Below are 56,046 nucleotides of genomic sequence, written 5' to 3'. Positions count from 1 at the left end.
CAAAGGTACCTGAAGGCTCCAAGGCGCTGGCCGGCATCGGTTGTCACTTCATGGCAAGCTGGATGGACCGCGAGACGTCGTCACTGATCCAGATGGGCGGTGAAGGCGTCAACTGGGCGGCTTCGTCACGCTTCACCGGCCACAAGCACATCTTTCAGAACCTCGGCGAAGGCACCTATTACCACTCCGGCTCGATGGCGATCCGGCAGGCGATCGCCGCCAAGGCCAATATCACCTACAAGATCCTGTTCAACGATGCCGTCGCGATGACCGGCGGCCAGCCGGTCGACGGTCCCATCAGCGTGCATGCCATTGCCCACAGCGTCCGCGCCGAAGGTGTGGCGCGCATTGCGCTGGTGTCGGATGATCCCGCACAGTTCTCGCCTGCCGACCTGCCGGCCGGCGTCACCCTTCATCCGCGCGAGGAGATGCATGCCGTGCAGCGCGAGCTGCGCAATATTTCCGGCGTCTCGGTCCTGATCTATCAGCAGACCTGCGCCACGGAGAAGCGACGCCGGCGCAAGCGCGGGCAGATGGCCGACCCCAAGCGTTTCGCCTATATCAACGATCTCGTCTGCGAGGGCTGCGGCGACTGCTCGGTGGAATCCAACTGCCTCAGCGTCGAGCCGAAGGAGACGCCGTTCGGCCGCAAGCGCCAGATCAATCTGTCGGCCTGCAACAAGGATTTTTCCTGCCTCAACGGTTTCTGCCCGAGTTTTGTGACCGTCGAAGGCGCGACGCGCCGGAAGAAGGGCGCGAGCCAGATCGACGCGGTTGGTCGGGCCGCCACACTTCCGTTGCCCGCGACGGCAACGCTCGACCGTCCCTACGATCTGCTCATCACCGGCGTCGGCGGCACCGGCGTGATTACTGTCGGCGCGCTGATCGGCATGGCCGCGCACCTCGAACGCCGCGGCGTCTCGGTGCTGGACTTCACCGGCTTTGCGCAGAAGTTCGGGCCCGTGCTGAGCTACATCCGCCTCGCCGCGAGCCCCGCGGCTCTGCATCAGGTCCGTATCGACCAGGGCGCAGCCGATGCGCTGATCGGCTGCGACCTCGTGGTGAGCTCCTCGCCAAAAGCCTCAGGCACCTACCACCGCGGCACGCGCGCCGCGGTCAACACCGCGGAGATGCCGACCGGTGACGTGGTCCGCTTTCGCGACGCCGATCTCGCCTCCCCCGCGCGCCTGCGTGCCATTGGCCGAGTCATCGGCGAGAGCGATCTCAGTACCATCAACGCCAACGCACTGGCGGAACGGCTGCTTGGCGATGCCGTCTATGCCAACATCATCATGCTGGGCTTTGCCTGGCAGCGCGGACTGGTGCCGATTTCGCTGCAAGCGCTGCTGCGCGCAATCGAGCTCAACGGCGTCGCCGTCGAACGCAACAAGCAGGCCTTTGCCTGGGGCCGGATTGCGGCAGCCGATCAGGACTTTTTGCCGAGGGTGGACGATGCGCCCAGGGCCGAGACGCTCGACCAGATGATCGAGCGTCGCGCCGATTTCCTCACCGCCTATCAGGACGACGCCTATGCGGCGCGCTACCGGGCGACCGTCGCAAGGGTCCGCCGCGCCGAAGCTGTCCTGAACAGCGAGGTCCTGACCGAGGCCGTCGCCCGGGCCCTGTTCAAGCTGATGGCCTACAAGGACGAGTATGAGGTGGCGCGCCTGCACATGCAGGGCGGATTCCTCGATGAGCTGAAGCGCGAATTCGATGGCTTCAGAGTCCAATATCACCTCGCCCCGCCCTTCCTGCCGTCGCGGCGCGACGCACGTGGGCGTCCGCGCAAGCGCGCCTTCGGTCAATGGATCCAGATGCCGCTCGCCATGCTCGCGCGCTTGAAGGGACTACGCGGCACGCCGTTCGATCCATTCGGCTACACCTGGGAAAGGCGCACCGAGCGCGAACTGATCGCCTGGTACGAAGGCTTGATCGAGCGGATGCTCGGCGGGCTCGATGCGGCGCATCTGCCAGGTCTCGTCGCAATCGCAACAGCGCCGATGGACATCCGCGGCTACGGCCCGGTCAAGGACGCCGCGATCGGGAAGGTGAAGGCCGACGTCGAGCGACTGCTCACCGAACTCGACACACCGTCGCCGGCGAGGATGCACGCCACCGGTTGACGCCGGCTGCTCCCAATCGGCATGGTTCTGGACAACGCGTTCAGACGATTGCCGCCGCCACGCTGATGGAATCGTAGGGTGGACAAAGCGAAGCGTGCTCACCTCTTTTCGAATTCATGGAGATGGTGGGCACGGCGCGTTGCGCCTTTGCCCACCCTACGGCACTGCCGACGTCGCTCATGAATACGGATTGATCAGCTTTTGCTGCTCGGCGCTGTGGTGCGCGAGCAGGTCGATGAAGGTCCTGACCTTCGCCGACAGATGATGACGATGCGGATAGACCGCGTTCATGGACAGCTCGATCGTCCGATATTCCGGCAAGAGGCGCACGAGGCGACCGGCTTCGAGGTCGTCCTGAATGAGAAATCCCGCCATCAGACAGATTGCGGCCCCCTCCAGTGCGACCTTGCGCAGCGCTTCCCCGCTATTGGTGACGAAGCTGCCCGAGATGCGTACGGAGGCCGGTGCGCCTTTGCGATCGAGGAAGCGCCATTCATCGCCAAACGGATAGTTCAGGTGCCGGCCACAATTATGCGCGGCGAGCTCGTCGAGCTTCTGCACCCGGCCGTGCTTCTCGAGATAATCGTGCGAGCAGCACAGCACGTGACGCCAGGTGGCGAGGCTGCGGACGATCAGGCTTGAATCCGGCGGCGAGGTCATGCGCAAGGCGACGTCGTAGCCTTCCTCGATGAGATCGACGTCACCTTCGCCCATGCGCAGATCGATCTTGAGCTCCGAATAGGTCGACAGAAGCTTTGCCACCACAGGCGCTACGAACTGCACCATATGCGTGGCGACGTGGATGCGCAGCGTGCCGCGGGGCACCGACTGCAATTCGCCGGCGATATCGTCGGCCTGTTCGATGTCGGCGAGGATCTGGACGCAACGGTCGTAATAGGCCTTGCCGATTTCGGTGAGGTTGACCTTGCGCGTGGTCCGCTGGAGCAGCCTCACCCCGAGCCGATCTTCCAGCGCCTGAACGTGATTGCTCACCATGGTGGTCGACATGTTGAGCTTGCGGGCGGCTGCAGAGAAGCCGCCGGTCTCTACCACCCGGCTGAAGACTTCGAGGCTGGTCAATCGATCCATGGCACCGGATTATCCGCCTTTGATGGATAATCGCAATGAATTCACCCCGATTATCTATCAAAAACTTGGAGTTCGTCCGGCTTGGAGGCTCGGGTCCAGCAGGACGCATACGTTAGCGCAAATCGCTCGACGGGCGCGGCAACCGCTCTGGGGCAGGCGCGGGTCTGGCCCGCTAGACATTACAGCCAGCCGGATTATCCAGCCCCGATGGATAATCCTTCCAGCATTTCGCCGATTATCACCCGACCCAGAAAGACCAATAGTCTCGGCACGCCGATAGGAGACTTCCATGTCCGAGATGCCCCGCGCCGAGATTTTTCAGCAGGCAACTGAAATCACCCCCGATAGCCCCAAGCCGCCGCCGACTGTCCCGCTCCGGAACAGGGTGCGGCGCGCGGCGCTGGCGCTGGCGTTCCTCGCGGGTACGGCAACCGCTGTCTATTACGGGCACGATTACCGGACCAACGGCCGCTACCTCGAGACAACCGACGACGCCTATGTGAAGGCCGACTCCACGATCATCGCGCCAAAAATCTCCGGCTACATCGCCAAGGTGCTGGTCAGTGACAACGAAAAGGTGAAGGCCGGCCAGGCGCTGGCAAAGATCGACGATCGTGACTTCAAGGCGGCGCTCGACCAGGCCAAAGCCGACGTCGCCGCCGGCGAAGCCTTGGTGCGCAACATCGATGCCCAGCTCGAACTGCAACAGCCGATCATCGAGCAGAGCACGGCGGATGTCACCGCTGCCGACGCCAACCTGAAATTCGCGCAGGAAGAGCGCGCCCGTTACGACGACCTCATGAAGACCGGCTCCGGCACGATCCAGCGCGCGCAGCAGACCGACGCGGCGCTACGCGCGAGCAGCGCGCAATTGCAGCACGCGAAATCCGGCCTGCTGGCCGCGCAGCGCAAGATCGACGTGCTCACCACCCAGCGCGCCCAGGCGGCGGCCCAGCTCGAACGGGCCCGCGCTGTCGCGCAGCAGGCGGCCTTGAACCTGTCCTATACCGAGATCACCGCGCCGGTCGAGGGCACCGTCGGCGCCCGCTCGCTGCGCGTCGGTCAGTACGTGCAAGCCGGCACGCAATTGATGGCGGTGGTGCCGCTCGATGCGGTCTACGTGGTCGCCAACTTCAAGGAGACCCAGCTCACGCATGTGCGGCCGGGTCAGCCGGTCGAGTTGCATGTCGACAGTTTTCGCAATCGAACCCTGCACGGCCATGTCGACAGCCTGTCGCCGGCAAGCGGGCTCGAATTCGCGCTGCTGCCGCCCGACAACGCCACCGGCAATTTCACCAAGATCGTGCAGCGGGTCCCGGTGAAGATCGTGCTCGACGACCACAGCCTCACCGGCCTGCTGCGCCCCGGCATGTCGGCGGTGCCGACGGTCGATACCAAGCATGCGGTGCTGGCCGAGCGCGAGACGGCGAAGCGCCTCGCCGACAACACGTCCCGCCCGAACGGCGGCTGAAGCCGGAAGGCGTCGGCGGGATTATCAAATCCTGCCGGACGATCCTTCCACAACTTCATCGATGATCGAAACCATTCGCCGAACGCATCCTGTCTCCGTACCCGAGACGAGGCTTCCATGAGCACGCTGCAACCGACCGTCGACGCCGCCGCCAATCTCACCGCCCCCGCAGCTCCGACCACGCCGGCCGTATCCGCAAAAACCTGGGTCGCGGTGATCGGCGCGACGCTCGGCGCCTTCATGGCGGTGCTGAACATCCAGATCGTCAACGCCTCGCTCGCCGACATCCAGGGCGCGATCGGCGCCGGCATCGACGACGGCGGCTGGATCTCGACCTCCTACCTGATCGCCGAAATCGTGGTGATCCCGCTCTCCGGCTGGCTGGCGCAGGTGTTCTCGATCCGGATTTACCTTCTGACCAACGCGGTCCTGTTCCTGGTTCTCTCGGCGGCTTGCGCACTGGCGCAGGATTTGCCGCAGATGATCGTGCTGCGCGCCGTGCAGGGATTTACCGGCGGTGTCCTGATTCCCATGGCGTTCACGCTGATCATCACGCTGCTGCCGCGCGCAAAACAGCCGGTCGGCCTTGCGCTGTTCGCGCTGTCGGCGACGTTCGCGCCGGCGATCGGCCCGACCATCGGCGGCTATCTCACCGAGAATTTCGGCTGGGAGTACATCTTCTACGTCAACCTCGTCCCCGGCGCGGTGATGGTCGGCATGCTCTGGTACGCGCTCGAGCCCAAGCCGATGAAGCTGGCGCTGCTGCGCGACGGCGACTGGGCCGGCATCGTCACCATGGCGATCGGGCTATCGGCGCTCCAGACCGTGCTGGAGGAAGGCAACAAGGACGACTGGTTCGGCTCACCCTTCATCGTCAGGCTGTCAGTGATCGCGGCCGTCGCGCTGACCGCCTTCCTGATCATCGAGCTCACGGTGAAGAAGCCGCTCCTCAACCTGCGCCTGCTCGTCCGCCGCAATTTCGGCTTCGGCATGCTCGCGAATTTCCTGCTCGGCATCGCGCTGTACGGCTCGGTCTTCATCCTGCCGCAATATCTGTCGCGCATCCAGGGCTACAATTCCGAGCAGATCGGCATGGTGCTGGCATGGACCGGATTGCCGCAACTCCTGCTGATTCCGCTGGTGCCGCGCCTGATGCAGAAATTCGATGCGCGGATCATCATCGGCGTCGGCTTCGTGCTGTTCGCGGCCTCCAACTTCATGAACATCTATATGACCAATGATTACGCCGCCGACCAGCTGCTGTGGCCCAACGTCGTCCGCGCCATCGGCCAGGCGCTGGTGATGGCGCCGCTGTCGGCGGTCGCCACATCAGGCATCGAGCCGGAGAACGCGGGCTCGGCCTCGGGCCTGTTCAACATGATGCGCAATCTCGGCGGCGCCGTCGGCATCGCACTGCTCCAGACCGTGCTGACCAAGCGCGAGCAGTATCACTCCAACGTGCTGATGCAGTCGGTCTCGGTGTTCGAGCAGGCCACCCGCACACGGCTGGAACAGCTCACGCAATATTTCGTCAATCATGGCATCCTCGACCGTGCGGATGCGGCGCATCGCGCCTATGTCGCGATTGGCCATATCGTGCAGAAGCAGGCCTATATCTTCGCCTTCAGCGACACGTTTTATCTGCTCGGCATGGCGCTGATCGTCGCGCTCGCCGCGGTCCTGTTCCTGAAGAAGCCCGGCCAGACCTCAGCCGGTGGTGCCCACTGACTCAACCCAGCAGCAAGGAGAACGACCATGAAACCCCGCATGAACTACTATCAGGCCGCGCCGGACACGATCAAAGCGCTGATGGCGCTGGAGACGCAGATCCAGTCCACGGGGCTCGAGAAATCGCTGATCGAGCTCGTCAAGATCCGGGCGTCACAGATCAACGGCTGCGCCTTTTGCATCAACATGCACACCGAGGACGCGCGCAAGCGCGGCGAGGCCGAGCAGCGCATCTACCTGCTCGATGCCTGGCGCGAATCCCCGCTCTACACCGATCGCGAGCGCGCCGCGCTGGCCTGGACGGAATCGGTCACGCTGATCGCGCAGACACATGCGCCTGATGACGTCTACGGGCAGGTCCGCGCGCAGTTCTCCGAGGAAGAGACGGTGAACCTGACCATGCTGATCGGCGCCATCAACGCCTGGAACAGGATCGCGATCGCGTTCCGCGCGGTTCATCCGGTGAAGGTGAAGGCGTCGGCGGCGTGAAGGGGCGCGCCCCGAGGCAGGTCTCGTAGGGTGGGCAAAGCGACTTGTCCGCCGTAGCTCGTAGAGCGAAGGCGGAAGCGTGCCCACCTTCTGTCAGCTAGAGCGAGAGAAGACGTGGGCACGGCGCAAGTGCGCCTTTGCCCACCCTACGGCAGCGGTACGCGGCTCAGACCGCCGTCGCCTTGGCAAACTCCACGTAGATTTCGCGCAATCTCGTCGCCATCGGGCCGGGCTTACCGTCGCCGATCTTCTTGCCGTCGATCGCAACCACGGGCTGGACAAACAGTGACGCCGAGGTGGCAAAAGCTTCCTTTGCAGCCAGCGCCTCGGCCACCGTGAACGAGCGCTCCTCGACGCGAAGCTGACGTTCCTCGGCGAGCGCCACCACGGCCTTGCGGGTGCAGCCCGGCAGGATCGCGTTGGAGTTCTTGCGGGTCACGATGACGTCGTCCTTGGTCAGGATGAACGCCGAGGATGAACCGCCCTCGGTGACGTATCCGTCTTCCAGCATCCAGGCTTCGCCGGCGCCGGCTTCGGCTGCCGCCTGCTTTGCCAAGACCTGCGCCAGCAGGGCCACGCTCTTGATGTCGCGCCGCTCCCAGCGGATATCCGGCACCGTGATGACATTGATGCCGGTCTTTGCGGAGGCGGCGTTGATGATGTCCTTTTCCGAGGTGAACATCACCAGGCTCGACTTGACGTCGCCCTTGGGGAAGGCGAAGTCGCGGCCCTTGTCGGCGCCGCGCGTCACCTGGAGATAGACGAGGCCGCTTGTGACCTTGTTGCGCGCGATCAGTTCCTTCTGCAGCTCGGTGATGCGTTCGAGCGTCTCCGGCAGCCTCAAGCTGATCTCGCCGACCGAGCGCTCCAGCCGCGCCAGATGCGAGGCGTTGTCGACCAGCTTGCCGTCGAGCACGGCCGAGACCTCATAGATGCCGTCGGCAAACAGAAAACCGCGATCGAGGACCGAGATCTTGGCGTCCGAGAGCGGGACGAATGAGCCGTTGACGTAGGCGATCGGGTCCAAGGCAGGTCTCCTGGGGAGAAGGGGGAAGTTGGGGCGTTATACGCCGATTGAGGGGCGCAATCATCCCTCGTTTCGTCATTCCGGGGCATTCGCAAAGCGAATGAGCCCGGAATCCATAACCACCATCGGGAGTATGGATCCCGGGCTCGCGCTACGCGCGCCCCGGGATGACGACCGGTTAGTGGGAAAGAATCTTCGACAAGAACTTCTGCGCGCGGTCGCTGCGCGGCTGGCCGAAGAAATCGTCCTTCGCCGCGTCCTCGACGATCTCGCCGCGGTCCATGAAGATCACGCGATTCGCCACCTTGCGGGCAAACCCCATCTCGTGGGTGACGACCATCATGGTCATGCCCTCATGGGCGAGATCGACCATGACGTCGAGCACTTCACTGACCATTTCGGGATCGAGTGCCGAGGTCGGCTCGTCGAACAGCATCACGATCGGGTCCATGGCGAGCGCGCGCGCGATCGCCACGCGCTGCTGCTGGCCGCCGGAAAGCTGCGCGGGAAATTTCTGCGCCTGTTCCTTCAGGCCGACGCGATCCAGCAGCATCATGCCCTTCGTCACCGCCTTGTCAGACGACCTGCCCAGCACCTTCTGCTGCGCGAGGCAGAGATTGTCGATGATCTTGAGATGCGGGAACAGCTCGAAGTGCTGGAACACCATGCCGACGCGCGAGCGCAGCTTGGGCAGATTGGTCTTGGGATCGTTGACCTTGGTGCCGTCGACGCTGATGTCGCCGCTCTGGAACGGCTCCAGCGCATTGACGCATTTGATCAGCGTCGACTTGCCCGAGCCCGAGGGACCGCAGACCACGACCACCTCGCCCTTGGTGACGCTGGTGGTGCAATCGGTCAGCACCTGGAAGCTCGGAGTGTACCATTTGTTGACGTGGCTGATTTCGATCATGACCGACACGCTCTATCGAATGATGGCGATGCGCGCCTGGAGGCGACGGACGCCGAAGGACGCGATACAGGAAATGGTGAAGTAGACGACAGCTGCGAACAGGTACATTTCGACGAGGCGCCCGTCGCGCTGCGCGACCTTGCTCGCCGCTCCCAGGAAGTCCGTGATCGAGAGGACGTAGACCAGCGAGGTGTCCTGGAACAGCACGATGGTCTGCGTGATCAGGACCGGCAGCATGTTGCGGAAGGCTTGCGGCAACACGACGTAGCGCATGGTCTGGGCGTAGGTCAGCCCCAGCGCGCTGGCCGCGGCCGGCTGGCCGCGCGAGATCGACTGGATGCCGGCGCGCATGATCTCGGAGAAGTACGCCGCCTCGAACATGATGAAGGTGATGAGCGAGGATGCGAACGCGCCGACGCTGATGGGGCGCGAGGCGCCGGTCAGCCATTGCCCGATATAGGGCACCAGGAAGTAGAACCAGAAGATGACCAGCACCAGCGGCAGCGAGCGCATGAAGTCGACATAGACGCCGGCGATGCGGCCGAGGATCTTGAAGCCGGACAACCGCATCAGCGCGAGCGCCGTGCCGAAGACCAGGCCGCCGAGAGCTGCGAGCCCCGTCAGCGTCAGGGTGAACGTCATGCCCTCGTAGAACAAATAGGGCAGCGCGCGGCGGATGACGTCGAAATCGAGATTGCCGAACATGGCGCTATTTCCCCGTGATGTAGCCGGGGATCGCGACCCAGCGCTCGAGGAAGCGCATCGCGGTCACGACGACGGCGTTGACGAGGAGGTAGAGAAGCGTCGCGGCGGTGAAGGCCTCGAACACCTGGAACGAGAACTCCTGCATCGAGCGCGCCTGTCCAGTCAACTCGAGCAGGCCGATGGTGATAGCGACCGCCGTGTTCTTGATGGTGTTGAGGAACTCCGACGTCAGCGGCGGCAGGATGATACGGAACGCCATCGGCAGCAGCACATAGCGATAACCCTGCGCGGTGGTCAGACCCAGCGCGGTCGCCGCCATCTTCTGCCCGCGCGGCAGTGAGCCGATGCCGGCCTGCAATTGCACGGCGACGCGCGCCGACATGAAGAAACCAACGCCGATCGCCGCCGTCCAGAACGGCGCGTTCGGCAGCTGCTTCAGCCAGGTGCCGGCGCCTTTCGGCAGCAGTTCCGGCAGCACGAAGAACCACAGGAACAGCTGCACCAGCAGCGGCATGTTGCGGAAGAATTCGACATAAGCGAAGCCGAACCAGTTCGCACCCTTCGACGGCAGCGTGCGCATGACGCCGACGAGCGAGCCGGTGATCAGCGCGATGACCCAGGCCAACGCCGCGGTCTTCAGGGTCAGCACCAGGCCCGACAGCAGCATGTCGAGATAGGTGCCCGTCCCCATCGGGTTCGGCTGGAAAAAGATTCCCCAGTTCCAGTTATAGTTCACGTGTCCCCCGCGCGAACGCGCCAGTCAGCGATATCCTGGCCGCCTATGCAAATGTCCGGCCACCCCTGTGTCAAGAGTGGCCGGACATGATCCCGATCGAAATATCGAGGTTATCTTACTTATAGTCGTCCGGGTTCGGCGAGTCCGAAGGCTTCGCGAACTCGTTCTTCAGCTCGGCCGAGATCGGCGTATTGAGGTTGAGGCCCTTCGGCGGGATCTTGGCCGTGAACCATTTGTCGTAGATCTTCTGGGCCTCGCCGGACGTATAGAGCGCAGCGGTCGCCGCATCGACCACCTTCTTGAAGGCGGCGTCGTCCTTGCGCAGCATGATGCCGTAGGGCTCGGGCTTGGAGAACGCGTCCTTGGAGACGGCGTAGTCATCCGGCGACTTCGAGCCGGCGACGAGGCTCGCGAGCAGGATGTCGTCCATGACGAAGGCGACCGCGCGGTCGGTCTCGACCATCAGGAAGGCTTCGGCGTGGTCCTTGGCGGGGATGATGTTTGCGCCGAGGCTTTTCGCGACGTTGGCCTCGGTGAGCTGCTTGATGTTGGTGGTTCCCGCGGTCGAGACCACCGTCTTGCCCTTGAGGTCGTCGATCGACTTCAGGCCGCTCGACTTCTTGAAGACGTAGCGGCTGGCGGTCAGGAAGTGGGTGTTGGTGAAGGCGACCTGCTTCTGGCGCTCGGCATTGTTGGTGGTCGAGCCGCATTCGAGGTCGATGGTGCCGTTGGCCATCAGCGGGATACGGGTCGCCGACGTCACCGGATTGAGCTTGACCTCGAGCTTGTCGAGCTTGAGCTCCTTCTTCACGGCGTCGACGATCTTGTAGCAGATGTCCATCGCGAATCCGACGGGCTTCTGGTTGTCGTCGAGATAGGAGAAGGGGATCGAGGAGTCGCGGAAGCCCAGCGTGATGGCGCCGGTGTCCTTGATGTTCTTCAGCGTGCCTGTCAGCTCCTGGGCCCCGGCCTGGCTGACGGCGAAGGTCGCGGCGAGCGCGAGCCCAATGCTACGGAAATGTTTCACTTTTTTGGTCCCCTTTCAGGATGATGCGGCCCGGATGCAAGCACAGATTGGGCCGGATTAGAATGTGACTTTCGGCTGGCTTGCGGCAGAGGTTAATGGGCTCAGGTCAGCGGCTTGGGCAATTCCCCGAGATCCCAGAACAGGCCGGCCATCACCGTCAAGGCTTCTTCCGTCAATGGCAGCAGGATGTGCTCATTGGGCGCATGCTGGGAGCAGCCGGGATAGGAGTGCGGGACCCAGATCGTCGGCAGACCCAGGATCTCGGAGAATACGTCGTTGGGCAGCGAGCCGCCGAAGTTCGGCAGCACCGCCGGCGGTTTCCCCGTGGTCTCTTTCACCGAATCCGCCGCCCATTTGATCCATGGGCTGTCGAAATCGGTCCGCGATGCAGCAAAGCTCTGCGCCGCCCGCACCTCGACCATCGGAAAGCCCTTCTGGACAAGATGCGCGCGGACCGCCTCGATCAGGCCGCCGACCTCGGTGCCGACCACGAAACGCAGTTGCAGCACGGCGTTGGCATGGCCCGGAATGGCGTTGGCCGGCTTCTCGATATTGCCCGATGACATCGCCAGCACTTCCAGCGTGTTCCAGGCGTAAAGCCGCTCGGCGGCCGACAGCCCCTCCTCGCCCCAGTTCTCGGCAAGCGCCGGCTCGTCCTCGGTCGGTACCACCTGCACGTCGGCGAGATAGCTGCGGATCTGGTTGCTGAGGCGCGGCGGCTTCAGCGCGTCGAGTTGCAGGCGGCCATGGCCGTCGACCAGCGTCGAGATCGCGTTGACCAGGATGGTCGCGGGGTTGGCGAGCACGCCGCCCCAATTGCCGGAATGGTGGCCGCCATCGCGCAGGTTCACATCCAGATGAATGCGGATGCCGCCGCGGCATCCCAGGAACAGGGTCGGGCGGTCGGCGGACAAACGGGGCCCGTCGGAGGCCATGAACAGGTCGGCCCTGAGCGCGTCGCGATTGAGGTCGCAGACCTTGCCAAGATCGGGCGAGCCGATCTCCTCGCCCATCTCGACGATGAACTTGGCGTTGAAGCCGAGCTTGCCGCCACGGGCGTCGCACACCGCGCGGAGTGCCGCCATGTTGATGCTGTGCTGGCCCTTGTTGTCAGCGGTGCCGCGGCCATAGAGCCGCGTGCCCGCAACCGTCGTGCGCCAGGGATCGCGGCCCTCGCGCCACTCGCCCTCCATGCCGTCGACGACGTCGCCATGGCCGTAGATCAGCACGGTCGGCGCGGAGGCGCTTTCGTGATGCTCGGCGAACAGGAACGGCGACTTGCCACTGGGGGACTCGACGATGCGGCTGGTGAAATCGAGCGCCGCGAAGGCCGGCACCATCTCCTGTTCCAGATAGGCCCGCAGCTCGGGGCCGCGCGCGGGATTTTGGCTTTCGGTCTTGAAGGCGACGCGGCGGTCGAGTTCAGCGAGGAACGCACCGGATTTGAAATCCTCACGGGCGCGGGCGATGGCGTCGGCTCTGGTCATGATTTTCTTTTCGGACTTCGAGGCGAAGGACCCTACCCGAGACAGGGTGGCCTTCGAAAGTGGCAGGGACTTGGATAGCTCTTGTACTTCTCTTGTAGTTCTCTTGGGATTTCGTTCTTGCTCTCTTGAGATTGGCTTGCCAAAGGCGGCAGCCCGCTGATTCTGGCCTTGCCAAGCGCAGGTTATATGCAAGAACTTCGCCAAGTTCGGGCGCACATCTACCATTCGAAGAGCGCTCAGTATAGAGCGCCGGGGAACGATCATGGCCAAGCAGATCAGGCTCAATGCCTTTGCGATGAATTGCGTCGCGCACCAGTCGCCGGGCCTGTGGACCCATCCGCGCGACCGCACCGCCGAGTATAACCGCCTGCCCTACTGGATCGATCTTGCCAGGACGCTGGAGCGTGGCCGTTTCGACGGATTGTTCCTCGCCGACGTGCTCGGCGTCTACGACGTCTACGGCAACAGCCCTGACGCGGCCTTGCGCAACGCTGCGCAGACGCCGTCGAACGAGCCGCTGCTGCTGCTCTCGGCGATGGCCGCGGTAACGCAAAATCTCGGCTTCGGCGTCACCAGCAATCTGTCGTTCGAGCCGCCCTACCCGTTCGCGCGGCGGATGTCGACGCTCGATCATCTCACTGAAGGGCGGATCGGCTGGAACGTCGTCACCGGCTATCTCGACAGTGCCGCGCGTGGCGCCGGCAAGGACAAGCAGACCGGGCATGACGACCGCTACGACATCGCAGACGAATACATGGAGGTGGTCTACAAATTGTGGGAAGGGAGCTGGGAAGACGACGCCGTGCTGCGCGACCGCAAGCGCGGCATCTTCACCGATCCCGCCAAAGTCCATCGCGTCAACCATGAGGGCGCAAACTATCGCATCAACAACACCATTCACCTCAGCGAGCCGTCGCCCCAGCGCACGCCCGTGCTCTACCAGGCCGGCACCTCGCCGCGCGGCCGGCAATTCGCGGCACGTCACGCCGAATGCGTGTTCATGTCGGGACCGTCGGCCAAGATCATCGGGCCGCGCGTGTCGGCGATCCGCCAGGAGGCCGCCGCGGTCGGCCGCAATCCGGCTGAGATCCTGATGTTCAACATGATGACGATCATCCTCGGCAACACGGAAGCGGAAGCTGCGGCGAAATATGCCGACTACCGGTCGCATATCAATCCGGAAGGCGCGCTGGCGTTGATGTCGGGATGGACCGGCATCGACTTCTCCGGCTACGAGCTCGACCAGCAAGTGCGTCACGTCCAGAACGACGCCGGTCGCAGCGCGCTCGACAACGTCACCCGGGGCGACCCGGACCGCGTCTGGACCGTGCGCGACGTCATCGAGCATGTCGGCATCGGCGGCGCCGGCCCTGTCGTGGTCGGCACGCCGGAGATGGTCGCGGACAAGATCGAGGATTGGTTCGAGAAGACCGACGTCGACGGCCTCAACGTCGCGTTTGCGGTCTCGCCCGGCGACTTCGAGGACATTGCCGACATGCTGGTGCCGGAGCTGACGCGGCGCGGACGGTACAAGTCGGAATACGCAAAGGGCACGCTGCGGGAAAAACTGTTCGGCAACGGCCGCGCAAGGCTGGATGCGCCGCATCCGGCGGCGGGATATCGGGTGGGGAGGAAGGGGTAGCACCACACACGCCGTGTCGTCCCGGCGAACGCCGGGACCCATAACCCCAGGGAGTAGTTTTGGCGAAGATTGGTCGTTCGGGATTGGGAGCAGCCGCGATCGATAGATCACGCGGTATGGGTCCCGGCGTTCGCCGGGACGACAGCGGATCTACACCTTCCCGTCGACCATCACCTCGATCAACTTCGTCCCCGGCCGATTGAACGCCGACGCCAGTGTCGCCTTCAGCTCTCTGGGATCGCTGACCTTGATCGCCTCGCAGCCGAGCGCCTTGGCGACGCCGGCGAAATCGACGGGCGGATCGACGAAATCCATGCCGACATAATTGTCGTCGTCATGGAAAGCGAGCAGGCGCTGCTTGATGATACGGTAGCCGCCATTGTTGGCGATGACGACGTTGAGCGGCAGCTTGTGATGCGCCGCGGTCCATAGCGACTGAATCGAATACATCGCACTGCCGTCGCCCGAGAAGCACACGACGGGGCGATCCGGATTGGCGATGCTGGCGCCGACCGAGGCCGGCAGGCCCCAGCCGATGCCGCCTGAGGCAAGGCCGTGATAGCCGTAGCGATCGCGATGCGGTCGCAGCGCCGTCACCTGGCGGCTGGAGGTGAGGCCCTCGTCAACGAGAATGGCGTTATCCGGCATGGCCTCGACCATCTGCAGCACCAGAAAATCCGGATCGATGGGCGCGCGGCCGGCGCTCTTGCCGATCTGCTCGACCAGCGCGGCACGCCGCGCGGTCCAGTTCTTCGGCGCGATCTCGGCGAGGCGCTGCTTGGCGCGGCTCGCAAGTGTCGCGCCACCCATCTCCTTCAGCACCGGGATCAGCGCGCGCAGCGTTTCCTTCAGATCCGCCTTGAGCGCGATTTCGGCGCCGTAATTCTTGGCGATCTCCCAATCGACGAGGCCGATCTGGACGATGCCGAGACCATCAGGCAGCGCATCGACCTCGCTATAGACAGACATCCGCAAGGGATCGCCGCCGAGCGCAATCAGGAGATCGTACGGCGCGAGCGTATCGCGCGCGACCTTCTGCACGCGTGCCAGCGTGCCGACAAAGCTCGGGCTCTCCGACAGGAAGTGCGAGCCATAGGGCGTCGAGGACTGGTAAGCCGCCGCGCCGAGCAGCTCGGCAAGTTGGGCAGCCTCCTTCAGCGCATCGCTCTTGACCACCTCGTCCATGGTGACGATGACGGGGCGCTCCGCCCTCAGCAGCCGCGCGGCAAAGGCCGTGAGCGCTTCGTCCGACGGCCTTGTCCGCGCGTCGATGCGGGTGGAGCGACCGAGATCGATCCCCGCTTCGCTGTTCAGGATGTCGCCGGGCAGTGAGATGAACACCGGACCGGTCGGCGGCGTCGTTGCAATCTTGGCGGCACGGCGCACGATGCGCGGCAAATCCTCCAGCCGCGTCACCTCCACCGCCCATTTCACCAGCGGTTCGGCCATCCGCACCAGCGGCCCATACAGCACCGGCTCCATCAGGCCGTGCCCCTGCTCCTGCTGGCCGGCCGTGAGGATCATCGGCGTGCCCGTGAACTGGGCGTTGTAGAGCGAGCCCATCGCGTTGCCGAGGCCGGGCGCGACATGAACATTGCAGGCGACGAGTTTTCCGGAGGCGCGGCTATAGCCATCGGCGATCGCCACCACCAGGCTCTCCTGCATCGCCATCACATAGGTGAGATCGGGATGGTCCTTCAGCGCATGCATGATCGGCAGCTCGGTGGTGCCGGGATTGCCGAACAGATGCGTGATGCCCTCGTCCTTGAGCAGCGCGAGAAAGGCGGAGCGGCCGGTGATCTTGTTCTTCATGTTTCCTCCAGGAGCGGACGTTGCCGCAAGGACGGCGGCATGATGGCCGAAGTCGCGGGAGGCGCGCAAGGAAGCGTGCTCATGGCTGCGTTGCATGGAAGCCCCGCTCTCGTGTCCCGGACGCGACGCAGCGCGAAGCGTTGCGGCGCAGAGCCGGGACCCAGTTGCTCACCGCATTCTCCGCTGCATGGGCCCCGGCTCGGCGGCGCGGCACTTCGTGCCGCACCGCGTCCGGGGCATGAGAGTGGAGCTAAATTTCCTCCCGGCCCAGCTCGAACGGGTCCTCGCCGCCCGCGCGCTTCTTCTTTTTCGAGCGCTGCCAGACCACGCCCGGAAAGCCCTTCAGCGGCACCAGCGGCTCGCCGGTATAGGCCCATTCCTGCAGCTCCTCGATCGCGATGTGATAGAGCGGCTGGCGGCCGGTGCGCTCCCTGAAGAGCGCACGCGGGATGTTGACCATGTGCGGACCGCGCGGTCGTTCATAGGCAATCGGCGTGCCGCACTGCGAGCAGAAGCTGCGCGTGGCTTTGGTGGACTTGTCCTCGTAGCGGGTGAGAGCGGTCTTGCCGGATGTGATGCGAAACCGCTTCTTCCAGCTTCCGACATAGGTCGCATAGGCCGCGCCATGGGCGCGGCGGCTGGCGGCGGAGTGATCGTGCCAGGCCCAGCGTGCGGGGACATCGATCTCGAAGGTGACCTTGCCGCAGAGGCATTGGCCGGTGGCGATCCCTGCGGCGGCTGCGGCTTTGGCCATGAACGTCTTTCCGTTGTCATTGCAGACAATACGATCGTCATTCCGGGGCGCGACAAAGTCGCGAGCCCGGAATCCATCAGGCGGCTTGTTCAGACGGAGAGATGGATTCCGGGTTCGATGCTACGCATCGCCCCGGAATGACAGCCGAACTACGCCGGCGTCAGCTCGTCATAAACAGGATAATCCGTGTACCCCTTCTCCTCGCCGCCATAGAACGTCGCGCGGTTGTACGGCGTGATCGGGTAGTCGTGCTGCAGGCGGCGCGGCAGATCGGGATTGGAGATGAAGATGCGGCCGAAGGCGATGATGTCGGCATGGCCGTCGGCGATCGCCGCATTCGCGGTCTCGCCGGTGAAGCCTCCGGCGGTCATCAGCACGCCGCTGTAGAGCGGACGGAACAGCAGCATCGCCGACGGCACATTCTGCCAGTTGACCTCGGCGCGACCCGAGCCGCTCGATCGCGGCTCGATGAAGTGCAGATAGGCGAGGCCGAGCTTGTCGAGCGCCTTCACCACGTGGGTATAGAGCGGCATCGGATCGGGCTCGCCGGAATCGTTGGCGATGCCATGCGGCGACAGCCGCACGGCGACGCGGTTCGCACCCCAAACGTCGATCGCGGCCTGCGTCACCTCGAGCAGCAGCCGGGCGCGGTTCTCGATCGATCCACCATATTGATCGGTGCGCTGGTTGCTGCGTGATTGCAGGAATTGCTCGAGCAGATAGCCGTTGGCACCGTGGATCTCGACACCGTCGAAACCGGCCGCGAGCGCATTCTTCGCGCCTTGCCTGAAGGCCTCGACGATACCCTTGACTTCCCCGGTCTCCAGCGCGCGCGGCGTCTCATAGTCCGAGATCTTGCCGTCGGCCGTCATCGCCTTCATGCCTTCCGCCTTGATCGGGATCGCCGAGGCCGAAACCGGCAGCTCGCCGCCGTGGAAGGAGGAATGCGAGACGCGGCCGACATGCCAGAGCTGGAGGAAGATGATGCCGCCCTTGGCGTGCACGGCATCGACCACCTTGCGCCAGCCGGCGATCTGCGCCTCCGAATAGATGCCGGGCGTCGCCGGATTGCCGCGGCCGTGCGAGAGCACCGGCGAGGCCTCGGCGATGAGCAGGCCGCCCGGCGTCGCACGCTGGCCGTAATATTCGGCGTTGAGCGGGCGCGGTGAAAAGCTCTCGCGCTCGGCCCGCATGCGTGTCAGCGGTGCCATCGCGACGCGATGCGCAAGCTTGTACGGACCGACCTGCAACGGTCTAAACAACGCCTCGAATTTCATGCTGACCCCGAGTTTCTTTGGAAGGATGCGGATCATATCGCGAGGGGCGGCACCCGGAAAAGGCGCCGCCCCCATAAAAGCAGATATTCCCTCCCGCGGAAGGCGGGAGAGAACAAGTGCTAGGCCGTCTTGATCCAGACGGACTTCACGTTGAGATATTCCTCGACATGCTGCTTGCCGGACTCGCGGCCATAGCCGCTCATCTTGTAGCCGCCGAAGGGCACGGCCGGGTCCATCGCCTGGTAGCAGTTCACCCACACCGAGCCGGCGCGCAGCGACTTTGCAACCGCATGCGCCTTGCTGACGTCGCGCGTCCACAGGCCCGAGCCGAGGCCGAAGGTGGTGTTGTTGGCGCGCTTGACCAGCTCGTCCATGTCCTTGAATGCGATCGCGGAGATGACGGGGCCAAAAATCTCCTCCTGCGCGATGCGCATGTTGTCCTGAACGCCCGCGAACACGGTCGGCGAGACGAAGAAGCCCTTCGACAGCGCGCCCTCGGTGACGCGGCCGCCGCCGGCGAGCGCCCTCGCGCCTTCCTTCTGGCCGATATCGAGATAGCCGGTGACGCGCTCGAGCTGCTGCTCTGACACCAGCGGGCCGATCTGCACATTGGGATCGAGGCCGTTGCCGACCTGCAGCTTCTTGCCGAACTCGGCGACGCGGCCGACGAACTCCTCGTAGATCGACTGCTCGACGAACAGGCGCGTGCCGGCGCTGCAGATCTGGCCCGAATTTGCGAACACCGCCATCGCCGCGCCCGGCACGGCGGCGTCGAGATCGGCGTCAGCGAACACGATGTCCGGCGACTTGCCGCCGAGCTCGAGCGAAACACGCTTCAAGTTACCGGCGGAGGCGCGGATGATCGACTGACCCGTGACGTGCGAGCCGGTGAAGGCGACCTTGTCGACGTCATGATGCGAGGCGAGCGCGGCGCCGGCGGTCTCGCCGTAGCCGGGCACGACGTTGATGACGCCGGGCGGAATGCCCGCCTCCATCGCCAACTCGGCGATGCGCAGCGAGGTCAGCGGCGCCTCTTCGGCGGGCTTGAGCACCACGGTGCAGCCGGTCGCGATCGCCGGGCCGATCTTCCAGATCGTCGCGGTGAGCGGGCCGTTCCAGGGAATGATGGCGCCGACGACGCCGATCGGCTCCTTCAGCGTGTAGGAGAAGATCTCGCCGGGCAGCGAGTTCTCGATGGTCTCGCCGTGGATCGCCGTGGTCTGACCGGCGTAATAACGCAGCATGCCGACGGCGCGCAGGCGATAGGCGCGGGTGCGGCTGAGAGGCGCACCCATATCGAGGGTATCAAGCTGCGACAATTCGTCGAAATTCTTCTCGACGAGGTCGGCAAGCTTGAGCAGCAGATTCTGCCGCTCGAACGGTTTCACCTTGCTCCAGGGCCCCTCGAAGGCGCGGCGGGCGGCGGCAACCGCACGATCGATGTCTTCCTTGTCGCCCTCGGCGACGGTTGCGAGCAATTCGCCGGTGGCAGGATTATGAGTCTCGAAGCGCTTGCCTGAGGCTGCATCAACCCACTTCCCGTCGATCAGCATCTGCTTGTAGGACCCATTCGCGAACGGATGGCGCGTGATCGGAATAGCCTGCGACACAGCCATGGCTGCACTCCCTGTCAGGTAATTGATTGGTTCGATCTGGGCGGGATCGTTGGAGTGGAGGATACAGCCGTGCCGGAAAGGCGTAAAGGCAGCGCTGAACGAAGACCTCCCATGCCAACTTGTGCAGGGTCGGACTGCTGCCATGTTATAGCTCGATGAAGAGTCCTCCCCGGAGATGATCCATGCCCCATCCCGCCATCATCAAAGACAATGTCGCCGTGATTACAGGTGGCGCATCCGGAATCGGATTTGCCGCCGCCGCGGCCTTCGCGCGCGCGGGCATGAAGGTGTGTATCGCGGACGTGGACCGCGAACGTCTGGCGGACGCCGCAACAAGACTCTCATCCGTCACGTCTGCCACAAACGTGATGACCTTCGCCGTCGATGTCAGCAGCGCGGAGAGCGTGAGGGAACTGGAACGCGCCGTGGCCGCGCAGTTCGGCGGAACGGACCTGCTCATGAACAATGCCGGCATCCAGCCGGGCAGCACGCTGTTCGGCGAACCCGACAATTGGCAGCGCGTCATCGCCGTCAACATGTGGGGCATCATCAACGGCTCCCGCATCTTCGCGCCCAACATGATCGCACGCGGCAGGTGCGGCCTCATCATCAACACGGGCTCGAAGCAGGGCATCACCACGCCGCCGGGCGATCCCGCCTACAATGTCTCCAAGGCCGGCGTGAAGGCATTTACCGAAGCGCTCCAGCACGAACTGCGCAACACGAGAGACTGTCGCGTCACGGCACATTTGCTGATCCCCGGCTTCGTCTTCACGGGCCTCACCGCGAAAGGACGCACCGAGAAGCCGGCCGGCGCCTGGACGCCGGAGCAGACGGTCGATTTCATGCTGGCGCGGCTGGAGGTGGGCGATTTCTACATCCTGTGCCCGGACAACGACGTGCCGCGCGCGCTCGACGAGAAGCGCATGCAATGGGCCGCCGGCGACATCGTCGAGAACCGGCCGCCGCTGTCGCGCTGGCACCCGGATTACGCGGATGCGTTCACGAGGTTCGTGGACGGGAAGTAACTGTCAGACCCTCATGGTGAGGAGCGCGCCCTTGCGCGCGAGGCGGACCATGCTGCGCATCGCCGCGAGAACCATGCAGGCCCGGCTGCAGCAGCCCGGCCTCGATCCTTCGAGACGCCGCTTCAGCGGGCTCCTCTGGATGAGGGGTTGGAGTGTTCGCGGCGCGGCAAGTTCGTGCAACTGCCCTACAGCGTCTCTTGCTGGTGCCCGCAATTCTTGCAAGCGAACTTGACCCGGGTCTGGCCTTTCTCCGCCTGGACCCGGTTCGGCGCGCCGCACTTGCCGCAGACGGCCTCGATGCGGGTCGCGCCCTGCTTGACGACGATGGTCTTCTTTTCCATCGATTCGCGGATCAGGCGCTCGGCCTCCTCACGCAGCGATTGTTTCGACAAAGCTCGTCTCCGCCTCTGGAAAGCGCGAGAGCCATATCGCACCTGCGTTCGAAGTACAATGCGAGATGCGGACCGCGAGGCACGATCAAGACGTCATTCCGGGTGGCCCTGGACGCGAGAGCCGCGGCGCGTCGCTCCGCGGCTCTCCTGCTCGTCGTCCGATTGGCGCAAGGCACATTTTTCAAGCCGCCTTGGAAACCTCCATCAGCAAACGCTCGGCCTTGGCATCCTCGATGCGGTTCACCAGCCGGCTGCTCTCGTGATTGTCGCGCACGGTCTTGGTCAGGGTGATGCAGGTCTGGATCAGCATGACGATGCCCATGGTGAGATAGCCCTTCATCCAGAGGTCGATCGGCAGGAAGAAGATGCCGATGGCGACGAGGAACGCGGAGGCTGCGAAGGACGCGTAAGTGAAGGTCACCCAGGCGCTGCTATGGGGTTGGCCGTTCTGGTTCATGACGGTCTCCTGTTGGTTCGAATGATGATGGGATTGGGGATCAGGCAGTCGGCGCGCGCTTGGACTTCAACCGGACCAGCACGTCGTCCGCAGTCGTCTTCAACCGTGGGCCAAAACCCTGCTCGGCTAATCTCTCGGCGGTGGCGAGCGGACCGGTGGCCGCGTCGAGCTCGACCAGCGCATCATCGGCGGCCTGGGTTTCCATCTGCCGTTCGCGCAGGCGCCGCAGGGTGCTCTCCGCCTCCGGCAGCGTGGATTCGTAAGGGCGTGCCGCCTCGATGCCGCTGCGCCGAAGCGAGCGTACCGCCTCCGAGGCTCGGGCGACGCGGCGGCCGCGATCGAGCTCGGTGATGCGGGCCTGCGCGGTCGCGACGTGCCGCTTCAACCGGGCGATCTCGGTCGCGAACAAGGCGCGGGCCGTCATTGCCGCATCGCGGTCGGCCTCCAGGCCTGCGATGGCTTCGGCAGCGTCCCTGGCGAGATCCTCGCGGCCGCCGTCGAGCGCCGCAACCGCGCGCGTCTCGAGATCGGCAATGCGGGCGATCGTCGCCTCGAGCTTGCGGCCTTCCTGTTGATCCTGCGCGATCGCCAGCGCCAGCGTCCGCTTGCTGCGCTCGACGGCCGCGGCCGCATCGCGCATCTGCTGGTCGAGAATGAGGAGGGCCGTGCGGTCCTCCAGCTCTTCGCCCGCGGCGGCCACGCTGCCGCGGAAAAGTGTCACGACGGTCTTGAACATCTGTTGCTCCCTGTTATGAGCGTTGCTCACAGATACTTTGTAGCAACAACCTTGAACATTGTTCAAGAGAATTTTGAGCAACGCTCAAGAATTTGACCAATGCATGTCTAAAGCCTTGGAACGTCGAGAGAAACTGCGGGTCGACCTGATCCTGGCGGCGGAACGGATGATCGCGGACCGTGGATTGCCGGGGTTGAAGACCCGAGATCTCGCCCGCGAGATCGGCTGCGCCAATGGTGCGGTCTATAATCTCGTGGCCGATATGGATGAGCTGATCCTGCGTGTGGGGTCGCGCACGTTGCTCCGGCTCGACGAGGCGCTGAGCGTGGCGGAAGGCGCGGGCGCCCCCTCGCCGCAGGAGACCCTGGTCCGCATCGCCATCGCTTATTGCGATTTCGCGGCGGAAAATCTCCAGCTCTGGCGCGCGCTGTTCGAGCACCGCATGGAGGCCGACAAGGTCGTCCCCGACTGGTCCGTCGACGACCAGATGCGGCTGTTCCGCCACATCTACCAGCCGCTGGCCGCGCTGTTTCCAAAGCGCGGCCCGGAGGAGCTCGGCATCACCGCACGCAGCCTGTTCTCGGCGGTCCATGGCATGGTGGCGCTGGGGTTGGAGCAGAAGCTGGTCGCCGTGCCACTGCCGGCGCTGCGCAAGGAAATCGCTGGCCTCGTGCGCGCGATGATTGACGGACTGATCGCGCGGGCAGCATAGGGCCGCGCAGCAGCGGGATCATAGAGATCTCGCCGGCACCAACGAACGTGCATATGCGCTCCGCTTCACTCCTTCGCGCAGCACCGGATCTGAATCTCGGCGAGAGCTAGGAACGAACATTCCGAGGGTCGGTTGACGCGCATAGTTTCCCTCAGAGCGCGAGCCTTCCCATGTATCACCACGTCAAGAAACTGATGTTCACCGTGCGTGTCGACGAACCCGATCCCCGCTTCGGCAATATGCTGCTGGAGCAGTTCGGCGGCGCCAACGGGGAACTCGCGGCAGCGATGCAATATTCGATTCAAGGTTTGAATTGCGAGGACCCCGACCGCAAGGATCTCCTGATGGATATCGGCACCGAAGAGCTCAGCCATCTCGAAGTCGTCGGCTGTCTCGCGCGGATGCATCTTGCGCCTTCGAAGAATGACCGCCAGGCGGCGGAAGCCGATCCGCTGATTGCGATCGCCGGCGGCGGCGGTGTCAACCTGTTCAATTCGCAAGGCAATCCCTGGACCGCCGACTATCTCAAGATCACCGGCGAGCTCGACGTCGATCTCCGCAGCAACATCGCCGCCGAGGCGCGCGCCAAGATCGTCTATGAACGGCTGATCAATTTCTGCGACGACGCCGGCAGCAAGGACGCGCTCCAGTTCCTGATGACGCGGGAGATCACTCATATGAAGGCGTTCGCGCGAGCGCTCGAAAGCCTGTCGAAGCCGGCCTTCAGCGTCGGCAGGCTCGCGCCGACGCCCGGCCTCGTGAACCAGTACTTCAACGACTCCACCGGCAGCGGTGACCACGGCGAAATCGACACCCGCGGTCCCTGGAACGAGGGTGAGGACTGGGTGTTCACGGAATCGCCTGCGCTGCAGTCCGCCGATCCCGGCGCCGGCACGCCGATCGTCACGGAAAGCTCACCGCCCGTCGACGAAGCCGGCCTGACCGATCTCCTGCTCCATGAACTGCGCGACATTCTCCATGCCGAGAAGCAGTTGACCAAGGCGCTTCCCAAGATGGCGCAGGCCGCCCGCTTCGACCAGCTGCGGGAATTATTCGAGCAGCATCTGACCGAGACCGAGAATCAGATCGAGCGCATCAACGAGTGCTTCGAGCTGCTCGGCGAGAACGCACGCGCCAAGCCCTGCAAGGGCATGATGGGCCTCATCGAGGAAGGCCAGGAGGTCATGAAGGAAGGCGAAGAAAAGGAGGACGCGGCCGCCGACCTCGCACTGATTTCTGCGGCTCAACGCGTCGAACATTACGAGATGTCCGGCTACACCACCGCGCGCAACCTGGCGCAGCAGCTCCGGCATAGCGCAGTGGTCGCCCTGCTCTCCAAATCCCTCGCCGAAGAAGAAAACGCCGATCTCCTGCTCAATCAGGTCGCGCGATCGCTGATGTCGGTTGCGAAGATGCCTGCCGCACTGGAGCAGGCCGAATAGGAAGCGCCTGGCGCGCGCAGACGCACCGAATGAAACCGCCTCGCGCCGTCGCGCGGGGCGGCCGGCCACGGACACGGTACGATCATTCGTGCCGGTGGCACACACCTTGCCTCTCGATGCCGGACAATTGCCGGACAGGAGGCACCCATGAGCAGTTCACCCTTCCATATGAGCCGCCGCAGCGTGCTGCTCGGCGGCGTGGGTGCCGCCGGCATCAGTGCCGTCGCCCCTCCCTTCGCCTGGGCGCAGGGCCGGAGCGAAACGCTGCTGGTGGTGCAGGAGCTGGGTCCGAACTCGCTGGACATGCAGGGCGTCGGCTCCAACCAGACCGTGAACGGGCTATCGTGGAATTGCTACGACCGCCTGCTCTCCTACGCCTCCAAGACGCTGCCGGACGGAACGCTGTCGTATGATCGCGAGAGGCTCGCGCCCGAACTCGCCGAGAGCTGGGAGGTCGCGGCCGACGGCATGTCCTGCACCTTCCGCCTCCGAAAAGATGCGAAGTTCCACGACGGGTCGCCGGTCACGGCCAAGGACGTCAAATGGTCGTTCGACCGCGCGGTGAAGGTCGGCGGCTTTCCGACCTTCCAGATGTCCGCGGGATCGCTGGAAAAGCCCGAGCAGTTCGTGGTGGTCGACGACCACACCTTCCGCATCGACTATGTCCGCAAGGACAAGATGCTGCTGTTCAACGTCGCCGTCGTGGTGCCGTTCATCATCAATTCCGAGCTGGCGAAGAAAAATGCGACGGCCGAAGACCCGTGGGCGCTGGCGTGGCTGAAGAACAACGAGGCCGGCGGCGGCGCCTACAGGATCGAGAGCTGGAAGCCTGGCAGCGAGACCGTGCTAGCACGCTTCGACGACTGGAAGAGCGGACCGTTGCCGAAGATCAGGCGCGTGATCGCACGCGACGTCCCCTCCGGCGGGACCCGCCGCGCCATGCTGGAGCGAGGCGATGCGGACTTGTCGAGCGGCTTTGCGCCGCGGGATTTCGACCAGCTCATTAGGGAAGGCAAGGTCAAGGTGTCGGGCGTGCCGATCCCCAATGCGCTCTGGTACGTTGCTCTGAACACCGCAAAGCCGCCGTTCGACAACGTCAAGCTGCGCCAGGCCATCGCCTGGGCGATGCCATATGAGCAGATCCAGAGCAGCGCGTTCTTCGGCCGTGCCGTTCCCATGTACGGCGGCGCCGCCGACGTTTCAAAGCCGGTCTGGCCGCAGCCGTTTCCCTATGTCACCGATCTCGACAAGGCCAAGGCGTTGATGAAGGAAGCCGGCTTCGCCTCCGGCGTGGAGACGACCTTGTCACTCGACACAGGCACCGCGACCGTCGGCGAACCGACGGCGATCCTGATCCAGGAGAGCCTCGCCAAGATCGGCATCAAGGCGGCAATCGAAAAGATCCCCGGCGCGAACTGGCGGACGACGCTGAACAAGAAGGAGCTGCCGCTCGCGCTCAACCGCTTCAGCGGCTGGCTGGATTATCCCGAATATTACTTCTACTGGAATTTCCACGGCAACAACTCGATCTTCAACATCTCCTCCTACCAGAACAAGGAGATGGACGTGCTCATCGACAAGGCCCGCTTCACCGCTGATACGGCCGAGTACGACCAGGCCGTGAAGGATTTCATTGCGCTCTGCATCCGCGACGTCCCGGTCGTTCCGCTCAACCAGCCGATCCACGACGTCGCCATGCAGAAGGCCGTCACCGGCTACGAATTCTGGTTTCACCGGGAGCCGGACTACCGTCAGTATGCGAAAGGCTAAACCGCGATACGATCAGGACGAATCGTCATCGCGCTTTGGCTTTTTGTTTAAGCATGATCTTTTCGGAAAACCGCTGCGCACTTTTCCGGATCATGCTTTAGTCCTGACGGGCGAGGCTGATCGCGCCAGAACCCCCTCGGGCCTGCTCGATCGGAAATCCTCTTTCCAGACGCGTCGCGCTTGCGCGCAGCATCGCCGCATCGAGCCTGCCGTGCCGCAACCCGTCCAGAGCGCAGGCGAAGACGCGATAGAACTGCGCGCCGTCATAGGCGACCAGCAGCAGGTCGACGCCGGCATTGATCGCCTCGACCACGGCCTTGCAGACGTCGTTCTGGTAGATCGCACCCATCACGAAGTCGTCGGTCATCACCATGCCCTGGTAGCCCCATTTGTCCCGGAGAATGCCATCGACGACGCGCTTGGAATGCGAGGCGGCGCGGTCGGGATCGACCGCGGTCAGCGTGACATGCCCGACCATCAGCGCGCTGCGCGAATGCGACAGCACATCGCGGAACGGAAGCCAGTCGGAGGCTTCCAATTCCCCGACTGGCGTATCGAGATTGGCGCTGAAATGATGCGTGTCGGTGCGCACGCGGCCGATGCCCGGAAAATGCTTGAGCGTGGCACCGACGCCGGATTCTTCCAGCCCGCGGACATAAGCGCTTGCGATCGTGCCGACGACAGCAGGATCGGTTGCAATTGCGCGCTGGCCGATCAGCGTGTGGAAATCGAGACGGTTGCGCCTCGCCGGCGGCTTGAGGTCGAGCACCGGCGCGAGATTGAGGTTGACGCCAAGCGCGCCGAGCTCGTGTCCGTGGATGCGGCCGAATTCTTCCGCTTTGGCCTGCTGGTCGTCGGGAGCCAGCCCGGTGAGCGTCGCCAGCGCCGGCACCTTGGTGAGCGGCGGGGCAAGGTGCCCGACGATGCCGCCTTCCTGGTCGGCGGCCACGACCAGCGGCGGCAGGCCCGCCGCGCGCCTGATATCCTGAAGCGCCGAGATTTCGGCACGTAGCGCCGCAATCGTCCGGCCCCGGATGTTGTGCCGGGTCACATAGACGCCGCCGATCAATCCCTGCTCGGCCAGCCGCGCGACCTCGGAAAACGAGGAATAGCCGACCATGAAATGAGGCCCGAGCTGTCGCGCCTCGGCGGCGCTTGCGCCGAGAACGTCGTGCTTGCGCAGCTCGAACTTCAGATGCGCGGCGGACATCAGGAGCGGCGGCAGGCACCAGAGCGTGACGAGCAGCTTGCCCGCGATAGTGCGCCACCGTTCTCCGCGCAGCAGGAGGATGACGATCACAAGGCTTGCGACGACAAGCGCGACGTTTCCGGCGCCCCGGAGCGCGACCAGATAGGGATCGTTCTTGTTCGCGGCCACGAATGCGACCAGGGGTGCGGCAAGCCAGAGCAGAATGAGACCGATACGGCGGAGGAATTGCATGATGCATCACGCGCTGGGAGTGGCGATGCTTCGCACCTATCAAAGCGATTTGCGCTCCGCGAGAGGCAAACGCGTGCCTGCACGAAATCTGCAAAAGACTCCTGAAACCGTGCAAACGATGATCTCGGCTTCTGCACAAGCACCTTTCAGACTTCGTGATGCCACCCATCACGAAAGGTCTTCCGGATATGACGAGCCTGGCTTCGACGATAGCAGCGGACCTCCAGCCGCTCAGGCATTCCTCCATTCCGGCCAAGCTCGGCCTCGCGCTGGTGCTGGCCGCGCTGGCGGACTGGCTGTTCTATGGCCACCGGATCGGCCTATCGCTGGCCCTCTTTGCCGTCGCGACGGCTTGCGTGTCGGTGCTCTTCAATCACGCGGCCCTAAACCTGCGGCGCGCCCTGATCGGCACAGCCATTCTCATCGCCGGCCTCGCACCGGCCGTCGAGGAGCTCAACGCGCTCTCGTTGCTGATCCTCGGCGCGGCGCTGCTTATCGCCCTGCTGCTTGCGACCAATCCGGAGACGACCGGGCTCGCCGACCGCGTCCGCGCGCTGCGCAACTTCGTCCTGCTCGGGCCCTTCAGGTTCTTCCTCGATGCGCCCCAGGTGTTCAACGCGTCGGCGCTGACCCGCGGCATCGCGCGCTGGCTGCTCCCTGCAGCACTCAGCACGGTCTTCGTCGCGCTGTTCGCCGCGGCCAATCCGGTGATCGAGCAATGGGTGTTTATGCTCAATCCGAAACTCATCCTCCAATATATCAGCATCCCGCGCGTACTTTTCTGGGCCTTGATGCTGGCGCTGGTCTGGCCGTTCATCCATGTGCGCTGGCGGCGCAAGACGATCGTCACCACCGCCGTCGCGGACGGACCTGTGCCGCCGCCGCTCCCGCCTCTGGTCTCGGCGGAGTTTCTTGGTCCCTCCACCATCCTGCGCTCGCTGATCCTGTTCAACCTGCTGTTCGCGGCGCAGTCCATTCTCGACGGCATCTATCTCTGGGGCCATATGGCGCTGCCGGACAATCTGACCTATGCGGGCTATGCGCATCGCGGCGCCTATCCGCTGATCGTAACCGCCCTGCTCGCCGCGGCGTTCGTGCTGGTGGCGATGCGCCCGGGCGGGCCGGCCGAGAAATCGTCGGTGATCCGGCCGCTGGTCTATCTCTGGGTCGGCCAGAACGTCCTTCTCGTCGCCTCCTCCATCCTTCGCCTCGACCTGTATGTCGATATCTACATGCTGACTTACTGGCGGATCGCGGCCTTCATCTGGATGGGGCTGGTGGCGCTCGGATTGCTCCTGATCGTCGCCCGCATCGCGCTCGGCCGGTCCAACGGCTGGCTCGTGGGCGTCAATCTGACCGCGCTCGCGATCGTGCTGTATGGCTGCGCGCTGGTGAACTTCGACGCCTTCATTGCCGACTATAATGTGGCGCACAGCAAGGAAGCTTCAGGTAAGGGCGTGCAGCTCGACACCAATTATCTCCTCTCGCTCGGGCCGCAGGCGCTGCCTGCGATCGACAAGGCCATTGAACTCCTGGCGAACGCGAAGGGCAGCGATCTTTCGGCACGAGGCTACTGTCTTGTGTCCCGACGCAACCGCCTTGTAGAACTGCAGCGCCAGGATCTGGCCTGGCGAAGTTGGGGCTTTCGCAGCTGGCGGCTGCAGCGCAGGCTGGACGCGCAGGCGAAAGATCAGTCCGGCAGCCGGCCGGCAGGGTGAGCGGAGACTTTCTTGGCGCATCGCATTCTCATCGTCGACGACGAAGGCCATATCCGCGAGGTCATCCGCGTTGCGCTGAAGAAGGCCGGCATGGACGTGATCGAGGCCCGCGACGGCAAGGAGGCGCTCAGCCGCTTTGCCGCCGACAGGCCCGATCTGATCGTGCTCGACATCGGCATGCCCGAGTTCGACGGCCTCGATGTCTGCCGCGAGATCCGCAAGGCGTCCGACGTGCCGATCCTGTTCCTGTCGGCGCGCGACGAGGAGATCGATCGCATCCTCGGTCTCGAGATCGGCGGCGACGACTACGTGACGAAGCCGTTCAGCCCACGCGAGTTGGTGGCGCGGGTCAACGTCATCCTGCGCCGGCTCAGCCCGCGCAATGGCGAGGCCAAGGCGGGCCCGGCCGCGCTGTCGCAAGGCGGCCTGCTGATCGATCCCGAGCAGCATGTCGCGACCTTCGCCGGCACGCCGCTGAAGCTGACCGCGATCGAGTTCGGCATCCTCCGCGCGTTCCTGACCCGGCCAACTTCGGTGTTCAACCGGGAGCAGCTGATGCGGGCGGCCTATCAGCTCAACATCCAGGTCTCCGACCGCACCATCGACAGCCACATCCGCAACATCCGCGCCAAGCTCGCAGTGCTGGCCTGCGACAACGTGATCGAGACCATCCACGGGGTCGGCTTCAAGCTCGGCCGCTGCGAGAAAGCGGCATGAGCGCGGCGCCCGACAAATGGCGGCCCTCGCTCGCCCTCGTGATCTTCACGGTGCTGACCACCGTTGGCGTGCTGCCGCTGGTCGGCCTGTTCTTCTTCCGCCTTTACGACAACCAGCTGATCCGCCAGACCCAGGCCGAGCTGATCGCGCAAAGCCGCGTGCTGGCGACGATCTATGCGCAGGAGGTCACGGCCAGGCTCGACAGCGGCCTGACGCTCGGCGCCGAGGTGCCGCCGAACGTGCTGCCCGACCCCGGCGACCAGGTCACCCCGATCCGCCCCGCGCTCGACCTCACCGCCAACGATCTGCTGCGGCGGCGACCGGATGCGCAGGCCGCGCCTCATCCGGCGCAGGCGGCCTATATCGAGATCGGCGCTAGACTGTCGCCGATCATCCGCGAGACCCAGAAGGTGACGCTGGCGGGCTTTCGTATCCTCGATCCGCAAGGCGTCGTCATCGCCGGGCGGCAGGAGGTCGGCCAATCGCTCGCCCATATCGAGGAGGTCGCTGACGCGCTGCACGGGCAGTATCGGGCCACCTTGCGCAACCGCGTGCCGGACAAGCCGCCGCCCCCGATCTATTCCTTCAGCCGCGGCCTCGGCGTGCACGTGTTCTCGGCAATGCCGGTGATCGTCAACAACCGCGTCGCGGGCGTGATCTACACCACGCGGACGCCGAGCAACATCTTCGACCATCTCTACCAGGAGCGGGCAAAGTTCGTGCTGGCGGGGCTCGCCGTGATCCTCGGCACGATCGCGATCGGCCTCGTGTTCTCGCGCACCATCACCCTGCCGATGCGCGAGCTGATCGACCGCGCCGCGCGGATCGGCCGCGGCGACCGCGAGGCCTTCCAGCCGCTTCGGCATTACGGCACGCGTGAGTTCGCCCAGCTCTCGCACAGCTTCCTCGGCATGGCCGAGCAGCTGGCGCGGCGCTCCGACTATATCGCGACGTTCTCGGCCCATCTCACCCACGAGCTGAAATCGCCGCTGACCTCGATCAAGGGCGCAGCCGAGCTGCTGCAGGATTCCTATCAAGGCAGGTCTGACGGACTGACGCCGGCCGAGCAGAAGACATTCATCGCCAACATCCTGTCCGACACTCAGCGGCTGGAAGCGATGGCGCAGCGGCTGCGCGATCTGGCGCGCGCCGAGAGCCTGCCGCAGAACGAGCGCACGGAGCTCGCGCCCGTGATCGCCGACCTCAGGAACAGGTTTCCGGCTAGCTCCATCGAGGCCAGCGGCAGCCTCGACCGCCCCATCGGCATGTCCGGTGAAAAGGCACTGATCGTGCTGTCGCATCTCGCCGACAACGCGATGCGGCACAAGGCTGGGACAATCAGGCTGGAGGCTGTCGACGAACGCACGACCTTGCGTCTGACGGTGAGCAATGACGGCGAGCCGATCTCGGCACCGAACCGCGACAGGATTTTTGATGCGTTCTTCACCACCCGCCGCGACCAGGGGGGCACCGGGATGGGGCTTGCGATCGCGCGCGCGGTGATGGCGAGCCATGGCGGCTCAATCAGGCTCAAGCCGACCGACGAGGGCGCGGCCTTCGAGCTGCAATTCCCTGCGGTCTAGATCGCGAACACCCAGGCGGCGACGATGGTGCCGATGGTGACGAGACCAGCGATGGTCCAACCGGCGGCATATTCCAGCTCAGGATGACCGGTCGCCCGCATGATCTCTGCCGGATCGGCGGTATGTTTGTGTGCCATGACAGCCTCGCACGTTTCTTCCCGCGTCATATGTAAGTCGCATCAGCCGCCATTAGGTTCCATCACGGAAATGCGAGGAATGACGCAGCTTGGCTTGTTCGCCGTCCCTGACGAAGGCCCGACCGGCCTTCGCTACATGGACAATTTTATCGAAGCCGCCGTCGAGCAGGCCTTGATCGGCCGCATCGCAGCATTGCCGCTCGAGCGTTTCCAGTTCGGGGCGTTCGAGGGCAACCGCCGGGTGGCGTCGTTCGGCTATCGCTATGACTACACGCTGCAGCGGCTGGCCGAGGCGGAGCCGATTCCGGACTGGCTGTTGCCCGTCGCGCGTCAGGCCGAGGCCTGGGCGAAGCTGCCGGAGGCCAGCGTCCGGCAGGTGCTCTGCACCGAGTATGAGGCCGGCGTCGGCATCGGCTGGCACCGCGACAAGCCGCACTTCGACAAGATCCTCGGCCTGTCGCTCGGCTCGGCCTGCAGACTCCGCTTCCGCCGCCGCAGCGGGGACAAATGGCAGCGCCACACGCGCGAGGCCCAGCCGCGCTCGCTGTACATGATGGAAGGCGAGGCACGCTCGCAATGGGAGCACAGTATCCCGCCGGTCGAGGCGCGCCGTTACTCCATCACGTTCCGGACGATGAAGCGGGCGTAACGCGGCCGGCCAGACAAAACATGCGAAACAACCCCATGCAAAGTAAAACGCCCGTTCCGCCCGAGGCGCGGCGGCGCCGCACAAGGGTTTGACACATCGGTGCAAAACCGCCGCCTTGCGCAACCACCGCACGGCTTGCGTCTTGCCTTCCGAATCCGGTTGCATGCTAGATTGGCGGCACGCATTCCGCGGCAGGAGGGAAGCATGGCCGAAAACAAGGCAAAGCGCGGCGGGGCCGATCGGGCGCTGATTGCGCTCACGGAAAAATATGAAGTCGCCTACTGGTCGAAGAAGTTCAAGGTGACCCCGGCCAAGCTGAAATACGCCGTCAAGAAGGTCGGCCGTTCCGCCAAGAAGGTCGAGGCGTATATCAAGCTCCAGAAGCACCGCGCCTCCGACAAGAGCCGGATCGCGCTGAGCGAGGCCTATGAGGTCCGTTACTGGTCGAAGAGATTCAAGATCACCCCGGCCAAGCTGAAAGCTGCCGTCGCCGCGGCCGGCCATTCTTCCAGGAAGGTCGAGGCCTATCTCGCCGCCCGGAAGACGGCAAAGAAGAAATCGGCCAGGAAGACGACAAGGAAGACGACGAAGAAGGCAGCCAGGCGCAAGAGCGCCGCCTGAGACCTCGGAAGCCATGGATGCGGGGGGCCGCAACCTGTCCTCACATGGGCCACGTCGTCGCCAGTGCGACGGGGGGCCGCTGGCGGCCGGGCGCCAGCCGAAAATCTCGCACGCGACGACGGTGGGCTTCGGGGTGATCGCCTTGCTGTCGCCGAACCAAAGGTGCCGTGAAATCGCCTCAAGGCGGACGAATAAGGCGAATTGAAAAGACAGGCCAAACCGGCGAACCAATATGGGGGGCGCAAAGGCCGGCACCAAATGAAGAATTATCTCGCTTTTTTCCTGTTTCTAACCATCACGACAGCATCCGCGCATGGCCCGTTGCCGGCGCGGCTGACGCCGCCCTCCGACCTCATCCTGACAGGCCTGACCGATTCCGACACCACCGCCGGCGGCACCGCGCGGCTGTGCGAGCAGGTCACCTTCTCGCGGGGCCTGCGCTACGGCGAAAACGAGGCCAATGTGCTCGACGTTGCCGCCAGCACGACCAAGGCGGATACGCCGCGGCCGGTACTGCTGTTCGTGGCCGGCGACAGTTTCACCGGCGACCGCGCCGCGCCCGAGCTGTCGCGCCAGATCCAGGACCAGGTCATGTGCTTTGCCGCCCGCAACGACATGATCGGGGTGCGCGTCAATTATCGCCTGGCGCCCGCAGCGACCTGGCCGATGGGAGCGACCGATGTGGCGGCGGCGCTGTCCTGGGTCCACGGCAATATCGACCTGTTCAACGGCGACGCACGCGAGATCGTCGCGGTCGGCTACGGCGCCGGCGCATTCCATGTCGCAACCCTGCTGGCGCATCCCGAGCTCCAGGCCGACCGCGCCGATGTCGCGGCCGTCGTGCTGGTGTCCGGCATCTACCGCGCCGGCAAGGACGCCAGCGACAGCGAGAAGGCCTATCTCGGCGGTGACGCCAGCCAGTACAACGCGCGCTCGGTATTCCCCGGCATCCTCAATGTCGATGTGCCGATCGTGCTGGCCTGGGCCGCGGACGATTCCCCTGGCCTCGTGACGCAGGGCGAGACCTTGAAGAAGACGCTCTGCGGCGCCGGCCACTGTCCGCGCAGCGCGCTGCTGCGCAGTCGCGACGGCATCGCGAGCGCCTTTGGCCTGGATGGCTCCGGCGACAGCCTCGCCGAACCGACCCTGCTGCTGGTGCATCAGCTGGAAGCGCGGGGGCTGCCGTAGCGGCGTGTCAGCACGCCTGCCACTTCGTACGGGCCTGCGCTGTATTGAAGCGGGCTGCCAGGCCACACGATTGCCAAACGCCTGATCTAGATCAACTCGCCTTGGTGCGGACTGAGCCGACCTCGTTGGGGGCCAACGACAAGGTGTCGAGCATGCGCGTCACCGGCAGACTGCTGTTCGTTTTGATCGCCGCACTCGCGTCGCTTGGCGCGATGTCCGAGCAACGCCCAGACCAACCCACAAGCGATAAGGAAATCCGCATCGGCAATGTCATGCCGTATTCGGGAGCGCTCTCTGAATTCGGCGCGATCGGTCAGGCGGAGGCCGCCTATTTCGACATGGTCAACGCGCGCGGCGGCATCAATGGCCGCAAGATCCGCTTCATCACGCGCGACGACAATTCCGATCCGTCGACCGCACTGGAGCTGACGCGCAATCTGGTCGAGAAGGAGGACGTGCACCTGATGTTCGGATCGTTCGGCACGCCCGGCAATCTCGCCACCCGCTGGTATCTGAACGAGAAGAAGGTGCCGCAGCTTTTCGTCGCCTCCGGCGACGAGGAGCTGAGCCAGGCCAGGGCTTTCCCCTGGACCATGGGCTGGCAGCCGTCGATCCGGTCGGAGGGGCGCATCTACGCCAACTACATTCAGGCCTATTATCCCAGGAAGAAGATCGTCGTGCTCTGGCAGAACGACCAGTTCGGACGCATGCTCTACAAGGGAATCCAGGACGGACTTGGCGATCTGAACCGCCATGTCCTCGTCGACATCGCCTTCGACATCGGCGACGAGCACCTCGACGGGCACGTCTCGATCCTCAAACGCGCGGGTGCCGATATCTTCGTCTTTCTCGGCGTGCCGTCGACGGCATCCAAGGTGATCAGGCTCGCGGCTTCGCTCAACTGGCGCCCGGTCTTCATCGTCAACGATACCTCCGCCTCGATCGCCAATGCGATGGCGCCCGCGGGCCTGGAGAATTCGGCCGGCGTGATCTCGGCCGCCTTCCTGAAGGACCCCAGCGACCCCGCCTGGAAAGACGATCCTGCCATGAGGGAATGGTTCGCCTTCATGGACAAGTACCATCAGGTCGAAAGCACCAACAACAGCGCAGCGGTCTACGGCTACGCCGCAGCCGAGGCGTTGACGCAGGTGCTGAAGCAATGCGGCGACGACCTGTCACGCGAGAACATCATGCGTCAGGCGGCTTCGCTGAGGGGTTACAACCCCTCCGTCGCGCTGCCCAACATCAGGATGAATACCTCGCCGAACAACTATCTGCCGATCAGGCAGATGCGGCTCGTGCAGTTCGACGGCCGCTCGTGGCAACCCTTTGGGGATGTGATCGAGACGGCGTTCACCGAGGGGGCGGCGAGGTGAGGCCCACCTGAACGCTGTCCAGCGGATGGATAGGTAACAAAACAGACCGGATGGATGGGTAACAGTCGTTCATGATCTGGTCGGCTGCGGCGCGGCGTTGGCGCTGCGCCGCAGCTTGCGCGTTTTCTGGTCGATGATGCCGATCGGTACGTCGAGAAGCGCACTTGCCAGGATCCGTCTTCGGTCTCCTCGACGGCAACGGCTTCACCAACGAGAGCGCTGCAAATGTGAATGAGCTCGCCTCGCCATTTGATCTCGCCGTTGGAGCGACCTGGCGCACCGCGGCTTCGGCCGGATAATCCGGCTCGGGAAGCCGCGTCGTTCAGCGTCGTCGACCGAATAGGGAATCACCTCGCGGCTGATGGAGACAGCTCTGAGAACCAGGAGCCTATGCCGCATCGAGGACTTGCATTGAGAGACCGGGTCTGGCTGGTTTGAGCTCCTGACAATCAGACCGGAACTCACCATGATCCAGTTCGACACGTTGCTGACCTATATCGCGGTGGTTCTCGGCCTCTTTCTCATTCCGGGTCCCGCCGTCCTCTTGGTGCTCGGGCGCGCGTCTGTGGGCGGGCATCGCGTCGGAATTGCCACCGGTCTTGGCATCGCTACTGGAGACCTGCTTCACACCGCGATGGCTACGCTCGGATTGTCGGCGGTGCTAATGACCTCGGCTCTCGCCTTCAGCCTGGTGAAGTACGCCGGCGCTGCCTACCTCATATATCTTGGCATCCGCGCGTTTATGGAAAGAGGCGAGGATATCAAGTTGGCGCAGTCGCGTTTGGTCGACGCGTCGCTCGCCTTCCGGCAGGCCGTGCTGGCCGAACTGCTCAACCCGAAGACGGCGCTCTTCTTCCTGGCCTTTCTCCCACAGTTCGTACATTCCGAGAAGGGCTCCGTCGTTGCCCAGCTTGCAATTCTTGGCCTCATCTTCGTCATCATGAGCGCGATCTACACCGCGTTGATCGCACTTGTTGCCGGACAAGTCGCTGGCTGGCTCACCCGTCATCGCAGCATCGGCCGCTGGCAGGGCCGCGTCATCGGGGCGATCTACCTGGGTCTTGGCGTTCGCATGGCCTTGCAGCAAAAGTAGCCTGATCGTTCCATCCCGCCCGGAGAGATTCATGACCGAGACCATCCGCATCCAACACTTCCATGCGCGGGCCGTGATCGTGCCGATGAACCTGCCGCTGCAGACCTCGACCGGCGCTGTCGCCAAGGCCCCGCTGGTGCTGATCGACTGCGAGACCGACCAGGGCGCCCGCGGGCACGCCTATCTGTTCTCGATCACACCGTCGGCGTTGAAGCCGCTGACGGCGATGGTCACGGAAATGTCAGACCTGCTTGCCGGCGACGAGCTGCTGCCGTTCGAGATCGAGCGCAAGCTGACCCAGCGCTTCACCCTGCTTGGCCTCGCCGGCCTGCAGCGGCTGGCGCAATCCGGCATCGACATGGCGGCCTGGGACGCGCTCGCCCGCAGCAAGGGCCTGCCGCTGGCACGGCTTCTCGGCGGCGCGCCGAAGCCGGTCAAGGCCTACAATTCGAAGGGGCTCGGCATCATGCCGGCGGGCGCCGCGGTCGAGGAGGCGCACAAGCTGCTGGCCGAGGGGTTTCAGGCCGCCAAGATCCGCGTCGGCCGGCCCGATGCGCGGGAGGATCTCGCCGTCGTCCGCGCGGTGAGAAAGGCCGTCGGCGACGAGGTGACGCTGATGTGCGACTACAACCAGGCACTGACGGTGACCGAAGCCATCCGCCGCGGCGAGATGCTCGACGACGAGGGCTTGAGCTGGATCGAGGAGCCGATCCGCCACGACGATTATGCCGGCTGCGCCCGCATTGCCGACGCACTGCATACGCCCGTCCAGATCGGCGAGAATTTTGACAGCGCCTTTTCGATGCAAACAGCGCTCTCGGCTGAGGCCTGCGACTACGTGATGCCCGACGTGCAGCGCATCGGCGGCGTGACCGGCTGGCTGCGCGCCGCCTCGCTCGCCCATGCCGCCGGCATCGAGATGTCGACGCATCTGTTCTCGGAAGTCAGCGCGCATCTGCTCTGCGTGACGCCGACCGCGCACTGGCTGGAATATGTCGATTGGGCCGACGCGGTGCTTTCGACGCGACTGAAGATCAAGGACGGCTTTGCGCTGCCGAGCGAGGAGCCCGGCAACGGGCTTGCGTGGGACGAGGCGGCAGTTGCCAAATATCTCGTTGGATAGCCTGCTTGCTATGACCGAACAGCGGCAATCATGTTCAGCTCGACCGGCGCCCCTCGCGGCAACTCGGCGACACCGACGGACGTCCGCGTATGACGACCGCGCTCGCCGAGGCGTTCGATCAGCCGGTCGGAGGCACCGTTCATGACTTGCGACTGCTGGGTAAATCCAGGTGCCGAAGCGACGTATCCAACGAGCTGCAGGACCTGGACGATCCGGTCCTCTCCGCCTGTGGCGTGATTGATGGCGGAAATGCAGAGATCAGCGCAAAGGGCGGCAGCTTCTTGTGCGGCCGCGATATCGACGCCTGCTCCGACCTTGCCCACATACAGCAGGTCTTCGCCGCGACGCGGCAGCTGGCCACTGACATAGGCAAGTCCACCATGGATGATCACCGGCAAATAGTTGCCACCGGGCTTGTTCACGCTGCTCATCTCAATAGCCTGCCTTTGCTTCACATCCGGCGAAGCGACGCATTTCGCCGCACGCCATAACTCGATCGCACCAGCTCGTTGCGGTGGTGGATAACCGGACAATGGCAGGCGGCGAGTCATGGATCAAGGCTGCGAAGCCTCATCCGGCCCGACGGAGCTCGCCCCACGCATTGCACCACGGCGGCGCGCGCGATAACGATCCGCTATGACCATTTGGCGCCCGCATCCCCACATCCGCGTCGTCGCGATCGGCCTGCACTGGCGGGACGGGCGCCTGCTGGCGGCCGAAATTCGCGACGATGCCGGGCGGATCAAGGGTGTTCGGCCGCTCGGCGGCGAGATCGAATTCGGCGAAAGCTGGCGCACTGCGCTGATGCGCGAGTTCAACGAGGAGCTCGGCATCGACGTCACCATCACAAGCGAGCCGTTGGTGCTGGAGAACATTTTCATGCACGAGGGCGCAACCGGGCACGAGGTGATGTTCATCTGCGAGGTGGAGTTTCCCGACGGCGCCTTCGCCGACCGGGATCGCCTCGACTTCCTCGAGGACAGTGGAGAGCAGATCATCGCGCGCTGGTTCGACCTTGCCGACCTCGACGTGGACGGGGGACCGAGCCTTTATCCGGCCGGGTTGAAGGATGTGCTGCTCCAACCGGCGAGCCAGCCCGATTGACGGCGTTGGCTAGCTCCACGCCGGGGATTTACGCGATTGGCTGATTTTCCGCCGGGTAGACCAGACGCTCTTCGGGAACGACCCGCGCAGCCGGATTCATCTCGGCCTCTTTGACCTGCCCCCGCCCCAGAATGTGAAACACCGTCTCGCCCGCCGCGAGCAAGTAATCGGTGATGATCCGACGGTGACATCGCCACCACAATGTTTCCGCGCACATGATGGCGCAGCGCTGCACCTGCCCGACGGCGCGCAAATGTGCGAGCCCTTCGTGAAAGGCCACGCCCATCGCGTGGTCGGCGTAATTGTGAAAGCTGACGTTCTGCCAGAAGGCGTTGGTCTCGCGCGGCACCTCGCGCCTGCGGCTGCGCAGGCCGCCGAGCGAGGCAATGTGCTCGTAGCCGATCGAAGCAGCCGCGAGCGATTGCGGCAGGGTCTCGCGATTGTACTGCGGGTTGGTACGGGAGCGGGGCACGGTCCGAACGTCAGCCACGAAGGTGACCGCGCTGTCCTGCAGCAATTCGACGAATTCCTCGATCGAACGTGTGGCGTGGCCGATGGTGAAGAACGGATGAGCCATGGTGACACCTCGACCGCCCGGCTCGCGGGCCGTCAGCTTTTCAACGACCGCAATGCGCGGCCCTTGTGCAGGGCGACGTGATCGGTCTTGTCGCTCCTGATCTCGTACTGCGGATCGTCAGGCGTAGCGTGATGGACGTAGCCCTTGTAATCGACCTCGGCGGTGTGCACGCGCAGGATATGGCCGCGCACCCGGCCGGCCTCGGAATTCCAGCTGACGTGGTCGCCGACGGCAAACCTTTTTCCGGGGTTCTTGGACATGGCGGATCAATGCGCGGCAGCACCGGCCTGTTCCAGGGGGCAGCCCCCGACCGCGCGAGCGCAGGCTAAATCCCTGCGGCAATCCACCAAGGCGTGGGCAACGAAGACGTGATGCAGCGGCGACCGCGGATCGCGCGATCCTGAAAGGTCGGCGAGGCGATTGATGATATGACGATCAACATTCAAAACCAGAGGTCACCATGCCCCCTTCCGAGATGTCTCGAGGCTCCATCAGGCCGCGGCCCTTTGCGCGATGTCGTCGTCGTGCTGCGGCAGCGACCGCAGCGCTGCTCCTCGCCGCAGCGTTCTGGCCAGCAGGAGGCGCGCAAGCTGCCGCAAATGACGCGGAGGCACGAAACATCTTCGAAAAATTCATCGCCGCGCAGAATGCGCATGATGCGGACGATGTGAAGATGATGCTCTGGAATTCGCCCGGCACACTGTTGTTTGCGAGAGGCATCGAGACGAGAGGCCGCGATGCGGTCGCCACCCGATTCAAGGCGTATTACGAGGGCACCTGGCACCTCGAGCCCAACATGTCGGAATTCCACGTTGCGGTGATCTCGAACGAGGTGATGCAGATCCTCGTTCCCATCGTTTTCACACGCGGCCTTCCGGGCAAGCCGTCGCAACAATATACGTTTCTGATCAGCCAGACCTACGTTCAGGATGCGACCGGCTGGCACGTCGCCTCCATCCTGCCGGTGGCGAACACGGAACTGAAGTGATGGCCGGGATGGGCCTCTGGAGGGGCATCCCTGATTGCGCTTCGCTCCATCCCGGCTACGGGCTGTCCAGCGAAACCGAGCAAGACGCGCCAGTCCGTCTCCGCTCTTCGAGCTACGCCAGACACGCTTCGCGTGGAGATCGTGGCTTGCCGAGCCGAAGCTCGCGGCGGCAGCCCGCCTACGCCCTTTGGGCTTCGGCGCGGCATCCTTCTCTCGCTATCGCGAGCGAAGGATGGTGGGCACGACAGGGATCGAACCTGTGACCCCTACCATGTCAAGGTAGTGCTCTCCCGCTGAGCTACGTGCCCTAAAAGTCCACTTACGTCGGGTGGGGTCCCTATAACGGACGAGGGGACCCTGTGCAAGGACGGAACGGGGCCGATTTAGGCCGCCAGCATCTTGTTCACTTCGCTGACCAATTCGCGCAGATGCACGGGCTTGGACAGCACCTTGGCGTTCTTGGGGGCGTCCGAATCCGAGTTCAGGGCGACCGCGGCGAAGCCGGTGATGAACATGATCTTGATGTCGGGGTCGAGTTCCGAGGCCCGGCGGGCGAGCTCGATCCCGTCCATCTCCGGCATCACGATGTCGGTGAGCAGCATCTCGAACGGCTCTTCCCGCAACCGCTGATAGGCGGCCATGCCGTTGTCATGGGACGAGACCTGAAAACCGGCGTTTTCCAGCGCCTTGACCAGGAAACGGCGCATGTCGTTGTCGTCTTCGGCGAGCAGGATTTTTGGCATGGCAGGAAACGTCGAATCCCCAGAGGATATCAGCAGAGCTTACTAAGCCGGACAGAGGGTAAATTTGGGGTGAAAATCTTAACCCCAAGCCGGCTGCACTGCCGGCTCCTTGTGAACCGGAATGCCGCTCGAATCAATCGAGCCGCCGGCGCATCCCCGCTTCCCTGCCCACACGGTTAAGACATGTTCCAGCGCCAATCACATCTTTTCGCTTGGCAGAATGGTTGCGATTCCGGACAATGACGACACATAAGAGCCGCATCGATCGGCCGAATCAATTCGATCCGAGGCCCGGATCCTGCCGCTAAGGGACGAAGCCTGAGAAGATGACCCGGTTTGACGGCGAGGTGTCGCCAGCCTTCGAGATCGTTGAGCCCGCGCAATGGCGCGCGCCTGTCATCTTCAACTCGCCCCATTCCGGCTCGACCTATCCGGACGAATTCCTCGCGGCGTCCAGGATCGACCTGCCGACGCTGCGGCGGTCCGAAGATTCCTTCATGGACGAGCTGATCGGCCACTTGAGCGAGCGCGGCTTTCCGACCGTGCGGGTCAACTTTCCCCGCTCCTATGTCGACGTCAACCGCGAGCCCTATGAGCTTGATCCCCGCATGTTCAGCGGACGGCTGCCGAGCTTTGCCAATACCCGCTCGATGCGGGTCGCCGGCGGCCTCGGCACCATTCCGCGCGTGGTCGGCGACGGCCAGGAGATCTACCGCGACCGCATCCTGGTCGACGATGCGCTGGGGCGGATCGAGACGCTATACAAGCCCTACCACCGCGCGCTGCGCCGGCTGATCAACAAGGTGCACCAGATGTTCGGCACCGTGGTGCTGGTCGACTGCCATTCGATGCCCTCGGTCGGCGTCAGCAGGGACGAGCCGCGCCGGCCCGACGTCGTGATCGGCGACCGCTACGGCACAAGCTGCACCCCGCTTCTGCCCGACCGGGTCGAGGAGACCATGACCGGGCTCGGCTATTCGATCGGCCGCAACAAGCCCTATGCCGGCGGCTTCATCACCGAGCATTACGGCAATCCCGCGAGCGGCCTGCACGCGGTGCAGCTCGAGCTCAACCGCGCGATCTACATGGACGAGCGGCGGCGCGAGCGGAGTGCACGCTTTGCGCAAGTGGCGTCCGACTTCGGCGTTCTCGCCGACGTGCTGGCGACCACGATTCCGTTCGGCGATCTCGGCCCGTTCCAGGCCGCGGCAGAATAGGCGCCGGCTTTTCTTCGTCAGATCGTATTGTCTGTGATCGGGCGAACGCGTCTTCGCTTCGCTTTCGCTGCGCACCTTGAAACGAAAACGACAGGCCCAAAGAAAAAAGGGCCGCTCGCGAATGACGCAAGCGGCCCAAGTCTAGGGAGGAAACGCCCAAGGAGGGCAGCGGTAACGCCAAGCGCTACCGCACCGCAACAATATGCGACCGCGCCGCACAAAGTGCAAGGGCTTTTGAGCCATTTCCCATGCAATACGCACATGGCTCAATTGCTTCTATGGAAACCCAGATTCAGTTTCTTTGATAAGGAATTTCAATGGGTTGATTGTCATTTGCATACGAACAAGGCATATTCGGAACTAAGTTTTCAACTCTGTGATCGATATTTGGCCAGCAGATGACTTGGATGGGGCAGCAGCGTTCGGCATCCAAAATACCAGGGTGCAAGATCAAGACAGCGCTGCACGCGGGAGGCGAATTGAGCTAGGCAAGAGGGAGCTCCATCCAACCTTCGCTTTGAGGATTCGGCCTGTGACGGTGATCGACTTTTCCGCCTTCATCGGACGGCTCGCCACCGCCTCCGGCGAAACCATCCTGCCGTTCTTCCGCACCTCGCTGTCGATCGACGACAAGAGCAAGACCAAGGATTTCGACCCCGTCACGGAGGCCGACCGCGCCGCGGAGGCGGTGATGCGGCGGCTGATCAAGGCCAACTTCCCTCAGCACGGCATCGTCGGCGAGGAATTCGGCAATGAGCGCGAGGAGGCCGACTATGTCTGGGTGCTCGACCCCATCGACGGCACCAAATCCTTCATCGGCGGCTTTCCGATCTGGGGGACGCTGATCGCACTGCTGCACAAGGGCGCGCCGGTCTACGGCATGATGCACCAGCCCTTCATCGGCGAGCGCTTCTCCGGCGACAACGGTTCGGCCAACTACAAGGGCCCGTCGGGCGAGCGCCGGCTCCAGGTTCGCCGCTGCGCCTCGCTTTCGGAAGCCACGACCTACACCACCAGCCCGCTCCTGATGAACGAGCGCGACCGCGCCATTTTCAGCCGCATCGAGAAGGGCGCGCGTCTGTCGCGTTATGGCGGCGACTGCTACTCCTATTGCATGCTGGCGGCCGGCCACGTCGATCTCGTGGTCGAGACCGAGCTGAAGCCTTACGACATCGCCGCGCTGATCCCGATCGTGACCGGCGCCGGCGGCGTCGTCACCACCTGGGAAGGCAAGCCGGCCCAGGGCGGCGGCCGCATCGTCGCGGCCGGAGATGCCAGGGTTCACGAAGAAGCACTGAAGCTGCTCAACCAATAACACGCGAGCGGAGGCTTGCATGACCATCTCACGCAGGCTTCTTCTTGGATTATTGCTGCTGCTGCCATCAGTGGCGTCCGCTCAGAATTTCCCGGCCAAGCCGATCAAGCTGATCGTGCCGTTTCCGGCCGGCGGGCCCAACGACATCATCGCGCGGGTCATCGGCCAGCGCATGTCGGAGCTGTCAGGGCAGCCGGTGCTGATCGACAATCGCGGCGGCCAGGGCGGCGTGCTCGGCACCGATGCGGTCTCCAAGGCCGCCCCCGACGGCTACACCATCGCGATCTCCTCAGCCGGCGCGCTCGCGATCAGCCCGAGCATGGAGAAAGTCGCCTACGACACCTTGAGCGACCTCACACCGGTGACGCTGGTTGCGACGGTGCCGGAGATGCTCGTGGTCGCCACCAACGTGCCCGCCAAGGACATCGGCGAATTGATCGCTCTGGCCAAGGCGCAGCCGGGAAAGCTCAACTTCGCCTCTTCCGGCCCCGGCAGCCTGCCACATCTTGCCGGCGAGCTGTTCAAGCTGACGGGGAAGATCGACATCGTCCACGTGCCCTATCGCGGCGCAGCTCCCGCGGTGAACGATCTCTTGGGCCAGCAGGTGCAGATGACGTTTCTCGATCTCCCCGTGCTGCTGCCGCAGGTCAAGGCCGGCGCGCTGCGGCCGATCGCGATGGGCTCGGCAGAGCGCGCCCCGACCGCACCTGACGTGCCGACTCTTTCGGAAGCGGGTTTTCCCGATCTGCGCGTCGAGAACTGGTACGGCATGGTGGCGCCCAAGGGCACGCCGAAGGAGATTGTCACGGCGCTGCACGCCCTGGCGACGAAGGCGATGGCCGATCCCGCGGTGAAGGAGAAGCTCGCCGCGCAAGGCGCGACGCTGATTGGCGACGAGCCGGAGCATTTTCGCAGCTTCATCGCGGATGAGACCAAGAAGTGGGCGAAGGTGATCAAGGACGCCGGGGTGGAGACGGCGAAGTAGTTCGCGTTTTCGCTGGGTAAGCACCACCTTCACAACGCGACAGGTGCGTTCCCTCCCCCCTTGCGGGGGAGGGTTAGGGAGAGGGGGCCACACGGGGACCCCATCGATCTCTCTTCTTCACGACAGAGGCACCTGTTCCTGGACTACCCCTCTCCCCCGCCCTCCCCCACAAGGGGGGAGGGAGCGCAGTTTGCTCGCTGCGGGAGCGTGCCTCACACTAGCGCAGCAACAACTGCTCACACCGCCTCTGCCCGCAGATGCTCCACCAGCATCTTCGCAGGCCTTGGCAGCGTCTTGAAGCTGCGCGCGCAGATCACGAGCTTGCGGTTGGCCCAGGCATCGCGTAGCCGGACCATGGCGAGCGGCATCAGTTTTGCGCAGCGGCGGGCGGCGGATATCGGCACCAGCGCGATCCCGACGTCGGCGGCGACCATCTGGCAGATCGCATCGAAGTCGCGCAGGCGCGCGCGGTAATGCGGGCGCATGCCGAGCCGGGCGGCGTGCTTCGAAATGTGCATCTGGAGCGCGGTGGCGCTGGTGAGCCCGACGAAGTCGCAACTGCCGGCTTCCTGGAAATCGATCTGGCGGCGACCCGCGAACGGGCCGCGCCGCGACGTCACCAATGTCAGGTGGTCCTCGCTGAACACGAAGCGCTCAATATGGTCGGGCAGCGCGTGCTCGGCGGCGAAACCGAGGTCGGCGGCGCCTGCGGTGATCGCCGCCGCGATGTCGGTGCTCTCGCGCTCCTCGATGTCGATGGCGACGTCGCGGTGTTCGCGCAGGAAGCCGGCCAGCGCCTTCGGCAGATGTTCCGACAGGCCCGAGGTGTTGACGAGGAAATGCACGCTGGCGCGCACGCCGCTGGCAAAACCGGCGAGATCGCCGCGCATGGCATCGATCTGGTGGATCACGAGCCTGGCATGATCGAGCAGGCTCTCGCCGGCCGCGGTCAGCTCGACGCCGCGCCGCCCGCGCTTGAGCAGCGCGACGCCGAGCGCGTCCTCGAGCCCCTTGATGCGCGCGCTGGCCGAGGCCAGGGCCAGGTGCGACCGCTCGGCGCCGCGGGTGATGCTGCGCTGGTCGGCGACCGCGATGAAGAGCTGGAGGTCGACGAGGTCAAAACGCATGGCAGATCTCCCAGCCTTCGTTCAGAGCGAAGGCTTACTCCGTAACCTCCAGATTGTGCGCCCGCGCGGCTTCGGTCAATGTGCTGGCATGATCGACCCGCTTCTCATCGTCATCGCCGCCGTGTTCCTGATCGCCGGATTCGTCAAGGGCGTGGTCGGGCTCGGCCTGCCGACGGTGTCCATGGGCCTGCTCGCGGTGAGCATGACGCCCAGCCGCGCGATCGCCATCGTCATCGTGCCAGCCATCGTCACCAACATCTGGCAGACCTTCGTCGGCCCGTATCTGCGTGACATCCTGAAGCGGCTGTGGCCGCTGATGATCGGCACCGTGATCGGATGCTGGCTCAATGCCGGCGCGCTGACCGGGCCGCATGCGCGCTACGGCACGATCGTGCTCGGCGTCCTGCTCGTCATCTATGCCGTGATCGGTCTGAACAAGTTCCAATTCCGCGTCGCGCCGCAAAACGAGAAATGGGTCGGCGGCGTGGTCGGTGTCGTCACCGGCGTGATCTCGGCCTCGACCGGCGTGCAGGTGATCCCCTCGATGCCGTTCATGCAGGCAATCGGCATGGAGAAGGACGAGCTGGTGCAGGCGCTCGGCGTGTTCTTCACGACGGCGACACTGGCGCTCGCCTTCAACCTGACGGCCGTTGGGCTGTTGACGCCAGCCAATGTCGTCCCGGGCGCGGTGGGCATGGCCATGGCTTTTGCCGGCATGTTCGTGGGACAGTCGGTGCGAGCACGGATGCCGGCCGAAGCGTTCCGCCGCTGGTTCCTGATCGCGATGATCCTGCTCGGCCTTTATCTCGCCGGCAGTGCGCTGGCGAAGGAGTTCGTTTGAGGGAAGATCGCCCTACGCTGCCCGCATCATTCGTTCGAATGAGCCTACCGCGTCTCCAGCATGGCGACGCGGATGCCGAGATAGATGAAGAGGCCGCCGAGGGCGCGGTTGACCCAGGCGATCACGCCTTCGGATTCGCGCAGCCGGTGGGCGGCTTTGGCCGCGAACGCGGCCAGCACCAGGCACCACAGCGTGCCCGTAGAGATGAAGATCAGGCCGAGCGTCAGGAAGGCGAGCGGCTTGTGCGGTGAATCGGCCGCGACGAATTGCGGCAGGAAAGCCAGGAAGAACAGCGCGACCTTGGGATTGAGCGCGTTGGTGAAGACGCCCTGGAGGAAGACCCGCCGCAGCGAGCTCCGCACCTGCTCGTCGATCGCCGCCGCCAGCACCGGGCGCGACCACAGCATCTGAAGCCCGGTGAACACGAGATAGGCCGCCCCGACCAGCTTCAGGATCGAGAAGGCGGTCGACGAGGCCATCAGCAGGGCCGAAAGCCCGATCGCGGCGGCCGCGACATGGACGAAACAGCCGCAACTGATGCCGAATGCGGCCGCGGCGCCGCCCCGCCAGCCCATCTGCATGCTGCGGCCGATGACGTAGACGGAGTCAGGCCCCGGCGTGATGTTGAGCAGCACGCCCGAGAGGATGAAGAGCCCGATTTCGTGAATGCCCAGCATGCAAAGGTGCCCCCCTGCCGCCCGTTCCGGCGGTCGCAATTCCGCTTAGTCGGTTCGGCGGCCGCCGTCCACCGCCGGGATTGCGGAGGATTTACCTCGAATTTGCAATGCGGATCATGCTTCCGCTCGGCCACATCTGCTTTATAAAGGCGAGGTTCTTGAAATGCGGGATTCGCGTCGACTTGCCACGCCGTGGCCAGTCCCAGATCCCTTCTCGATCCCTTCACGATCCCTTGGAGCTTCCGGGATATGGAAAGACGTCTGGCCGCCATCGTCTGCGCCGATGTCGCCGGCTATTCGCGCATGATGGGCAGCGACGAGGCCGGCACCCATGCCGCCTTCAAGGCCCATCGCAGCGCGATCCACCCGATCATCCTCAATCACGGCGGCCGCGTCGTGAAGAACACCGGCGATGGCTTCCTGCTGGAGTTCCCTTCGATCGTCGGCGCCACCGAGGCCGCGATCGCGATGCAGACGCTGATGGCGGAGCGCAACCACCATCTGCCGGCCGACCGCGCCATGCAGTTCCGCCTCGGCATCCACATGGGCGACGTCATCGCCGATGAGGACGAGGTATTCGGTGACGATGTCAACATCGCCGTCCGCCTGGAGTCGGTCGCGAGCCCCGGCGGCTTTGCGATCTCGGCCAAGGCCTACAAGGAGGCGAGCAAGCATCTCAGCGTGCCGCTGGTCGATGCCGGCAATCATCGCTTCAAGAACATCAAGGATGCAATCGGGGTCTGGACCTGGACGCCCGAGGGTGCACCGGCGCTCGCGCCCGAGCTCCGGGAGGCGTCCGCCCTCTCGCAACAGTACCGCACCGCGATCGTCGGCGTGCTGCCGTTCGCCAATCTCAGCGATGCCCAGGACGAGTATTTCTCCGACGGCCTCACCGAGGATCTCATCCACGCACTGTCGCTGCAATCCTTCTATCGCGTGCTGAGCCGCAACTCGACCTTCGCCTTCAAGGGCAGGAACACCAGCACCCGCCTGATCGCGCGCGAGATCGACGCCACCTATTTGATCCAGGGTTCGGTGCGGCGTGCCGGCGCCAAGATCCGCGTCACCGCCGAGCTGATCGCCCCGGAGACCGGCGAGCAGCTCTGGACCGGCCGTTACGACCGCGACATCGGCGACTTCTTCGCGATGCAGGACGAGATCACGACCAATTTGTCCGCCGCCATCGCCACCGAGATCGTCCGCGCCGAAGCCTCGGCGCCCGCGCGACTCTCGACGGACGTCACCGCCTGGGATCGCTTCCTCAAGGGGCTGTCGCATTACTACCGGCAGACCAAGGAGGACCTGACTGCCGCCGTCGATCTGTTCCGGGAAGCCATCAGGGTCGATCCCAAGCTGTCGATCGCGCACGCCTATCTCGCCACGATCCAGATCCAGAGCATCCAGTTCGGCTGGGTCAAGGGCACGCGCGAGATGTGGGCCGAGGCGATGAACCTCGCCGAAACCAGCGTCCGGCTCGACCCGCGCTCGTCCTTTGCGTTCTCGATCCTGTCCTGGGCGCACGCCATGGAAGGGCATTACGAGGCGGCGATGGACGCGGCCAAGCGCGCGGTCGCGCTCAATCCCTACGACATGGGCGCGCGCGGCGTGCTCGGCATCTGCCATTTCGTCATCGGCGAGCACCGCGAGGCGATCGAGATGTTTTCGATGGCCGCGCAGCGCGACAACAGCGACCCGCGCTACCAATGGGCGGCGCTGAACGCCTTCAGTCATTATCTGTTGCGCCAATATGACGCGACCCTGTCATGGGCGCGCGAGCAGCTCTACATCAACCCCAACCACATGCAGGCGCTGGCGATCCGCGCCGCGGCCCTGGCACAATTGGGGCGGAGTGCCGAGGCGAGCGAAGCGACCTCCGTGCTGATGGGCAATTACCCGACGCTCAATGTCGATCGTCACTTGCGCAACTTCCACTGGAAGCGGCCCGAGGATCTCGCCCACTATCGCGAGGGGCTGCTGAAGGCCGGCGTGCCGCTCGGCAAACTGACCCTGGTTCAGAGCGACGTCAAACGCGTCGCCGAGTCCTGACCGGCAGGCCACGGTCCCCCCGCAGCCGTTCCCTTAGGTCTTTGGCGAGACCCCGCCTGCACTTGTTGACAGAACAGTGAATTCGGCCACACTTCGCCACACGCTCAAGTAGTATAGCTTGCTGCCGGTTTGTTAGGACTTTCCGCGCTTGATCGGCGCCTCATTTCACGATTCGCTGTTTTCAGGATTTTGGGCCATGCATGACCCCGCTTCGAAACCGCCGTTCGACCCCTCGATCCAGGTCTCGCCGAACAATCCCTGCCCATTCCTGCGCGGCCTCGTCGGCGAGGGCTTTGTCGAGGGCGGCACTGTCCCGCTCGGCAAGCTGTCGGAGACGATCGCGAACGCGACCGGCGAAACCGGGCTGAAGAAGGCGTCTGCCCGGCTTCAGGTCCGCGGCGTGGCGCTCATCGCCAACGGTCTCGGTCACATCCTCAAGAGCATCTTTTCGGGCGCGCAACTCGATGCGCTGCGCGGCGGCCCGCTGGACAAGCGCGGTGCCGGCTCGCGCATCCTCGGAGTCGACGGCAAGGTCAACGAGGACGAGATCGCGCGGCTCGCGAGTTTCGGCCGGACTTACACCGATCCGAACGGCGGCTCCGAGCTGGGCCTCAACGCCTCGGAAATCGACATCTTCATGCGCGACAACCTCAAGCGCGCCGGCAGCGCCGCGCGCTGGTACTACCCGCTGCTGATGAAGTTCGAATGGCCGATCCTCCTGAAGATCATCGGCAAGGGCAGGGGCGAGGATCGCTATCTCGGCGTTGCCGACGTGCGCACGCTGTTCAACGAGCGCCAATTCCCGGCGCGCATCAACGAGCGGCTGGTCCCGCCGGTGCTGTCGACCTGCCAGCGCGTGGTGCGGGGCGCCCTCAAGCTTGCGGCCTTGCTGATCGCCGTCGGCCTCGTTGCCCTCGTCGCGGTCGCCGAATTCCCCAATCAGGTTCGCGCCATGCTGCCGCAGAAGGGAATTCTCGTAAATCTCTTGCCGCCGCCCTTGCCTGCGGTCCCGGAGACGAAGGCGGCCTTCTGGCTCGAGCAGAACTGGTCGCTGAAGGACCGGCACTGGTTCCATCATGCCAGCCAGGGCACCGCGACCTTCCCCGTGCCCTATGAATGGTTCATGGCGCTGGAGCAGCCACGCCTTCATCTATTCTCGAAACCCGGCATGATGAAGGAGAGCGCCTATCTCGAAGGCTTCGGCTTCATCCCGAGCCCGCAGTCGATCCAGACCGACACGACGACGTTGCGCCGCTTCGGTTACGCCAATGTCTATGAGACGACGCAGGTGCCGGACTGGTCGACCAGATGGACGCCAGTGGAGAACGTCGACGGCCTGCCGGTCGGATTCGCGCGGATGACCGGGGTCGTCGATCCCGCGACCGGCCGTCGCGAGGAAGACAAGATCGGGTTGACCTGCGCGGCCTGCCATACCGGCCAGATCCATTACCAGGGCGTGGACGTGCGCTTCGACGGCGGCCCGGCCATGACCGACCTGAAGAAGCTGGAGCTCTCGACCGGCCTGTCGATCGCCTACACCCTGTATGTCCCGTTCCGCTTCCAGCGCTTTGCCGATCGCGTGCTCGGCCCCGATGCCAGCAAGACGGATCGCGCCGCGCTCAAGCAGAAGCTCAGCGCGATCGGCACGTTCCTGATCGACTGGGCGAAAACCCAGCAAAAGACGGTTGAAAGCAAGAAGACCTGGAACGGCAGGCAGCAGCAGGACACGGAGGAAGGGTTCGGCCGCCTCGACGCTCTCAATCGCATCGGCAACCAGGTCTTCTCGCAGGATCTCGCGCTGAGCGGGGTCAAGGGCTTCGAGAAGAACCTGCATGCCCAGGATGCCCCGGTCAGCTACCCCGCGATCTGGACCGTGCCCTGGTTCAAATTCGCCCAGTACGACGCATCGATCGAGCAGCCGTTAATTCGCAATGCCGGCGAAGCGCTCGGCGTGACCGCACTGCTCAACCTGTCCGACGCCTATCCGGAGGACCGGCTGTGGCGGTCCTCGGTGAACATCAGGACACTCGGCTGGATCGAGGACATGCTGAGAGGCCCCGATCCGTTCAAGCCGGCCGATCCCTCCGCCGATCCGAAATTCGGCGGCCTGCTGGCGCCGCAATGGCCCTCGCAAATCCTCGGCGATGCATGGCGGCTGAAGCCCGATCGCGTCGAGCGCGGCCGCGCCATCTATGCCGAGATGTGCTCCGGGTGCCACCTTCCGGCCATCGACACGCCCGCCTTCTGGTCATCGAAGCATTGGGAGCCGAGCGGCGACAGCAAGGTGCTGAACGCGGTCACGATTCCCCTCAAGGAGATCAAGACGGATCCCGAACAGTCCCTTGTTCTCAGCAACAGGATCGTCGATGTGCCCGGCTTCCTGAAGGTGAATACGGCCGACCTCCAGACATGGTGGCAATGCGACATCCCCACCGCGAGCAAATCGCCCAATGAGATGGTCTATGCGCTCGGCCTCATGACGGTGGTCGATCTCGTCGCCCGCAAATGGATGGACGACGAGAAGGTCCCGGAGGCCGAACGGGCGAAAATGTGGAATCTCGCGCGCAAGAATTGTCTCAATCCGGCGCCTGACCCGCGCTATCGGGCGCGGCCATTGAACGGCATCTGGGCTACCGCACCTTACCTGCACAACGGTTCGGTGCCCTCGCTGTTCTGGTTGCTGAAGCCGGCGAACGAGCGCCCGACCAAATTCTGCATGGGCCGCCGCGACTATGATCCCGTGACCGTCGGCTTTGCGGTGACCGCGGATGAGAAATGCAAGACGGGCGAAACGCAGTTCTCGGCGGGATCGGAGAAGGACCCGATCCAGGGCAACAGCGTGCTCGGCCATTCCTTCGAGCGCAAGGAAGGCGAACCGAAGCGCGATGGCGTCATCGGCCGCATGTTCAAGGACGATAACGAGCGCTACGATCTGATCGAGTATCTGAAGACGCTTTAACGCGACCAGAGTTCTTCGTCTCGTCATGGCCGGGCTTGTCCCGGCCACCCACGTTCTTGCCTCGCCGAACCGAAGTGCGTGGATGCCCGGGACAAGCCCGGGCATGACGAGTTTGTAGCGCGATGACGCGCTCTTTCCTCACTTGAACAACGGCGTGCCCGGCACGAAGGCGTCGAAGGCGGCCCAGAACTGGGAGCGGTAGCGGTCCTGCTCCTGGAGGATCTCGTGCTTGGCGCCGGCGATCACGAGGTGGGAGCCGGCGCGCAAGTGATAGGCGAACTCCTCGATCGCCGCGGTCGAGACCACCGCGTCGTTGGAGGCCGCCAGCATCAGGATCGGCTGGCGGATCTGCGAGGGGTAGTTCTTGCCCTTGAAGGTGTTCATGGCGCGGAAGGCGGTATCGGCCCAGGCCACGGTCGGTGATGCCAGCCCGAGCGTCGGGTCCTCCTCCAGGATCGCGGCATTGCGCGCATAGCGTACCGGATCGCTGGTCACGGGATTGTTGATGAAGGGATCGAGCCCGGTGAGACGGTCGCTGCCGCCGGGGACATAACGGCCCCCCTGCCCGAGCAGGCGCATGGTCTTGAGCAGCGCACGCACCGGAAGCGAGGTGGTGCGGCCGGGCAGGTCGATCATCGGCGCCGACAACACCATGCGGTCGAACCAGCGCTTGCCCGCATGCGCCACCCGCAGCATCACCGTGCCGCCCATGGAATGGGCCAGCGCGAAGAACGGCGGCGGGCAATCCGGCAGCACGACCTGCTGCACGAACGCCTCCACGTCGACCTCGAAATCGGAGAAGTCGCGCACATAGCCCTTGCGCGGGTCGCGCAGGCGGCGCGAGGAATGGCCCTGCCCGCGCCAATCGATCATTGCCACTGCAAAGCCGCGGTCGCGCAAATCGCGCACGGTCTCGAAATATTTCTCGATCTGCTCGCTGCGTCCGGTGAAGACGCAGACGGTGCCCTTGCGGTTCGCCGGCGGCGCCCAGCGCGCAAAGCGCAGCTCGGCGCCATCGGGCGTCTTGATGGTACCGCTGACGACGTCTTCGGGGACGGGATTGGACGGGATCGAGACCAGCGTCATGATTGGAAGTGCTTGGGCGCGAAGTGCTGCAAATCAAGGGGCGGGAGCGCCGAAAAGGCGCTGATTGCCGCCCTCTTGAACGCCGTCTCGTTCCACCCATATCATCTTCGTGCAGGCCGCTACCAGTGTTTCGGACCCGGAACATCAGGCTGCACACAGACTAAAGCCCGGCCCGATTGGCGGGCGGGTTACCCAACAGTCGCTCAATGGAGGACTAGACCATGCGTAGCTACGATCTCACCCCCTTCTACCGTTCCACCGTCGGCTTCGACCGCCTCTTTAGCCTGCTCGACCAGGCCAGCTCGGACGGCAGCCCCGGTTATCCCCCCTACAACATCGAGCGTACCGGCGAGAATGCCTACCGCATCACCGTTGCGGTCTCGGGCTTCGCCAGGGATGAGCTCTCCATCGTCGCGAAGGAAAATACGCTGACGATCAAGGGCGAGAAGGTCGCAGGCGAGAACAGCAAGAACGAAGTGATCTACCGCGGCATCGCCGCGCGTGCATTCGAGCGCGCCTTCCAGCTCGCCGACTTCGTGCAGGTGAAGGACGCCTCGCTGGAAAACGGGCTGCTTCACGTCGACCTCGTCCGTGAGATTCCCGAGGCGAAGAAACCGCGCCAGATCGCGATCAATACCAGCGCACCGAAGGCGCAGGTGATCGAGAACTCGGTCGCCGCCTAACCACGGCACGCCACTTCCAGGTTTGAGAAAACGCCCCGGTGCCCCGGGGCGTTTTTTTACTTGTCCAGTTGTGTCGCGAAACGCCGCGAGTAGCCCCGCAGCGACTCCTGCGTCATATATTTCGTACCGGCCTGTTTGTCAGTGCCGCAGAATCCAGCGGCGGTTTTCGGTTGAAATGGAAATACAGGTTGGGCCTGTCGTTCTACGTTACCCCCACTGCAAGCTCGCCCACGCGTCCCGTACACGCCCGACCAAGACGCTGCTCACAGGTAGGTGACTGAGCGTAACGCCGCTGCCCCACGCTCCGTCCTTTGGACATCGAACACAAAACGAGACGGAGCACGATCATGTCACTTTGGCGCAGCTTTTTCGTCGCCGCGAGCCTGTTGGCGGCCCCCCTCAGCCTCGCTCACGCGCAGACACCGCAGACGGTGAAAGCAAAGAACGTCGTGCTGGTGCACGGCGCCTGGGCCGACGGCTCGAGCTGGTCGGAGGTGATCCCGATCCTCCAGGCCGCGGGCCTGCATGTCACGGCCGTGCAGAATCCGCTGTCGTCGCTTGCGGACTCGGTCGAGGCGACCAGGCGCGCGCTGGCCGAGCAGGACGGACCGACCGTGCTGGTCGCGCATTCCTGGGGCGGCACGGTGATCAGCCAGGTCGGCACCGATCCGAAGGTCACCGGCCTCGTTTATGTCGCCGCACGTGCGCCCGATGCGAACGAGGATTTCGTCGCGCTGTCGAAGCAATTCCCGACCGGCCCGGTGCGCGCCGGCATCGTCGAGCGCGACGGCGACACAAAACTTTCGGAAGACGCCTTCCTGAAATATTTCGCCAATGGCGTGAAGCCGGAGCAGGCCAGGGAGCTTTATGCCGTGCAATGGCCGACTGCCGCGTCGATCTTCGCCGGCCGCACCACGGAAGCTGCGTGGCATTCGAAGCCGAGCTGGTACGCGGTGTCGAAGAACGACTACACCATCAATCCGGATCTCGAACGCTTCCTCGCCAAGCGCATGAACGCCACCACGGTCGAGCTCGATGCCGGCCACCTCTCGCTGGTGTCGCATCCGAAGGAGGTCGCCAATTTGATCCTGGAAGCCGCGGGATATCCGCGGAGCTGAAGCGATCGCTGAAATGCGGAAGGCGCCTGAATTGCTCAGGCGCCTTTTTTGTTTTGCCCGGCCGTCGTCCCTGCGAACGCAGGGACCCATAACCACAGGGAGCAGTTTGGCGAAGATTGGTCGTTCGGGACTCGCACCTCATCCCCACCGATAGAACACGCGGTATGGGTCCCTGCGTTCGCAGGGACGACAGCGTGGGTGTGGCTGGCGCTATCGCATCAAACTCGCGACGCTAATCCAGCCCCTGGGCCGCCGGCATCTCCTGCGTCGGCAGGATCGTTGGGGCCGGCTTGGCCTGACCGACGGTCGGCGCGACGGTTTGCGGTGTGGCCTCGCCCGCCTTCGCCTGGGCGGCAGCGGTCTGCTGCGGTGCCTGTGCCTGCGGCGCTTGAGCCTGCTGCGTCACAGGCTCGGCCGGCTTGGCGGCGGCGACCGGCGTCTCGCTGCGCGGCGGGGCGGCCCTGGGCAGCGGCACGGTGCGGCTCGCCACGTGCGGGATCGAGG

General features: G+C 64.3%; 52 protein-coding genes, 1 tRNA gene and 1 pseudogene (1 of these 54 only partly in view). 29 read left to right on the top strand and 25 right to left on the bottom strand.

Going from position 1 to position 56,046, the window contains the following annotated elements; all coding sequences use genetic code 11:
- On the top strand, positions 1–2,123 hold the 3' portion of the coding sequence (locus XI03_RS10920; protein ID WP_271592142.1) for an indolepyruvate ferredoxin oxidoreductase family protein. It extends 1,324 nt beyond the left edge of the window; 2,123 of the gene's 3,447 nt are visible here — the last part of the coding sequence; its start codon lies beyond the left edge, outside the window; its stop codon occupies positions 2,121–2,123.
- Between the two features lie 177 nt (positions 2,124–2,300).
- Here the strand turns inward: XI03_RS10920 and XI03_RS10915 are convergent, their stop codons facing one another.
- Positions 2,301–3,212 carry a LysR family transcriptional regulator gene (locus XI03_RS10915; protein WP_028140050.1) on the bottom strand — a complete coding sequence of 304 codons (912 nt, stop codon included), beginning with the start codon at positions 3,210–3,212 and terminating at the stop codon, positions 2,301–2,303.
- Between the two features lie 289 nt (positions 3,213–3,501).
- Here XI03_RS10915 and XI03_RS10910 point away from each other — a divergent pair, with 289 nt between their 5' ends.
- The 3 genes from XI03_RS10910 to XI03_RS10900 all read left to right on the top strand — a co-directional run bounded on the left by XI03_RS10910 (position 3,502) and on the right by XI03_RS10900 (position 6,900).
- Positions 3,502–4,683, top strand: a complete 1,182-nt coding sequence (locus XI03_RS10910) for an HlyD family secretion protein (protein ID WP_271592141.1) — start codon at positions 3,502–3,504, stop codon at positions 4,681–4,683.
- A gap of 117 nt (positions 4,684–4,800) precedes the next feature.
- Entirely contained in the window at positions 4,801–6,411 is a 1,611-nt protein-coding gene (locus XI03_RS10905) for an MDR family MFS transporter (protein WP_271592140.1), read from the top strand.
- Between the two features lie 27 nt (positions 6,412–6,438).
- Positions 6,439–6,900 carry a carboxymuconolactone decarboxylase family protein gene (locus XI03_RS10900; RefSeq protein WP_271592139.1) on the top strand — a complete coding sequence of 154 codons (462 nt, stop codon included), beginning with the start codon at positions 6,439–6,441 and terminating at the stop codon, positions 6,898–6,900.
- Positions 6,901–7,066: 166 nt separating this feature from the next.
- Here the strand turns inward: XI03_RS10900 and XI03_RS10895 are convergent, their stop codons facing one another.
- The 6 genes from XI03_RS10895 to XI03_RS10870 all read right to left on the bottom strand — a co-directional run bounded on the left by XI03_RS10895 (position 7,067) and on the right by XI03_RS10870 (position 12,792).
- Positions 7,067–7,927 carry a D-amino-acid transaminase gene (locus XI03_RS10895; protein WP_271592138.1) on the bottom strand — a complete coding sequence of 287 codons (861 nt, stop codon included), beginning with the start codon at positions 7,925–7,927 and terminating at the stop codon, positions 7,067–7,069.
- 178 nt (positions 7,928–8,105) lie between these two features.
- Entirely contained in the window at positions 8,106–8,837 is a 732-nt protein-coding gene (locus tag XI03_RS10890; protein ID WP_018321511.1) for an amino acid ABC transporter ATP-binding protein, read from the bottom strand.
- Positions 8,838–8,849: 12 nt separating this feature from the next.
- A complete protein-coding gene (locus XI03_RS10885; protein WP_028140044.1) occupies positions 8,850–9,542 on the bottom strand; it encodes an amino acid ABC transporter permease in 693 nt (230 codons plus the stop codon).
- Between the two features lie 4 nt (positions 9,543–9,546).
- Entirely contained in the window at positions 9,547–10,278 is a 732-nt protein-coding gene (locus XI03_RS10880) for an amino acid ABC transporter permease (RefSeq protein ID WP_038947549.1), read from the bottom strand.
- 115 nt (positions 10,279–10,393) lie between these two features.
- A complete protein-coding gene (locus XI03_RS10875; RefSeq protein ID WP_028140042.1) occupies positions 10,394–11,305 on the bottom strand; it encodes an amino acid ABC transporter substrate-binding protein in 912 nt (303 codons plus the stop codon).
- 101 nt (positions 11,306–11,406) lie between these two features.
- Positions 11,407–12,792, bottom strand: coding sequence for a M20 family metallopeptidase (locus XI03_RS10870; RefSeq protein ID WP_271592137.1), 1,386 nt, complete (start codon positions 12,790–12,792; stop codon positions 11,407–11,409).
- A 262-nt stretch (positions 12,793–13,054) separates the two neighbouring features.
- Here XI03_RS10870 and XI03_RS10865 point away from each other — a divergent pair, with 262 nt between their 5' ends.
- Entirely contained in the window at positions 13,055–14,434 is a 1,380-nt protein-coding gene (locus XI03_RS10865) for an LLM class flavin-dependent oxidoreductase (RefSeq protein WP_038972852.1), read from the top strand.
- Positions 14,435–14,584: 150 nt separating this feature from the next.
- Here XI03_RS10865 and XI03_RS10860 read toward each other — a convergent pair whose 3' ends face one another.
- The 4 genes from XI03_RS10860 to XI03_RS10845 form a co-directional block, all read right to left on the bottom strand.
- A complete protein-coding gene (locus tag XI03_RS10860) occupies positions 14,585–16,246 on the bottom strand; it encodes a thiamine pyrophosphate-binding protein (RefSeq protein WP_212474950.1) in 1,662 nt (553 codons plus the stop codon).
- A gap of 250 nt (positions 16,247–16,496) precedes the next feature.
- Positions 16,497–17,000: a GFA family protein gene (locus XI03_RS10855; protein WP_271592136.1), complete on the bottom strand. Its 504-nt coding sequence runs from the start codon at positions 16,998–17,000 to the stop codon at positions 16,497–16,499.
- Between the two features lie 149 nt (positions 17,001–17,149).
- On the bottom strand, positions 17,150–18,277 hold the full coding sequence (locus XI03_RS10850) for an alkene reductase (RefSeq protein WP_028140037.1): 1,128 nt from the start codon (positions 18,275–18,277) through the stop codon (positions 17,150–17,152).
- A 119-nt stretch (positions 18,278–18,396) separates the two neighbouring features.
- Positions 18,397–19,893: an aldehyde dehydrogenase family protein gene (locus XI03_RS10845; protein ID WP_028140036.1), complete on the bottom strand. Its 1,497-nt coding sequence runs from the start codon at positions 19,891–19,893 to the stop codon at positions 18,397–18,399.
- 182 nt (positions 19,894–20,075) lie between these two features.
- On the opposite strand from XI03_RS10845, the gene XI03_RS10840 reads away from it, so the two are divergent.
- Positions 20,076–20,921 carry an SDR family NAD(P)-dependent oxidoreductase gene (locus tag XI03_RS10840; protein ID WP_271592135.1) on the top strand — a complete coding sequence of 282 codons (846 nt, stop codon included), beginning with the start codon at positions 20,076–20,078 and terminating at the stop codon, positions 20,919–20,921.
- A gap of 185 nt (positions 20,922–21,106) precedes the next feature.
- On the opposite strand, the gene XI03_RS10835 is transcribed toward XI03_RS10840, so the two are convergent.
- The 3 genes from XI03_RS10835 to XI03_RS10825 form a co-directional block, all read right to left on the bottom strand.
- Positions 21,107–21,313, bottom strand: coding sequence for a hypothetical protein (locus XI03_RS10835; protein WP_008145196.1), 207 nt, complete (start codon positions 21,311–21,313; stop codon positions 21,107–21,109).
- A gap of 181 nt (positions 21,314–21,494) precedes the next feature.
- Positions 21,495–21,770 (bottom strand): YiaA/YiaB family inner membrane protein, encoded by a 276-nt coding sequence (locus tag XI03_RS10830; protein ID WP_014491840.1) that lies wholly within the window; start codon positions 21,768–21,770, stop codon positions 21,495–21,497.
- Positions 21,771–21,810: 40 nt separating this feature from the next.
- Positions 21,811–22,506 (bottom strand): PspA/IM30 family protein, encoded by a 696-nt coding sequence (locus XI03_RS10825; protein WP_104464877.1) that lies wholly within the window; start codon positions 22,504–22,506, stop codon positions 21,811–21,813.
- 103 nt (positions 22,507–22,609) lie between these two features.
- On the opposite strand from XI03_RS10825, the gene XI03_RS10820 reads away from it, so the two are divergent.
- From XI03_RS10820 to XI03_RS10810, 3 genes are all read left to right on the top strand, one after another.
- Positions 22,610–23,218, top strand: a complete 609-nt coding sequence (locus XI03_RS10820) for a TetR/AcrR family transcriptional regulator (RefSeq protein WP_271592134.1) — start codon at positions 22,610–22,612, stop codon at positions 23,216–23,218.
- Positions 23,219–23,388: 170 nt separating this feature from the next.
- Positions 23,389–24,660, top strand: coding sequence for a DUF892 family protein (locus XI03_RS10815; protein ID WP_028140032.1), 1,272 nt, complete (start codon positions 23,389–23,391; stop codon positions 24,658–24,660).
- A 147-nt stretch (positions 24,661–24,807) separates the two neighbouring features.
- Positions 24,808–26,430, top strand: coding sequence for an ABC transporter substrate-binding protein (locus XI03_RS10810; RefSeq protein WP_271592133.1), 1,623 nt, complete (start codon positions 24,808–24,810; stop codon positions 26,428–26,430).
- 97 nt (positions 26,431–26,527) lie between these two features.
- Here the strand turns inward: XI03_RS10810 and XI03_RS10805 are convergent, their stop codons facing one another.
- The gene (locus XI03_RS10805; protein WP_271592132.1) at positions 26,528–27,871 is read right to left on the bottom strand and encodes a glycoside hydrolase family 3 N-terminal domain-containing protein; all 1,344 of its coding nucleotides are present in this window, start codon (positions 27,869–27,871) and stop codon (positions 26,528–26,530) included.
- A 188-nt stretch (positions 27,872–28,059) separates the two neighbouring features.
- Between XI03_RS10805 and XI03_RS10800 the strand changes: the two genes are divergently transcribed.
- The 3 genes from XI03_RS10800 to XI03_RS10790 are packed head-to-tail and all read left to right on the top strand — an operon-like array spanning position 28,060 to position 31,889.
- Entirely contained in the window at positions 28,060–29,589 is a 1,530-nt protein-coding gene (locus XI03_RS10800; RefSeq protein WP_028140029.1) for a DUF4153 domain-containing protein, read from the top strand.
- 12 nt (positions 29,590–29,601) lie between these two features.
- Positions 29,602–30,306 carry a response regulator transcription factor gene (locus tag XI03_RS10795; protein ID WP_038947561.1) on the top strand — a complete coding sequence of 235 codons (705 nt, stop codon included), beginning with the start codon at positions 29,602–29,604 and terminating at the stop codon, positions 30,304–30,306.
- Positions 30,303–31,889 carry an ATP-binding protein gene (locus XI03_RS10790; RefSeq protein ID WP_095425190.1) on the top strand — a complete coding sequence of 529 codons (1,587 nt, stop codon included), beginning with the start codon at positions 30,303–30,305 and terminating at the stop codon, positions 31,887–31,889. The genes XI03_RS10795 and XI03_RS10790 overlap by 4 nt, the downstream gene beginning before the upstream one ends.
- On the opposite strand, the gene XI03_RS10785 is transcribed toward XI03_RS10790, so the two are convergent.
- On the bottom strand, positions 31,886–32,026 hold the full coding sequence (locus XI03_RS10785) for a hypothetical protein (RefSeq protein WP_018321489.1): 141 nt from the start codon (positions 32,024–32,026) through the stop codon (positions 31,886–31,888). The genes XI03_RS10790 and XI03_RS10785 overlap by 4 nt on opposite strands.
- Before the next feature lie 79 nt (positions 32,027–32,105).
- Between XI03_RS10785 and XI03_RS10780 the strand changes: the two genes are divergently transcribed.
- The 7 genes from XI03_RS10780 to XI03_RS10750 all read left to right on the top strand — a co-directional run bounded on the left by XI03_RS10780 (position 32,106) and on the right by XI03_RS10750 (position 38,076).
- Positions 32,106–32,675 carry an alpha-ketoglutarate-dependent dioxygenase AlkB gene (locus XI03_RS10780; RefSeq protein ID WP_271592131.1) on the top strand — a complete coding sequence of 190 codons (570 nt, stop codon included), beginning with the start codon at positions 32,106–32,108 and terminating at the stop codon, positions 32,673–32,675.
- 204 nt (positions 32,676–32,879) lie between these two features.
- Complete coding sequence (locus XI03_RS10775) at positions 32,880–33,296, top strand: DUF3606 domain-containing protein (RefSeq protein ID WP_271592130.1); 417 nt, start codon at positions 32,880–32,882, stop codon at positions 33,294–33,296.
- 258 nt (positions 33,297–33,554) lie between these two features.
- A complete protein-coding gene (locus XI03_RS10770; protein WP_095425189.1) occupies positions 33,555–34,484 on the top strand; it encodes an alpha/beta hydrolase in 930 nt (309 codons plus the stop codon).
- A gap of 152 nt (positions 34,485–34,636) precedes the next feature.
- Positions 34,637–35,860: an ABC transporter substrate-binding protein gene (locus tag XI03_RS10765; protein ID WP_271592159.1), complete on the top strand. Its 1,224-nt coding sequence runs from the start codon at positions 34,637–34,639 to the stop codon at positions 35,858–35,860.
- 164 nt (positions 35,861–36,024) lie between these two features.
- Complete coding sequence (locus XI03_RS10760; protein WP_271592129.1) at positions 36,025–36,159, top strand: hypothetical protein; 135 nt, start codon at positions 36,025–36,027, stop codon at positions 36,157–36,159.
- A gap of 167 nt (positions 36,160–36,326) precedes the next feature.
- Complete coding sequence (locus XI03_RS10755) at positions 36,327–36,953, top strand: LysE family translocator (protein ID WP_028140021.1); 627 nt, start codon at positions 36,327–36,329, stop codon at positions 36,951–36,953.
- A 31-nt stretch (positions 36,954–36,984) separates the two neighbouring features.
- Positions 36,985–38,076 carry an enolase C-terminal domain-like protein gene (locus XI03_RS10750; protein ID WP_271592128.1) on the top strand — a complete coding sequence of 364 codons (1,092 nt, stop codon included), beginning with the start codon at positions 36,985–36,987 and terminating at the stop codon, positions 38,074–38,076.
- Between the two features lie 8 nt (positions 38,077–38,084).
- On the opposite strand, the gene XI03_RS10745 is transcribed toward XI03_RS10750, so the two are convergent.
- The gene (locus XI03_RS10745) at positions 38,085–38,507 is read right to left on the bottom strand and encodes a RidA family protein (RefSeq protein ID WP_018316149.1); all 423 of its coding nucleotides are present in this window, start codon (positions 38,505–38,507) and stop codon (positions 38,085–38,087) included.
- A gap of 205 nt (positions 38,508–38,712) precedes the next feature.
- Here XI03_RS10745 and XI03_RS10740 point away from each other — a divergent pair, with 205 nt between their 5' ends.
- The gene (locus XI03_RS10740; protein ID WP_271592127.1) at positions 38,713–39,180 is read left to right on the top strand and encodes an NUDIX hydrolase; all 468 of its coding nucleotides are present in this window, start codon (positions 38,713–38,715) and stop codon (positions 39,178–39,180) included.
- A 28-nt stretch (positions 39,181–39,208) separates the two neighbouring features.
- Here the strand turns inward: XI03_RS10740 and XI03_RS10735 are convergent, their stop codons facing one another.
- Both XI03_RS10735 and XI03_RS10730 read right to left on the bottom strand, forming a co-directional pair.
- Complete coding sequence (locus tag XI03_RS10735; protein WP_271592126.1) at positions 39,209–39,757, bottom strand: DUF488 domain-containing protein; 549 nt, start codon at positions 39,755–39,757, stop codon at positions 39,209–39,211.
- Between the two features lie 32 nt (positions 39,758–39,789).
- A complete protein-coding gene (locus tag XI03_RS10730) occupies positions 39,790–40,017 on the bottom strand; it encodes a DUF2945 domain-containing protein (protein ID WP_038947568.1) in 228 nt (75 codons plus the stop codon).
- A 200-nt stretch (positions 40,018–40,217) separates the two neighbouring features.
- Here XI03_RS10730 and XI03_RS10725 point away from each other — a divergent pair, with 200 nt between their 5' ends.
- A complete protein-coding gene (locus tag XI03_RS10725) occupies positions 40,218–40,745 on the top strand; it encodes a DUF4440 domain-containing protein (RefSeq protein ID WP_271592125.1) in 528 nt (175 codons plus the stop codon).
- Between the two features lie 233 nt (positions 40,746–40,978).
- Here XI03_RS10725 and XI03_RS10720 read toward each other — a convergent pair.
- Both XI03_RS10720 and cpdR read right to left on the bottom strand, forming a co-directional pair.
- Positions 40,979–41,053, bottom strand: a tRNA-Val gene (locus XI03_RS10720).
- Between the two features lie 75 nt (positions 41,054–41,128).
- Positions 41,129–41,488 carry a cell cycle two-component system response regulator CpdR gene (cpdR, locus tag XI03_RS10715; protein WP_007597092.1) on the bottom strand — a complete coding sequence of 120 codons (360 nt, stop codon included), beginning with the start codon at positions 41,486–41,488 and terminating at the stop codon, positions 41,129–41,131.
- A 326-nt stretch (positions 41,489–41,814) separates the two neighbouring features.
- On the opposite strand from cpdR, the gene XI03_RS10710 reads away from it, so the two are divergent.
- The 3 genes from XI03_RS10710 to XI03_RS10700 all read left to right on the top strand — a co-directional run bounded on the left by XI03_RS10710 (position 41,815) and on the right by XI03_RS10700 (position 45,005).
- The gene (locus tag XI03_RS10710; RefSeq protein ID WP_018316156.1) at positions 41,815–42,705 is read left to right on the top strand and encodes an N-formylglutamate amidohydrolase; all 891 of its coding nucleotides are present in this window, start codon (positions 41,815–41,817) and stop codon (positions 42,703–42,705) included.
- A 532-nt stretch (positions 42,706–43,237) separates the two neighbouring features.
- Complete coding sequence (hisN, locus tag XI03_RS10705) at positions 43,238–44,020, top strand: histidinol-phosphatase (RefSeq protein ID WP_028140016.1); 783 nt, start codon at positions 43,238–43,240, stop codon at positions 44,018–44,020.
- Between the two features lie 19 nt (positions 44,021–44,039).
- Positions 44,040–45,005 (top strand): Bug family tripartite tricarboxylate transporter substrate binding protein, encoded by a 966-nt coding sequence (locus XI03_RS10700; RefSeq protein ID WP_028140015.1) that lies wholly within the window; start codon positions 44,040–44,042, stop codon positions 45,003–45,005.
- 236 nt (positions 45,006–45,241) lie between these two features.
- On the opposite strand, the gene XI03_RS10695 is transcribed toward XI03_RS10700, so the two are convergent.
- On the bottom strand, positions 45,242–46,132 hold the full coding sequence (locus XI03_RS10695) for a LysR substrate-binding domain-containing protein (RefSeq protein WP_028140014.1): 891 nt from the start codon (positions 46,130–46,132) through the stop codon (positions 45,242–45,244).
- Positions 46,133–46,220: 88 nt separating this feature from the next.
- Here XI03_RS10695 and XI03_RS10690 point away from each other — a divergent pair, with 88 nt between their 5' ends.
- Positions 46,221–46,973 carry a sulfite exporter TauE/SafE family protein gene (locus tag XI03_RS10690; RefSeq protein WP_038972869.1) on the top strand — a complete coding sequence of 251 codons (753 nt, stop codon included), beginning with the start codon at positions 46,221–46,223 and terminating at the stop codon, positions 46,971–46,973.
- 44 nt (positions 46,974–47,017) lie between these two features.
- Here the strand turns inward: XI03_RS10690 and XI03_RS10685 are convergent, their stop codons facing one another.
- Positions 47,018–47,650 carry a LysE family translocator gene (locus XI03_RS10685; RefSeq protein ID WP_271592124.1) on the bottom strand — a complete coding sequence of 211 codons (633 nt, stop codon included), beginning with the start codon at positions 47,648–47,650 and terminating at the stop codon, positions 47,018–47,020.
- Between the two features lie 249 nt (positions 47,651–47,899).
- Here XI03_RS10685 and XI03_RS10680 point away from each other — a divergent pair, with 249 nt between their 5' ends.
- Positions 47,900–49,696: an adenylate/guanylate cyclase domain-containing protein gene (locus XI03_RS10680; RefSeq protein ID WP_271592123.1), complete on the top strand. Its 1,797-nt coding sequence runs from the start codon at positions 47,900–47,902 to the stop codon at positions 49,694–49,696.
- Between the two features lie 196 nt (positions 49,697–49,892).
- Positions 49,893–52,655 (top strand): di-heme-cytochrome C peroxidase, encoded by a 2,763-nt coding sequence (locus XI03_RS10675; protein ID WP_271592122.1) that lies wholly within the window; start codon positions 49,893–49,895, stop codon positions 52,653–52,655.
- A 138-nt stretch (positions 52,656–52,793) separates the two neighbouring features.
- On the opposite strand, the gene XI03_RS10670 is transcribed toward XI03_RS10675, so the two are convergent.
- Positions 52,794–53,741 carry an alpha/beta fold hydrolase gene (locus tag XI03_RS10670; protein WP_028140009.1) on the bottom strand — a complete coding sequence of 316 codons (948 nt, stop codon included), beginning with the start codon at positions 53,739–53,741 and terminating at the stop codon, positions 52,794–52,796.
- Between the two features lie 221 nt (positions 53,742–53,962).
- Here XI03_RS10670 and XI03_RS10665 point away from each other — a divergent pair, with 221 nt between their 5' ends.
- The gene (locus XI03_RS10665; RefSeq protein WP_028140008.1) at positions 53,963–54,424 is read left to right on the top strand and encodes an Hsp20 family protein; all 462 of its coding nucleotides are present in this window, start codon (positions 53,963–53,965) and stop codon (positions 54,422–54,424) included.
- 347 nt (positions 54,425–54,771) lie between these two features.
- Positions 54,772–55,542, top strand: a complete 771-nt coding sequence (locus XI03_RS10660) for an alpha/beta fold hydrolase (protein ID WP_271592121.1) — start codon at positions 54,772–54,774, stop codon at positions 55,540–55,542.
- A 232-nt stretch (positions 55,543–55,774) separates the two neighbouring features.
- Here the strand turns inward: XI03_RS10660 and XI03_RS10655 are convergent.
- Positions 55,775–56,046: pseudogene (locus XI03_RS10655) on the bottom strand (hypothetical protein); the annotation flags it as partial.

Origin of the sequence: Bradyrhizobium sp. CCBAU 65884, assembly GCF_028128835.1 — a bacterium.
Lineage (GTDB): Bacteria > Pseudomonadota > Alphaproteobacteria > Rhizobiales > Xanthobacteraceae > Bradyrhizobium > Bradyrhizobium ottawaense.
The sequence above is the reverse complement of the archived record's forward strand: the minus strand, read 5'-3'. Positions and strand labels throughout refer to the sequence as shown.

Excerpts from the sequence above, each read along its gene's own strand:
- XI03_RS10915 (WP_028140050.1), bottom strand. The coding sequence starts at position 3,212 with ATGGATCGATTGACCAGCCTCGAAGTCTTCAGCCGGGTGGTAGAGACC.
- XI03_RS10910 (WP_271592141.1), top strand. The coding sequence starts at position 3,502 with ATGTCCGAGATGCCCCGCGCCGAGATTTTTCAGCAGGCAACTGAAATC.
- XI03_RS10905 (WP_271592140.1), top strand. The coding sequence starts at position 4,801 with ATGAGCACGCTGCAACCGACCGTCGACGCCGCCGCCAATCTCACCGCC.
- XI03_RS10900 (WP_271592139.1), top strand. The coding sequence starts at position 6,439 with ATGAAACCCCGCATGAACTACTATCAGGCCGCGCCGGACACGATCAAA.
- XI03_RS10890 (WP_018321511.1), bottom strand. The coding sequence starts at position 8,837 with ATGATCGAAATCAGCCACGTCAACAAATGGTACACTCCGAGCTTCCAG.
- XI03_RS10885 (WP_028140044.1), bottom strand. The coding sequence starts at position 9,542 with ATGTTCGGCAATCTCGATTTCGACGTCATCCGCCGCGCGCTGCCCTAT.
- XI03_RS10870 (WP_271592137.1), bottom strand. The coding sequence starts at position 12,792 with ATGACCAGAGCCGACGCCATCGCCCGCGCCCGTGAGGATTTCAAATCC.
- XI03_RS10865 (WP_038972852.1), top strand. The coding sequence starts at position 13,055 with ATGGCCAAGCAGATCAGGCTCAATGCCTTTGCGATGAATTGCGTCGCG.
- XI03_RS10860 (WP_212474950.1), bottom strand. The coding sequence starts at position 16,246 with ATGAAGAACAAGATCACCGGCCGCTCCGCCTTTCTCGCGCTGCTCAAG.
- XI03_RS10855 (WP_271592136.1), bottom strand. The coding sequence starts at position 17,000 with ATGGCCAAAGCCGCAGCCGCCGCAGGGATCGCCACCGGCCAATGCCTC.
- XI03_RS10850 (WP_028140037.1), bottom strand. The coding sequence starts at position 18,277 with ATGAAATTCGAGGCGTTGTTTAGACCGTTGCAGGTCGGTCCGTACAAG.
- XI03_RS10845 (WP_028140036.1), bottom strand. The coding sequence starts at position 19,893 with ATGGCTGTGTCGCAGGCTATTCCGATCACGCGCCATCCGTTCGCGAAT.
- XI03_RS10840 (WP_271592135.1), top strand. The coding sequence starts at position 20,076 with ATGCCCCATCCCGCCATCATCAAAGACAATGTCGCCGTGATTACAGGT.
- XI03_RS10830 (WP_014491840.1), bottom strand. The coding sequence starts at position 21,770 with ATGAACCAGAACGGCCAACCCCATAGCAGCGCCTGGGTGACCTTCACT.
- XI03_RS10825 (WP_104464877.1), bottom strand. The coding sequence starts at position 22,506 with ATGTTCAAGACCGTCGTGACACTTTTCCGCGGCAGCGTGGCCGCCGCG.
- XI03_RS10820 (WP_271592134.1), top strand. The coding sequence starts at position 22,610 with ATGTCTAAAGCCTTGGAACGTCGAGAGAAACTGCGGGTCGACCTGATC.
- XI03_RS10815 (WP_028140032.1), top strand. The coding sequence starts at position 23,389 with ATGTATCACCACGTCAAGAAACTGATGTTCACCGTGCGTGTCGACGAA.
- XI03_RS10810 (WP_271592133.1), top strand. The coding sequence starts at position 24,808 with ATGAGCAGTTCACCCTTCCATATGAGCCGCCGCAGCGTGCTGCTCGGC.
- XI03_RS10805 (WP_271592132.1), bottom strand. The coding sequence starts at position 27,871 with ATGCAATTCCTCCGCCGTATCGGTCTCATTCTGCTCTGGCTTGCCGCA.
- XI03_RS10800 (WP_028140029.1), top strand. The coding sequence starts at position 28,060 with ATGACGAGCCTGGCTTCGACGATAGCAGCGGACCTCCAGCCGCTCAGG.
- XI03_RS10790 (WP_095425190.1), top strand. The coding sequence starts at position 30,303 with ATGAGCGCGGCGCCCGACAAATGGCGGCCCTCGCTCGCCCTCGTGATC.
- XI03_RS10785 (WP_018321489.1), bottom strand. The coding sequence starts at position 32,026 with ATGGCACACAAACATACCGCCGATCCGGCAGAGATCATGCGGGCGACC.
- XI03_RS10780 (WP_271592131.1), top strand. The coding sequence starts at position 32,106 with ATGACGCAGCTTGGCTTGTTCGCCGTCCCTGACGAAGGCCCGACCGGC.
- XI03_RS10775 (WP_271592130.1), top strand. The coding sequence starts at position 32,880 with ATGGCCGAAAACAAGGCAAAGCGCGGCGGGGCCGATCGGGCGCTGATT.
- XI03_RS10770 (WP_095425189.1), top strand. The coding sequence starts at position 33,555 with ATGAAGAATTATCTCGCTTTTTTCCTGTTTCTAACCATCACGACAGCA.
- XI03_RS10765 (WP_271592159.1), top strand. The coding sequence starts at position 34,637 with ATGCGCGTCACCGGCAGACTGCTGTTCGTTTTGATCGCCGCACTCGCG.
- XI03_RS10755 (WP_028140021.1), top strand. The coding sequence starts at position 36,327 with ATGATCCAGTTCGACACGTTGCTGACCTATATCGCGGTGGTTCTCGGC.
- XI03_RS10750 (WP_271592128.1), top strand. The coding sequence starts at position 36,985 with ATGACCGAGACCATCCGCATCCAACACTTCCATGCGCGGGCCGTGATC.
- XI03_RS10745 (WP_018316149.1), bottom strand. The coding sequence starts at position 38,507 with ATGAGCAGCGTGAACAAGCCCGGTGGCAACTATTTGCCGGTGATCATC.
- XI03_RS10740 (WP_271592127.1), top strand. The coding sequence starts at position 38,713 with ATGACCATTTGGCGCCCGCATCCCCACATCCGCGTCGTCGCGATCGGC.
- XI03_RS10735 (WP_271592126.1), bottom strand. The coding sequence starts at position 39,757 with ATGGCTCATCCGTTCTTCACCATCGGCCACGCCACACGTTCGATCGAG.
- XI03_RS10730 (WP_038947568.1), bottom strand. The coding sequence starts at position 40,017 with ATGTCCAAGAACCCCGGAAAAAGGTTTGCCGTCGGCGACCACGTCAGC.
- XI03_RS10725 (WP_271592125.1), top strand. The coding sequence starts at position 40,218 with ATGCCCCCTTCCGAGATGTCTCGAGGCTCCATCAGGCCGCGGCCCTTT.
- cpdR (WP_007597092.1), bottom strand. The coding sequence starts at position 41,488 with ATGCCAAAAATCCTGCTCGCCGAAGACGACAACGACATGCGCCGTTTC.
- XI03_RS10710 (WP_018316156.1), top strand. The coding sequence starts at position 41,815 with ATGACCCGGTTTGACGGCGAGGTGTCGCCAGCCTTCGAGATCGTTGAG.
- XI03_RS10700 (WP_028140015.1), top strand. The coding sequence starts at position 44,040 with ATGACCATCTCACGCAGGCTTCTTCTTGGATTATTGCTGCTGCTGCCA.
- XI03_RS10695 (WP_028140014.1), bottom strand. The coding sequence starts at position 46,132 with ATGCGTTTTGACCTCGTCGACCTCCAGCTCTTCATCGCGGTCGCCGAC.
- XI03_RS10690 (WP_038972869.1), top strand. The coding sequence starts at position 46,221 with ATGATCGACCCGCTTCTCATCGTCATCGCCGCCGTGTTCCTGATCGCC.
- XI03_RS10685 (WP_271592124.1), bottom strand. The coding sequence starts at position 47,650 with ATGCTGGGCATTCACGAAATCGGGCTCTTCATCCTCTCGGGCGTGCTG.
- XI03_RS10680 (WP_271592123.1), top strand. The coding sequence starts at position 47,900 with ATGGAAAGACGTCTGGCCGCCATCGTCTGCGCCGATGTCGCCGGCTAT.
- XI03_RS10675 (WP_271592122.1), top strand. The coding sequence starts at position 49,893 with ATGCATGACCCCGCTTCGAAACCGCCGTTCGACCCCTCGATCCAGGTC.
- XI03_RS10670 (WP_028140009.1), bottom strand. The coding sequence starts at position 53,741 with ATGACGCTGGTCTCGATCCCGTCCAATCCCGTCCCCGAAGACGTCGTC.
- XI03_RS10665 (WP_028140008.1), top strand. The coding sequence starts at position 53,963 with ATGCGTAGCTACGATCTCACCCCCTTCTACCGTTCCACCGTCGGCTTC.
- XI03_RS10660 (WP_271592121.1), top strand. The coding sequence starts at position 54,772 with ATGTCACTTTGGCGCAGCTTTTTCGTCGCCGCGAGCCTGTTGGCGGCC.